This window comes from Planococcus sp. APC 3906, assembly GCF_030407685.1.
GTDB classification, from domain to species: domain Bacteria; phylum Bacillota; class Bacilli; order Bacillales_A; family Planococcaceae; genus Planococcus; species Planococcus koreensis.
The window spans coordinates 57672-114003 of record NZ_JASDCW010000006.1 but is presented as its reverse complement, the minus strand read 5'-3'; the positions used below and the strand labels follow the sequence as shown (position 1 = coordinate 114003).

61 protein-coding genes, 2 pseudogenes and 1 riboswitch (2 of these 64 only partly in view) are annotated in these 56332 nt (G+C 48.9%); of the genes and pseudogenes, 52 read left to right on the top strand and 11 right to left on the bottom strand.

Features of this window, described 5'->3' with window-relative positions; all coding sequences use genetic code 11:
• The 5 genes from mtnA to QMA09_RS05755 all read left to right on the top strand — a co-directional run.
• Positions 1–124, top strand: partial view of an S-methyl-5-thioribose-1-phosphate isomerase gene (mtnA, locus tag QMA09_RS05775; protein ID WP_290212381.1) — the 3' portion only. The gene continues 938 nt to the left of window position 1, outside the view; only the last 124 of its 1062 coding nucleotides appear in the window; its start codon lies beyond the left edge, outside the window; its stop codon occupies positions 122–124.
• Positions 121–1203 carry a sugar ABC transporter substrate-binding protein gene (locus QMA09_RS05770; RefSeq protein WP_290212380.1) on the top strand — a complete coding sequence of 361 codons (1083 nt, stop codon included), beginning with the start codon at positions 121–123 and terminating at the stop codon, positions 1201–1203. The genes mtnA and QMA09_RS05770 overlap by 4 nt, the downstream gene beginning before the upstream one ends.
• A 62-nt stretch (positions 1204–1265) precedes the next feature.
• The gene (locus QMA09_RS05765; protein WP_290212378.1) at positions 1266–2822 is read left to right on the top strand and encodes a sugar ABC transporter ATP-binding protein; all 1557 of its coding nucleotides are present in this window, start codon (positions 1266–1268) and stop codon (positions 2820–2822) included.
• A complete protein-coding gene (locus QMA09_RS05760) occupies positions 2746–3783 on the top strand; it encodes an ABC transporter permease (RefSeq protein WP_290212377.1) in 1038 nt (345 codons plus the stop codon). Before QMA09_RS05765 ends, QMA09_RS05760 begins: the two co-directional genes overlap by 77 nt.
• Positions 3784–4027: 244 nt before the next feature.
• Complete coding sequence (locus tag QMA09_RS05755) at positions 4028–5017, top strand: EAL domain-containing protein (protein ID WP_290212376.1); 990 nt, start codon at positions 4028–4030, stop codon at positions 5015–5017.
• A 125-nt stretch (positions 5018–5142) separates the two neighbouring features.
• Here the strand turns inward: QMA09_RS05755 and QMA09_RS05750 are convergent, their stop codons facing one another.
• The 4 genes from QMA09_RS05750 to QMA09_RS05735 all read right to left on the bottom strand — a co-directional run bounded on the left by QMA09_RS05750 (position 5143) and on the right by QMA09_RS05735 (position 8961).
• Positions 5143–6150, bottom strand: coding sequence for a FecCD family ABC transporter permease (locus QMA09_RS05750; RefSeq protein ID WP_290212375.1), 1008 nt, complete (start codon positions 6148–6150; stop codon positions 5143–5145).
• On the bottom strand, positions 6147–7145 hold the full coding sequence (locus QMA09_RS05745; RefSeq protein ID WP_290212374.1) for a FecCD family ABC transporter permease: 999 nt from the start codon (positions 7143–7145) through the stop codon (positions 6147–6149). The genes QMA09_RS05750 and QMA09_RS05745 overlap by 4 nt, the downstream gene beginning before the upstream one ends.
• Positions 7146–7245: 100 nt before the next feature.
• Positions 7246–8163 carry an iron-hydroxamate ABC transporter substrate-binding protein gene (locus QMA09_RS05740; RefSeq protein ID WP_290212373.1) on the bottom strand — a complete coding sequence of 306 codons (918 nt, stop codon included), beginning with the start codon at positions 8161–8163 and terminating at the stop codon, positions 7246–7248.
• A gap of 6 nt (positions 8164–8169) precedes the next feature.
• Entirely contained in the window at positions 8170–8961 is a 792-nt protein-coding gene (locus QMA09_RS05735; protein WP_290212372.1) for an ABC transporter ATP-binding protein, read from the bottom strand.
• A 126-nt stretch (positions 8962–9087) separates the two neighbouring features.
• On the opposite strand from QMA09_RS05735, the gene QMA09_RS05730 reads away from it, so the two are divergent.
• Both QMA09_RS05730 and QMA09_RS05725 read left to right on the top strand, forming a co-directional pair.
• The gene (locus tag QMA09_RS05730; protein WP_290212371.1) at positions 9088–10137 is read left to right on the top strand and encodes an NAD(P)/FAD-dependent oxidoreductase; all 1050 of its coding nucleotides are present in this window, start codon (positions 9088–9090) and stop codon (positions 10135–10137) included.
• A gap of 80 nt (positions 10138–10217) precedes the next feature.
• Positions 10218–10634, top strand: a complete 417-nt coding sequence (locus tag QMA09_RS05725) for a cupin domain-containing protein (RefSeq protein ID WP_290212370.1) — start codon at positions 10218–10220, stop codon at positions 10632–10634.
• A 628-nt stretch (positions 10635–11262) separates the two neighbouring features.
• On the opposite strand, the gene QMA09_RS05720 is transcribed toward QMA09_RS05725, so the two are convergent.
• Together QMA09_RS05720 and QMA09_RS05715 are read right to left on the bottom strand one after the other, a co-directional pair.
• A complete protein-coding gene (locus QMA09_RS05720; protein ID WP_290212369.1) occupies positions 11263–12462 on the bottom strand; it encodes an MFS transporter in 1200 nt (399 codons plus the stop codon).
• Positions 12449–12892 carry a MarR family winged helix-turn-helix transcriptional regulator gene (locus QMA09_RS05715; RefSeq protein WP_290212368.1) on the bottom strand — a complete coding sequence of 148 codons (444 nt, stop codon included), beginning with the start codon at positions 12890–12892 and terminating at the stop codon, positions 12449–12451. The genes QMA09_RS05720 and QMA09_RS05715 overlap by 14 nt, the downstream gene beginning before the upstream one ends.
• Before the next feature lie 188 nt (positions 12893–13080).
• On the opposite strand from QMA09_RS05715, the gene QMA09_RS05710 reads away from it, so the two are divergent.
• From QMA09_RS05710 to QMA09_RS05695, 4 genes are read left to right on the top strand one after another with little or no spacing between them, the layout of a single operon-like run.
• Positions 13081–13884, top strand: a complete 804-nt coding sequence (locus QMA09_RS05710) for a protein phosphatase 2C domain-containing protein (RefSeq protein ID WP_290212367.1) — start codon at positions 13081–13083, stop codon at positions 13882–13884.
• 13 nt (positions 13885–13897) lie between these two features.
• A complete protein-coding gene (locus QMA09_RS05705; RefSeq protein WP_290212366.1) occupies positions 13898–14482 on the top strand; it encodes a GNAT family N-acetyltransferase in 585 nt (194 codons plus the stop codon).
• 59 nt (positions 14483–14541) lie between these two features.
• Entirely contained in the window at positions 14542–15255 is a 714-nt protein-coding gene (locus QMA09_RS05700; protein WP_290212365.1) for a sulfite exporter TauE/SafE family protein, read from the top strand.
• 5 nt (positions 15256–15260) lie between these two features.
• Positions 15261–15479, top strand: coding sequence for a helix-hairpin-helix domain-containing protein (locus QMA09_RS05695; protein ID WP_290212364.1), 219 nt, complete (start codon positions 15261–15263; stop codon positions 15477–15479).
• Between the two features lie 55 nt (positions 15480–15534).
• Here QMA09_RS05695 and QMA09_RS05690 read toward each other — a convergent pair whose 3' ends face one another.
• Positions 15535–16764 carry an MFS transporter gene (locus QMA09_RS05690; RefSeq protein WP_135502157.1) on the bottom strand — a complete coding sequence of 410 codons (1230 nt, stop codon included), beginning with the start codon at positions 16762–16764 and terminating at the stop codon, positions 15535–15537.
• A gap of 142 nt (positions 16765–16906) precedes the next feature.
• Between QMA09_RS05690 and QMA09_RS05685 the strand changes: the two genes are divergently transcribed.
• Positions 16907–17275 (top strand): winged helix-turn-helix transcriptional regulator, encoded by a 369-nt coding sequence (locus QMA09_RS05685; RefSeq protein WP_183736480.1) that lies wholly within the window; start codon positions 16907–16909, stop codon positions 17273–17275.
• 62 nt (positions 17276–17337) lie between these two features.
• Here the strand turns inward: QMA09_RS05685 and QMA09_RS05680 are convergent, their stop codons facing one another.
• Positions 17338–18189: a MurR/RpiR family transcriptional regulator gene (locus QMA09_RS05680; RefSeq protein ID WP_290212363.1), complete on the bottom strand. Its 852-nt coding sequence runs from the start codon at positions 18187–18189 to the stop codon at positions 17338–17340.
• 128 nt (positions 18190–18317) lie between these two features.
• Between QMA09_RS05680 and gnd the strand changes: the two genes are divergently transcribed.
• From gnd to panB, 13 genes are all read left to right on the top strand, one after another.
• Complete coding sequence (gene gnd, locus QMA09_RS05675) at positions 18318–19202, top strand: phosphogluconate dehydrogenase (NAD(+)-dependent, decarboxylating) (RefSeq protein ID WP_135502208.1); 885 nt, start codon at positions 18318–18320, stop codon at positions 19200–19202.
• A 40-nt stretch (positions 19203–19242) separates the two neighbouring features.
• On the top strand, positions 19243–20583 hold the full coding sequence (locus QMA09_RS05670) for a GntT/GntP/DsdX family permease (protein WP_290212362.1): 1341 nt from the start codon (positions 19243–19245) through the stop codon (positions 20581–20583).
• Positions 20584–21037: 454 nt separating this feature from the next.
• Positions 21038–22582, top strand: a complete 1545-nt coding sequence (gene gntK / locus QMA09_RS05665; protein WP_290212361.1) for a gluconokinase — start codon at positions 21038–21040, stop codon at positions 22580–22582.
• A gap of 200 nt (positions 22583–22782) precedes the next feature.
• Positions 22783–24189 (top strand): tetratricopeptide repeat-containing diguanylate cyclase, encoded by a 1407-nt coding sequence (locus QMA09_RS05660; RefSeq protein WP_290212360.1) that lies wholly within the window; start codon positions 22783–22785, stop codon positions 24187–24189.
• A 260-nt stretch (positions 24190–24449) separates the two neighbouring features.
• Complete coding sequence (locus tag QMA09_RS05655) at positions 24450–24770, top strand: hypothetical protein (RefSeq protein WP_290212359.1); 321 nt, start codon at positions 24450–24452, stop codon at positions 24768–24770.
• 20 nt (positions 24771–24790) lie between these two features.
• Positions 24791–25405, top strand: a complete 615-nt coding sequence (locus QMA09_RS05650; protein ID WP_135502143.1) for a Type 1 glutamine amidotransferase-like domain-containing protein — start codon at positions 24791–24793, stop codon at positions 25403–25405.
• Positions 25406–25411: 6 nt separating this feature from the next.
• Positions 25412–25816, top strand: coding sequence for a GNAT family N-acetyltransferase (locus QMA09_RS05645; protein ID WP_135502141.1), 405 nt, complete (start codon positions 25412–25414; stop codon positions 25814–25816).
• A gap of 130 nt (positions 25817–25946) precedes the next feature.
• Positions 25947–26867, top strand: a complete 921-nt coding sequence (locus QMA09_RS05640) for a DMT family transporter (RefSeq protein WP_135502139.1) — start codon at positions 25947–25949, stop codon at positions 26865–26867.
• 139 nt (positions 26868–27006) lie between these two features.
• Complete coding sequence (locus tag QMA09_RS05635) at positions 27007–27549, top strand: GNAT family N-acetyltransferase (protein WP_135502137.1); 543 nt, start codon at positions 27007–27009, stop codon at positions 27547–27549.
• Position 27550: 1 nt separating this feature from the next.
• Positions 27551–28249, top strand: a complete 699-nt coding sequence (locus QMA09_RS05630; RefSeq protein ID WP_290212358.1) for a Type 1 glutamine amidotransferase-like domain-containing protein — start codon at positions 27551–27553, stop codon at positions 28247–28249.
• A gap of 3 nt (positions 28250–28252) precedes the next feature.
• Positions 28253–28810, top strand: a complete 558-nt coding sequence (locus QMA09_RS05625) for a GNAT family N-acetyltransferase (RefSeq protein WP_241666133.1) — start codon at positions 28253–28255, stop codon at positions 28808–28810.
• A gap of 1 nt (position 28811) precedes the next feature.
• A complete protein-coding gene (locus QMA09_RS05620; protein WP_290212357.1) occupies positions 28812–29594 on the top strand; it encodes an alpha/beta hydrolase in 783 nt (260 codons plus the stop codon).
• Positions 29595–29814: 220 nt separating this feature from the next.
• Positions 29815–30648 carry a 3-methyl-2-oxobutanoate hydroxymethyltransferase gene (gene panB, locus QMA09_RS05615; RefSeq protein ID WP_290212356.1) on the top strand — a complete coding sequence of 278 codons (834 nt, stop codon included), beginning with the start codon at positions 29815–29817 and terminating at the stop codon, positions 30646–30648.
• A gap of 796 nt (positions 30649–31444) precedes the next feature.
• Here panB and QMA09_RS05610 read toward each other — a convergent pair.
• Both QMA09_RS05610 and QMA09_RS05605 read right to left on the bottom strand, forming a co-directional pair.
• Positions 31445–32794 carry a murein hydrolase activator EnvC family protein gene (locus QMA09_RS05610; protein WP_421958242.1) on the bottom strand — a complete coding sequence of 450 codons (1350 nt, stop codon included), beginning with the start codon at positions 32792–32794 and terminating at the stop codon, positions 31445–31447.
• A gap of 270 nt (positions 32795–33064) precedes the next feature.
• Complete coding sequence (locus QMA09_RS05605; RefSeq protein WP_135502129.1) at positions 33065–33517, bottom strand: universal stress protein; 453 nt, start codon at positions 33515–33517, stop codon at positions 33065–33067.
• A 227-nt stretch (positions 33518–33744) separates the two neighbouring features.
• Between QMA09_RS05605 and QMA09_RS05600 the strand changes: the two genes are divergently transcribed.
• The 13 genes from QMA09_RS05600 to QMA09_RS05540 all read left to right on the top strand — a co-directional run bounded on the left by QMA09_RS05600 (position 33745) and on the right by QMA09_RS05540 (position 46168).
• Positions 33745–34434 (top strand): Crp/Fnr family transcriptional regulator, encoded by a 690-nt coding sequence (locus tag QMA09_RS05600; RefSeq protein WP_290212408.1) that lies wholly within the window; start codon positions 33745–33747, stop codon positions 34432–34434.
• Positions 34435–34624: 190 nt separating this feature from the next.
• A complete protein-coding gene (locus QMA09_RS05595) occupies positions 34625–36697 on the top strand; it encodes a copper-translocating P-type ATPase (RefSeq protein WP_483313544.1) in 2073 nt (690 codons plus the stop codon).
• A gap of 78 nt (positions 36698–36775) precedes the next feature.
• Positions 36776–37795, top strand: coding sequence for a serine hydrolase domain-containing protein (locus tag QMA09_RS05590; RefSeq protein WP_290212355.1), 1020 nt, complete (start codon positions 36776–36778; stop codon positions 37793–37795).
• Between the two features lie 140 nt (positions 37796–37935).
• The gene (locus QMA09_RS05585; RefSeq protein ID WP_290212354.1) at positions 37936–38373 is read left to right on the top strand and encodes a hypothetical protein; all 438 of its coding nucleotides are present in this window, start codon (positions 37936–37938) and stop codon (positions 38371–38373) included.
• 187 nt (positions 38374–38560) lie between these two features.
• Positions 38561–38884 carry an ArsR/SmtB family transcription factor gene (locus tag QMA09_RS05580; RefSeq protein ID WP_135502123.1) on the top strand — a complete coding sequence of 108 codons (324 nt, stop codon included), beginning with the start codon at positions 38561–38563 and terminating at the stop codon, positions 38882–38884.
• A gap of 103 nt (positions 38885–38987) precedes the next feature.
• Positions 38988–40220 carry an MFS transporter gene (locus QMA09_RS05575; protein ID WP_290212353.1) on the top strand — a complete coding sequence of 411 codons (1233 nt, stop codon included), beginning with the start codon at positions 38988–38990 and terminating at the stop codon, positions 40218–40220.
• Between the two features lie 294 nt (positions 40221–40514).
• Entirely contained in the window at positions 40515–41078 is a 564-nt protein-coding gene (locus tag QMA09_RS05570; RefSeq protein WP_290212352.1) for an NADPH-dependent FMN reductase, read from the top strand.
• Between the two features lie 225 nt (positions 41079–41303).
• Positions 41304–42287, top strand: coding sequence for a ring-cleaving dioxygenase (locus QMA09_RS05565; RefSeq protein ID WP_290212351.1), 984 nt, complete (start codon positions 41304–41306; stop codon positions 42285–42287).
• A gap of 17 nt (positions 42288–42304) precedes the next feature.
• A complete protein-coding gene (locus QMA09_RS05560; protein WP_175580279.1) occupies positions 42305–42913 on the top strand; it encodes an NADPH-dependent FMN reductase in 609 nt (202 codons plus the stop codon).
• Between the two features lie 177 nt (positions 42914–43090).
• Positions 43091–43216, top strand: a complete 126-nt coding sequence (locus QMA09_RS05555) for a cytochrome C oxidase subunit II (RefSeq protein ID WP_135502110.1) — start codon at positions 43091–43093, stop codon at positions 43214–43216.
• 47 nt (positions 43217–43263) lie between these two features.
• A complete protein-coding gene (locus tag QMA09_RS05550) occupies positions 43264–43731 on the top strand; it encodes a cytochrome c oxidase subunit II (RefSeq protein ID WP_135502108.1) in 468 nt (155 codons plus the stop codon).
• A 1-nt stretch (position 43732) separates the two neighbouring features.
• On the top strand, positions 43733–45385 hold the full coding sequence (locus QMA09_RS05545; RefSeq protein ID WP_290212350.1) for a b(o/a)3-type cytochrome-c oxidase subunit 1: 1653 nt from the start codon (positions 43733–43735) through the stop codon (positions 45383–45385).
• Between the two features lie 228 nt (positions 45386–45613).
• Positions 45614–46168 carry a methyltransferase family protein gene (locus QMA09_RS05540; protein ID WP_290212349.1) on the top strand — a complete coding sequence of 185 codons (555 nt, stop codon included), beginning with the start codon at positions 45614–45616 and terminating at the stop codon, positions 46166–46168.
• Between the two features lie 73 nt (positions 46169–46241).
• Here QMA09_RS05540 and QMA09_RS05535 read toward each other — a convergent pair whose 3' ends face one another.
• Positions 46242–46727: a peptide ABC transporter substrate-binding protein gene (locus tag QMA09_RS05535; protein WP_290212348.1), complete on the bottom strand. Its 486-nt coding sequence runs from the start codon at positions 46725–46727 to the stop codon at positions 46242–46244.
• Positions 46728–46812: 85 nt separating this feature from the next.
• Here QMA09_RS05535 and QMA09_RS05530 point away from each other — a divergent pair, with 85 nt between their 5' ends.
• From QMA09_RS05530 to QMA09_RS05465, 14 genes and pseudogenes are all read left to right on the top strand, one after another.
• Positions 46813–47376 (top strand): GNAT family N-acetyltransferase, encoded by a 564-nt coding sequence (locus QMA09_RS05530; RefSeq protein WP_135502094.1) that lies wholly within the window; start codon positions 46813–46815, stop codon positions 47374–47376.
• A gap of 87 nt (positions 47377–47463) precedes the next feature.
• On the top strand, positions 47464–47652 hold the full coding sequence (locus tag QMA09_RS05525; protein WP_175580278.1) for a DUF3934 family protein: 189 nt from the start codon (positions 47464–47466) through the stop codon (positions 47650–47652).
• 143 nt (positions 47653–47795) lie between these two features.
• Positions 47796–48218 (top strand): organic hydroperoxide resistance protein, encoded by a 423-nt coding sequence (locus QMA09_RS05520; protein ID WP_290212347.1) that lies wholly within the window; start codon positions 47796–47798, stop codon positions 48216–48218.
• Positions 48219–48238: 20 nt separating this feature from the next.
• Positions 48239–48679, top strand: coding sequence for a MarR family winged helix-turn-helix transcriptional regulator (locus tag QMA09_RS05515; protein WP_290212346.1), 441 nt, complete (start codon positions 48239–48241; stop codon positions 48677–48679).
• Between the two features lie 15 nt (positions 48680–48694).
• On the top strand, positions 48695–49171 hold the full coding sequence (locus QMA09_RS05510; protein WP_135502088.1) for a glutathione peroxidase: 477 nt from the start codon (positions 48695–48697) through the stop codon (positions 49169–49171).
• A gap of 130 nt (positions 49172–49301) precedes the next feature.
• The gene (locus QMA09_RS05505) at positions 49302–49892 is read left to right on the top strand and encodes a cysteine hydrolase family protein (protein ID WP_290212406.1); all 591 of its coding nucleotides are present in this window, start codon (positions 49302–49304) and stop codon (positions 49890–49892) included.
• Positions 49885–50631, top strand: coding sequence for a class I SAM-dependent methyltransferase (locus QMA09_RS05500; protein WP_290212345.1), 747 nt, complete (start codon positions 49885–49887; stop codon positions 50629–50631). Before QMA09_RS05505 ends, QMA09_RS05500 begins: the two co-directional genes overlap by 8 nt.
• A 5-nt stretch (positions 50632–50636) precedes the next feature.
• Positions 50637–51347: an alpha/beta hydrolase gene (locus QMA09_RS05495; RefSeq protein WP_290212344.1), complete on the top strand. Its 711-nt coding sequence runs from the start codon at positions 50637–50639 to the stop codon at positions 51345–51347.
• 14 nt (positions 51348–51361) lie between these two features.
• A complete protein-coding gene (locus QMA09_RS05490) occupies positions 51362–51847 on the top strand; it encodes a GNAT family N-acetyltransferase (protein WP_290212343.1) in 486 nt (161 codons plus the stop codon).
• Positions 51848–51967: 120 nt separating this feature from the next.
• Positions 51968–52148, top strand: a riboswitch (cobalamin riboswitch).
• Between the two features lie 156 nt (positions 52149–52304).
• Positions 52305–52790 (top strand): acyl-CoA thioesterase, encoded by a 486-nt coding sequence (locus tag QMA09_RS05485; protein WP_290212342.1) that lies wholly within the window; start codon positions 52305–52307, stop codon positions 52788–52790.
• 1 nt (position 52791) lies between these two features.
• Positions 52792–54156 (top strand): annotated as a pseudogene (locus QMA09_RS05480) (ribonucleotide reductase N-terminal alpha domain-containing protein); the annotation flags it as partial.
• Positions 54157–54310: 154 nt separating this feature from the next.
• Entirely contained in the window at positions 54311–55036 is a 726-nt protein-coding gene (locus QMA09_RS05475) for a hypothetical protein (RefSeq protein WP_290212340.1), read from the top strand.
• Between the two features lie 164 nt (positions 55037–55200).
• Positions 55201–56130, top strand: a pseudogene (locus QMA09_RS05470) (ribonucleoside-diphosphate reductase subunit alpha); the annotation flags it as partial.
• 12 nt (positions 56131–56142) lie between these two features.
• On the top strand, positions 56143–56332 hold the 5' end (the start) of the coding sequence (locus QMA09_RS05465; RefSeq protein ID WP_290212339.1) for a ribonucleotide-diphosphate reductase subunit beta. The gene runs 857 nt beyond the window's last position; 190 of the gene's 1047 nt are visible here — the first part of the coding sequence; its start codon is at positions 56143–56145; its stop codon lies beyond the right edge, outside the window.

Below are 56332 nucleotides of genomic sequence, written 5' to 3'. Positions count from 1 at the left end.
TGATGTCACGCCGGCACGGCTCATCAAAGCCATCATCACCGAACAAGGGGTCATCACCCCAGGGTACGAAAAAAATATCCCTGCCGTTCTCGGCGCTTACACAGGAAAAGGAGCAAATTCATGAAAAAACAATCGCTTTTATTCATCACATTATTATTGATCCTCAGTGCCTTTTTAGCCGCTTGCCAGCCAAAAGGGGAAGTCAGCGAAGAAGGAACGTCAGATGCGACGAAAGCGGAAGCATCGGACCACCCGTTAGCCGGCAAAAAAGTGGCATTGATCATGCAGATCAACCTCGGGACATTTTCCGCGCAATACATTGAAGGCGTAAAAGAGCAGGCTGGAAAATTCGGCGGCAGCGTGACAGTCTTCACTTCTGAAGGCGATTTGGCGAAAATGGCATCGAATTTGGATGCAGCGATCAACCAAGGCTTTGATGCCATCCTGATCGACCACGGCACGAAAGAAGCATTGAACCAAGGCGTTGAAAAAGCAGTGGAACAAGGCATTCCGGTTGTGGCATTTGATGCAGGCGTTGACGTTGAAGGCGTTGTTTCTCTTGAGCAGGGCGACCAGAAAATGGCTGAAATGACCTTGGAGCGTTTGGCTGAAGACAGCGGCGGCGAAGCGAATATCGTAAAAATTTGGGTAGCTGGCTTTGCACCGATGGAACGCCGCCAAGTCGCTTATGAAAAATTCTTGGCGGATAACCCGGGCATCAAAGAAATTACGGCATTCGGCGGGGCGACCAAAAACACCGCTCTTGATACACAGGCACAGATGGAAGCGATTTTGAAACAATACCCGAACGAAGGCGACATTACAGCGGTTTGGGCAGCATGGGACGAATTTGCGAAAGGTGCTGTGCGCGCGATTGAACAAGCTGGGCGCACAGACATTAAAGTGTACGGCATTGACATGAGTGATGAAGATTTGCAGATGATCCAAAAAGAAAACAGCCCGTGGGTAGCATCGGCTGCCGTTGATCCGATGGACATCGGGCGCATCCAGGTGCGTTACGCATATCAATTGATCAATGGTGAAACGCCGGAAGAAAAAGTGGTGCTGGAACCGGTATTCGTGGATGCAGAAAAACTTCCGTCTGAAGCGATTACGACAAATGAATTGAGCGAGTACATCGAAGGATGGGGCGCGAGCGACCAAGGCTACACCGACGATTTGAAAGAATTGGAAGGCAAGTAAAAAATGCACCGAAGCTGTCCTGCATGACGGGGCAGCTTCTTTCTCAGAAAGGAGGCGGGCAGATGGAGCATCCACTATTGGAAATGACAGCTATCCGCAAATCATTCGGCAATGTTACGGCTTTGGAGCAAGCACAGTTCAGCCTCGAAAAAGGGGAAGTCCATGCATTGCTTGGGGTCAACGGTGCCGGAAAAAGCACGTTGATGAAAATTTTATCCGGTGTCTACAGCCAGGACGAAGGAGACATCAAATTGAATGGCTCTCCGCTCGGGCTGCGCTCGCCGAAAGAAGCAAAAGAGCAGGGCATTTATACGGTTTACCAGGAAGTCGACACGGCGATCGTTGCTGAATTGTCAGTAGCAGAAAACATCCTGCTCGACACGTTCGCAGGAGGCAGCTCTTTTTTCATCTCCCAAAAGAAACTTTACGACGATGCACGCCGCGTTTTGAAAGAACTGCAATCGGACAATATCGCGGTCGGCCAGAAAGCGGCCGACCTGACCTTGGCGGAAAAGCAGCTCGTGCTGATCGCCCGGGCGCTCGTCCATTCGGCTAAAATCATCATTTTCGATGAACCGACAGCACCGCTGTCACTGCACGAATCAGCAAAATTGTTCTCCGTTATCGAAGGGTTGAAAGCACAAGGCGTCGGGTGTATTTTCATCTCGCACCGGCTGCCGGAAGTGTTTGAAATCAGCGACCGCATCACCGTCATGGCGGAAGGCACATGGGTCCAGACCTTTGATACGTCTGCTGCTTCACAGGAAGAAGTCGTCGAATCGATGCTAGGCGCTAAACTGAGCAACGAACTGGTGCACCGCGACCATGAAATCGGCGCACCGCAATTGACGGTGGAAGGGTTGTCGGACGAAGGCAAATTGAAAAACCTGTCGTTCGGGGCAGCGGCTGGCGAAATTGTCGGCGTCGTCGGATTGGTCGGAGCAGGCAAAACCGAATTGGCGAAAGCGCTGTTCGGGGAATCGAAGCTCACGTCCGGCACGATCACGCTCGGCGGCAAGCGTCTGAAGTTGAAACACCCTTCAGATGCCATCAAGGCAGGCATCGCATTGGTGCCGGAAGAACGGCGCAAAGAAGGTTTGTTCGTCCAGGAATCATTGTCAGCCAATGCATCTTTCCCGAACCTGCGGAGATTCTCGCCGAAGTTCTTCATGGACAAAAGGGCGGAAAGGGCATTTGCCAAAGACATCATCGGCCGCCTCCAAATCAAGACCGACAACACCGAGACGCCGCTCATCCATTTAAGCGGCGGCAATCAGCAGAAAGTGGCGATCGGCAAGTGGATGTCGCTCGATTCGAAGCTGTACCTATTCGACGAACCGACCAAAGGCGTCGATATCGGCGCCAAAGTGGATATTTTCAAGTTGATCCGCCAATTGGCGGCGAGCGGCAAAAGCTGCGTGTATTTTTCCAGTGAAATTCATGAAGCGATCGGCATCTCCGATCGGATTTTAGTTATGTACAACGGTCAGATCGTGAAGGAATTTTCACGGCAAGAAGCGACCCAGGAAAGGATTTTATTATATGCAAGCGGTGGAAAAGAAGAGCGCGGTGAAAACCGGCAGCAGCACGAAAGAGAAAGCCATACAGTTTCTGTTTAAATACGGTGCCATTGCGTTGCTCGCTATCATCATCTTTTATTTCAGCACGGTCAGCGACGCCTTTTTGACCTATGGCAATTTCAGCGACATCATGCGGTCGATTTCGATCGTCACGTTGCTGGCGCTCGGCGTTACGTTCACGCTCGTCGTCGACGGCTTCGATTTGTCCGTCGGCTCGACGATGTCGCTGTCGACCGTCGTCACAGCGTCGCTCATGGTGTGGTACGATATGCCGCTATGGCTCGTACTGCTCTTGCCGCTGTTGATCGGTGTGCTGGCAGGCGCCGTCAACAGCTTCCTCATTGTCGTCCTCGGCATCCCGGATTTGCTCGCGACGCTCAGCATGATGTACATTGTCGCAGGCTTGCACCGTACGTATACGGAAGGCTATTCGATCTACAATAATATGCCGCTGACTTCCGGCGGCACAGCGCCTGGGCAATTGTCAGAGGCGTTCTTATGGATCGGCCAGGGGCAGATGCTCGGCTTGCCGGTACCGGTGTGGATCATGGTTGTGCTGGTGCTCGCTTCATACCTGGTCCTCAACCATACGCGCTGGGGCCGGGTCTTGTATATGACAGGCGGCAACGCAGAAGCGGCGACTTTGTCCGGCGTCAACGTGAAGAAAGTGAAATTCACGGCGTACGTCGTATCCGGTATTTTCGCTTCGATGGCGGGCATCCTATTCACGGCGCGCGTCGGCTCGGGCCAGATCGATGCAGGAGCTCCGCTGATGATGGAAGCGGTAGCCGCGGTATTCGTCGGCTATTCCGTCCTTGGCGCAGGCAAACCGAACGCACTTGGCACGTTTTTCGGAGCCGCGGTCATCGGCATTCTGCTGAACGGCCTGACGATCCTCAATTTGCCATATTACGCGTTCGATATCATCAAAGGCGGCGTGCTGGTAGCGGCGCTTGCTGTAACTTACGTCTATGCGAAAAAGAAGTTTTCAAAAAGCTAGCTTTCCACCGATACACCTCTTTCAAAGAGGTGTATTTTTTATGGCAAAAAATTGGCATCCAACATCCAGTGCTTCCAATTTTATTGGAATTATAGCAGGACGCTAATAAATGAGGGATGAAGGCGAGAAATTGCCGAAAAGGGAGTCAAAAAATTAATTTTTAGAAAACCGAAATAAAATGCTGGCAGGTAGTAAGGCACATAAAGTAAACTATAATTACCAATATTTTTAAGGGGGAAGTTTTTTGGAATGTAATAATTGTGCAGTCGCGAGCTTAAAGTTCGAAATTCGCCTGGATGGCGAATTGAATAGCTCGGTTTTGGAGCAAGTTGCGAAGTTTTTGGAGAGAAGAGAAATGGCAGTAATCAGAAAAGAGAACAAATTGCAGATTGATGAACAGGGAGCGAGAGAATTCCTTGATTTTTGCAATGACTTGCTGGATCCGAATGAAGTGGTGTTTCGCATCAATCAGGAATCCTGGCAGCCTCTTTCTGACATGGAACATGTTTTTAATATGGCGTGGATAGACGATGTCATCAAGAACGAAAGGCTTATATGCCATTACCAGCCAATCGTTGATGCCTATGGAAATGTGTTCGCCTATGAAATGCTTTCGCGCTTCCAGAACGAAGACGGCTCAACCATTTACCCCAATGAAATCTTCCCGGCGGCAAAAAGCAGAGGCCGCCTTTACGCACTTGACCGGGTCTGCCGGATGACTGCTGTGAAGCATGCGGCGGTCTTGAAAGGGAAAAAGGCATTTATCAATTTTATCCCGACATCGATTTACTCACCTGAGTTTTGTCTGCGTTCGACGACTGAACTCGCCAATCAATTGGGAGTGGACCCGAAAGAATTGGTGTTTGAAGTGGTAGAGACGGAACAGGTGGACGACATGGACCACTTGAAGAAAATCCTAGCCTATTACAAAGAAAAAGGCTTCCAGTATGCATTGGATGATGTCGGCGAAGGCTATAGCACAGCAGAGGTGCTGGCTGAATTGAAACCGAAATACATGAAGCTGGACATGAAATACGTCCAAGGCGTTGCAGATGACGAATCAAAGCAGGCTGTGGCAATAAGCTTCCTGAACAAAGCGATTGAAATCGATTCGGTCCCATTAGCTGAAGGCATTGAAGTGGAAGAGGATTTCAAGTGGCTGAAAAACAAAGGCTACGAGCTTTTCCAAGGCTATTATTTTGGCAAGCCGTCGGCAGAGCCGCAATTGGTGTAAATTCAAAAGCTTCCGGGACCTGTATCCCGGAAGCTTTTTCTATTGGCATTTAGATAAGGAGTCTTGCATTGGACCCCTGAAAATAGAGAATACCCTTGGGAAAAGAGTTTCTTCTCCCAAGGGTGTTATTTTTTCATCAGCAAGTATATGAAATACGGCGCGCCGATCAATGCGGCCATGATGCCCGCAGGGATGCCTGAAGGTTCAAGCATATTCCGGCCGAGCGTGTCCGCGAGCAGCAGCAGCCAGCCGCCGATCAGGATGGCGAGCGGCAAGAACAATTGATGGCGCGGACCGACAAGCGATTTTGCGATATGCGGCGCCATCAAGCCGATAAAGGCGATGCCGCCGGTTACCGAAACCGCAGCGGCCGCTAATGCGACAGCGGTCATCAGCAAAGTGAGACGTTCTTTTTCAATCGAAACACCGAGACCGACAGCGACCGGTTCGCTCAAATTCAGCATGTTCAACCGGTTTGCCTTGTACAGTGTAAACGGAATGAGCACCAGCAGCCAAGGCAGGATGGCGAGCACGAACGGCCAGTCAGTGCCCCAGATATTGCCGGCCAGCCAATTGGCGATGAAATCCACTTTTTCGCGTTCGGCGGAGGAAATCAAGACAATCATGATTCCCGACAACGCCATCGAAAAACCGATGCCGACCAATACGAGGCGGATGGGCTGAAGGCCCGTTGCTTTATTATAGGAAAACGCGTAGATCAGCAAAGCAGTTAGAAATGCACCCGCAAAGGCGACAGCCGGCAGCAAGTAGACGAACAGGCCTGGATCGACCGGCATGAACAGGAAGAACACTGCAATTGCTACACCGGCTCCTGAATTGATGCCGATGATGCCCGGATCCGCCAAATCATTGCGCGTGATGCTTTGCAGAATCGCGCCGGCGAGCGCCAGCGCCATGCCGGCCAATAAGGTGATGGCAATGCGGGGCATGCGGATGGAATACAGCACAAAATCTTCTTTGAATGTGCCTTGTCCGATAAATGCTGCGAACAGGCGGTCATAGGATAGGGATGAATAACCCGAGCCGAGGCTCACCACCACGGTTGCGGCAATCAGCAGCACGAACGCGTAAAAAAAGCGCCGCTGTTTTTTAAGTAAAGCAGCCTGGATCATGTGAACGCTCCTCCTCCTTTACGCACAATAAGCAGGAAGAAAGGCAAGCCCAGCATGGCGACAATCGCCGCCACCGGTGTTTCAAACGGTGCATTGATCGTTCTGCCGAGCAAATCTGCGAAGAGCATGAAAATCGCTCCGGCAATAGCGGACATGGGAATGATGTGGCGGTAATCGACGCCGACGATGGCGCGTACGATATGCGGCACCAACAAGCCGACAAAAGCCATATTGCCGGCAAGCGCTACGGCAGCACCGGCAAGCATGGTAATGGCAACGAACAACAATGCTTTCGTCTGCATCGTTTTTTGGCCAAGGCCGATTGCCGCTTCCTCGCTTAAGCTGAGGATCGACAATTGCCGTGCGAGCAGCAACGCAATCACCAGCGACACGGCGATAAAAGGGGAAATCACTTTTAGCTGCCCCCACGTCGTGCCGATCAAGCCGCCGGCAGTCCACATCGACACGTCTTTTGAAATCTTGAAGTAAATGCCGATGCCTTCTGCGAGTGCGCTCAGGAAAGCGGAAATGGCGGCACCCGCCAAGACGATGCGAAACGGAGAAAAACCGCCTCTTTTGACCGAGCCGAGCCCGAATACGAGCGCGGCACCAACGGCAGCGCCGATAAAGCAGGCAATCATGATGCCGAAATAATTGGCAGCCGGGATGAACGCCAAAGTGATGGCAAGCGCAGCGTTTGCGCCGGCAGTCAAGCCGAGCAGGCCGGGATCCGCTAATGGATTGCGCGTCATGCCTTGCATGATTGCTCCGGACACCGCAAGTGCGGCACCGACGAGGACAGCGGCCACTTCCCGAGGCAGCCGGATTTCACGGATCACCGAAATGGCGTCATTCGACGCGTTCGAAAAAAGTGCCAGTGCCGTGTCTTTCAAGCTGATGTCGGCAGCCCCGAAAGCGATGGAAATGACGAACATGGCAGCAAAAGCGACGGCGCCAGCCGCTATTTTGATGAAAAATGAAGTTTGGTTTGGCATAAGGCATCATCTTTTCTATATAGGCTAAGATTCAATTTGGGCATGTCTGCGTTTGAACACCAAAGAGGAATCCCTGTTGGCAGGAATTCCTCTCGCAGCGTTATTGTTTCAGAAAGTGTTCCTTGAAGAACTCCAATTGGTAATCCAATGAAATCGGATCGTTGAAATAGAATTCCTTGGCATTGGCTTCGAAAACCTGGCCATTTTTGACGGCTGGCGTGTTTTTATAGACATCTGTTTCCTGGAAAGAGTTGTCTTGTTCGCTGTCTTTGCTGAAGATGACGTAATCGCCCATGTATTCAGGAAGCACTTCCTGAGACAAAGCATAGAAGCCGTCTTTCAACGCCATTTCTTCCACTTTAGCAGGCATTTTCAATTTCATTTCCTGATAAAGGATTTCGGTTCCGCGTCCCCAGTTATCGCCGAAGACGTACAATTGCTTATCGAAGTTTTCGATGACCGAGACAGTTGCGTCTTCGCCGATTTCAGCACGGATGTCATCGCCGGCTTGTTGGGCGCGCGTTTTGAAATCGTCGATCCATGTTTGCGCTTCTTGTTCTTTGTTCAATAATTTACCGATTTCCAAGTGCTGTGTCAGGTAATCGACTTGGCCGTAAGTATATGTCACGGTAGGCGCGATTTCCTTCAATTTGTCGATGTTCTTGATGGTTGAAAGGCCGATGATCAAATCCGGCTCCAATTCGATGATTTTTTCTAAGTTATCTTCTGTTACTTCTTCAACGCCCTGCAATTCTTCTTCAAAACGCGGGTTCGCTTTTGACCAGGCATCAACACCGACTAGCGGCACATCAAGCGCCATGACATTTCCTGCATAAGTCGACAGCACCAAAACGCGCTGCGGGTCTGCCGGGACTTCTACGGGGCCGCTTTCGGATTCGTATGTAATGGTATCGGACGAGCCGGATGTTTCGGCGGGTTCAGCAGTTTCGGAATCGGAATTGCATGCAGCAAGCAGCAATGCTGCCAGTAAAACAAGGAATAGGGTTAGCTTCTTCATAATGGGTCAAGCTCCTTTGATTAAGTTATAGGTGATGCAGATCGGTTTTTGCGTTCTTGGATCGATGCCGATGTCGGCGTCGATGCGGAATACGGTTTTCAATACGTCCGGCGTAATGACTTCGTGGCTGGTGCCGGATTTGACGATTTCACCGCTTTTCATGGCAATGATGTGGTCGGCGAAACGCGATGCTTGGTTCAAATCATGGAGTACCATGACAATTGTGCGATGCTGGTCTTCATTGAGCTTCTGCAGCAATTCGAGGATTTCGAGCTGATGCGCCATGTCCAAATAGGTGGTCGGTTCATCCAGGAAAATCATTTCAGTTTCCTGGGCGAGCGCCATGGCAATCCATACGCGCTGGCGCTGGCCGCCGGATAAAGCATCGACCGGGTGGTATTTGAAAAACTGCGTGCCGGTGACATCGAGCGCCCAATTGATGATTTCGTAGTCTTTGGCGGTCAAGCGCCCGAAACCTTTTTGGTAGGGGAAGCGGCCGTAAGAAACCAGTTCGCCGACGGTCAATCCCGGAGCGCTTTCCGGCGTTTGCGGGAGAATCGCCATTTTTCTGGCGAGCAGTTTCGTGTTTTCCTTGGCAATTTCTTCACCGTCGAGAACGATCGAGCCGCCCTGGTGGGGAATGACGCGGGTCAGCGCTTTCAACAGCGTCGATTTTCCACAGCCGTTGGAACCGATAATTGTCGTGATTTTCTTGTCTGGAATTTCCAACGACAGGTTTTTGACGATTTTCCGTTCCCCGTAGCTGATGTCCAAATTCTCTGCGGACAGGCGCACCATGCAATTTCCTCCTTTCAATAAAAATTATGTATATGTGTTGATAATGAGAATCGTTTTCAGTACAATGATAACTATAAAACTAATGAGAATCATTGTCAATTATAAATTGGGAGCAGGTGTGTCAAAATGGTTAATGCAGAGATATTCGACGTCACAATCATCGGCGGCGGTCCGGCGGGGCTTTATTCGGCATTTTACAGCGGGCTGCGTGAAATGAAAGTGAAGCTGATTGAGTTCCAACCGCAGCTTGGCGGAAAACTCCATGTCTATCCGGAAAAAATGATATGGGATGTCGGGGGGCAGACGCCGATCCAAGGCGAAAAGCTCATTGAGCAATTAGTGGCGCAAGGCCTGACATTCAAGCCGGAAGTCGTTCTCAATGAAAAAGTCGAAAAAATCGGACGCAACCAGGATGGCCATTTTGAACTTGTGGGCTCTTCGGGTCAGCTGCACCTGTCGAAGACAGTGATTGTGGCAGTCGGGGGCGGCATCCTGAATCCGCAGAAGCTGGAAATCGAAGGCGCTGAGCGCTTTGAAGTGTCGAACCTGAATTATACAGTGAAGTCGATCGAACGCTTTAAAGGGAAAACGGTGATGATTTCGGGAGGCGGCAATTCAGCCATCGACTGGGCCAACGAACTGGAACCGATTGCCGGCAAAGTCATGGTGACGTACCGCAAAGGGGAATTGGCAGGGCACGAAGCGCAAGTCTCCCAACTGATGAACAGCAAAGTCCATTGCTTCCTGAATACAGCCATTACAAAATTGATTGCGTCAGATGAGCGCGATGTGGTGGAGTCGGTTGAATTGACCCATCAATTGACGGGCGAAACGCATCTCGAACCTATCGATGAAATCATCATCAACCACGGCTATGAGCGGGACGCGACCTTGCTCGAAGCAAGCGACTTGCCGCTCGATATTGCTGATGGCTATTATATCTCCGGCAATGCAAACAGCGAGTCGACCGTACCCGGTCTATTCGCAGCGGGCGATATCCTGCAGCATCCAGGCAAGTTGAATCTGATTGCGGGTACGTTTCAGGACGCCGCAAACGCTGTGAACAAAGCGAAGCAATTCATCCAGCCGGACGCCAACGGCATTGCCATGGTGTCGTCGCATAATGAAGTATTCAAGGAACGCAATAAAGAATTGGTGAAGCAATTGATCACTTGATGAAGAAACCTCTTGTTTGAATGGCGGCATTTGAAGGTATATTACAATTGTCGAGGAAAATTCAAAGGAGGAATTCTATAATGGATTTTAAAGATCATGGAAAAGAACCGTATGTATTGAATATCGAAGACGCTACAAAAGAAAACAGCAATTTCCGTACCACAATCTGGACAGGTGAAAACCTGCAAGTGACGGTGATGAGCGTCGAACCTGGCGACGACATCGGCTTGGAAAAACACGAAGGCGACCAATTCCTGCGCATTGAGGACGGCAAAGGCTTCGTGCAGATGGGCGACAGCGAAGACAACCTGACGTTTGAAGAAAATGCCGAAGATGATTATGCCATCATGATTCCAGCTGGAAAGTACCACAACGTAACGAATACCGGCGATGAGCCGTTGAAGATTTATTCGATCTACGCACCCCCTGAGCATGAAGCGGGCACTGTCCACAAGACAAAAGCCGAAGCGGAAGCTGCAGAAGCGGAAGAAGAATAAAAATAGGGAACAACAAAGGGCATCCTCAAATCCGAGGATGCCCTTTAAACTGTAGACAAAGTCCAATCAAAATGAATAACTGTGTATAAGCCAACCGTTCTGGCCACTTCGCTTTCCGTGGGCTCAGCTTCAGCCTCCTCGTCACTGACGTTCCTGCGGGGTCTTCAGCCTTCGCTGTCCCACAGGAGTCTTCGTGGCCAGACCGGTTGTCAGCTTGTAGCTCAAATCAGAAAGTGTAACCATCTAATCCACTTTTCCTAAGCAATCTCTCAAGGGTTCGGAGTGCAATGCGGCGAAGGGCAAATATGTGCTCTGTCCCTGTCTCTGCATCGCTGCGCTAGCTTTGTGTCTGGAGATAATAGAGAACTACAGATAATGTACCTGTAATTTCATTAATAATATGTCTGTTTTGTTATTAAAAAATACCTTTGAGTGAAGCGGAAGTCGGCGACTCCTGCGGGATCAGCGAGACAGGCGAGACCCTGCAGCGCTCTTCCATGTTTCGAAGCTAGCGTAGCGATGCAGAAACAGGAGCGTAGTGACGAAGCGGCTCGGCGCTCGCCCCGCGGAAAGCGTCCGACTGAAGCGAAACGAAAAAGACACCCTACTTAAGGATGCCCTTTTCCTATTATGCAGTTGTTGCTGTGCGGTTGGCGCGGTGTTCTTTTCTGCCGTGCAATAGATAATACATGAGCAGCAAAGCAGCAGCGACAACGCTGAGAATCGCATACAGCTGGCTATAGCCTGTAACCGATATGATAAATCCGAGCAGGTAAGGGCCGAAGCCGAGTCCGGCATCCATAAAGATGAAGAATGTCGATGTTGCGAGCCCCATGCGATGCGATGGCGTTAATTTTACCGCGACCGCTTGGGTAGTGGACTGGATATTGCCGAAGCCAAGGCCAATCAGGAAGCCGGCCAGCAGGAACGTAAAGCTGTTTTGTGCTGTGCTCAACAATAGCAGACCGACTGCAAAAATGGCGATAGCTGGGTACATCACGTAATTGGCCCCTTTTACATCCATCAAGCGGCCAGTAAATGGCCGTGAAAAAAGGATAGCGATGGAGTAGACAAGAAAGAAGAACGTTGCCGCTTCAACGAGATCGCGGAAGTCGGCGTAAAAGCTGATGAAAGACAAGACGCTGGCGTAGCAGAATCCTGCGAGCAATGTGATGACAGCAATCGGAACTGCCTTGGGTTCGATGTAATCGGAAACCTTGAACCCTTTCGCTTCGTTACTGTTCGGTGGTGCTTCAACCGGTGGAACTGTCACCAGCAATGAAATAAGCAAGCTGATGATTCCGAAGATCAGGCAAAGCGTAAAGATCATACCGAAGGTTGAATTCTGTGACATATAAAGCCCGATAAAAGGGCCGATGGCAGTGGCAAGCGTCGTACTGAGGCTGAAATAGCCGATTCCTTCGCCTTTTCTCGACATCGGAATGATTTGAGCGATAATCGTGCCTGCAGCGGTGCTGGCAATTCCCAGCGTTATGCCGTGCAGAAAACGCGTAGACAAAAGGAATGGAAGCCCAAAGTCCACAAAATAGAAAAGCGTCGTCAAGGTAAACAAAGTGAGTCCGAGAACCATCGTTTTCTTGCGGCCAATGCGGTCAATTGCACGCCCCATAAAAATTCTTCCAGTTAATACACCTATAATGAAAATGCCGGTGACAAGGCCAGCCTCGCTATTGGAAGCGCCGAATTCTTGTACTGCGTAGACGGCGATGGTGACCATTAATAAATAAAAGACAAAGACTAGAAAAAAGTTGACGGACGATGTCAGGATAAAATCCTTCGTCCACAAGGGGGCTCTATTTTTGTTCATTTGTATGCTCCTTACTGGTTAATTGGTGGCGGATCCCTTTCATGATGCGGGTGGTTTGCTGTTGCTGTGCTTCAGAGACACCGGAAAGAATGTCCTCTTCGAGCGCATCTACGGCTATTCGCACTTCTGCGTACAAGATGTAGCCAGTTTCACTCATTTCGATCCGTTTTTCCCGGCGGTCTTTGCCCGGAATATGGGACAGGTAGCCGATGTTCTCCAAGCGGCTGATGGTGCGGGTAATCGTCGGTTTTTCGACGCGCAAATATTGGGCGAGTTCGACCAGTGTGGCCGATCCGTTATTGGCCAAATAATGGAGAATCGACCATTGGGCGCGGTATAGCCCATAATTGCCCAGGACATCGTTCAGGTGGTGTTCAAAAGATCGATATAACAGCATGAATTGCTGGAAAAATTCTTGAGAAGCTTTCATGTGATGCCTCCTGGCTTATTAATTCGGGAAACTAATGGTTAGCTAAGGTAACTATTAGATGATAAAGCAAAAAAATAGGATTGTCTATGATTTTCTACTTAAAGTGAGCAATGATTGATAAGGAAAAATGTTCCAATTTAAGAGAGGTTCTATTATAATTTAATAAATAAGAAAGGCGGGGTGCCGTGATGGAAAAAATAGATTCGAAGTTCCGTTGGGTCGGCAGCGATAACCATTTCGTGGATCTTCTCGACGTTCAGGCAATAGATGGCGTGGTGCTGGGCCGTTTCGGCGGCAATTCGTCAGCCGGGCAATATAAAAACGAAGATGCCTGCCTCATTTGGCAAGACAGCGCCCAAGGCTGGGAATTTGTGATGTTGCTGGATGCCCATAATTCGGCGGAAAGTGCAGAAACTGTGTTGTTGCAAGTGGAAGCGCATGAACAAGAAGTGAAGTTTTTGCTCGGTCAATCGATGGATAAGGATTTTTTCCGGAACTTGGAGCACAAGGTGCTGGAAATGTTTCAAGAAGAAACGTTCTTGCAGGCGTGCCGGAGGGTGCAAGGGGAAACTGCGTGTCTGATTGCAGTGCGCAAAGGGAAATATGTCTGGTGGTTTTCTGTTGGAGACTGCCTCTTGTATTTATTCCATCCGGAATTGAAGGCTTTTGGGCAATACCAGCTGAACCAGCGACAGTTTTATGAATGGATCGGCGAAGTGAATACGTTTGAGCAGCCGGTACCATGCTACTCTTCCGGTACGAGAGAGTTGCGGCAAGGCGTGAACCGTCTGTTGTTAACGACAGATGGCTTGGTGGAATGCCCAGTAGGGGTTTATGCCGAACCGGCAAGCATATATGCTTCGAAGCCGGGGCGTGGCGGCGTTGAAGAAATGCTGAAGACGATACAGCAACACGGTGTGCGAGACAGCACGACGATTATTTCCTGGGAAATAATCGTCAAAGAAGCCGCTGCAATGCCAAGTAATTTATAGGGAGGATAATCACATGGATTTTAAGCAGGAAATATACAATGAAATTCCGGTTATTGAAACAGAGCGGCTTGTTTTGCGCAAATTGGAGAGGGAAGATGCAGCCGATCTCTTTGAATACGCATCTGATCCAGCGGTGCCGCGTTTTATGCCTTGGGAAGCGCATAATACAATAGAAGAAACGAATGAATTCATCACATTTATCTTGGAAGCTTATGAGCACCAACGGAAATTGACATGGGCAATTGAATTAAAGGAAACCCGAAAAATGATCGGGACCATCGATTTCGTCAAGTGGCTGCCGAAGCATGGAAGGGCAGAAATTGCTTATGCGCTATCACGCGACTATTGGGGATTGGGCTTTATGCCGGAAGCGGCAAGGGCTTTAATAGCGTTTGGTTTTAACGAAATGGACCTTAATAAGGTGGAAGCCTCTATATTGCTTGAAAATGCTCAGTCACGCACTGTTCTTGAAAAAATGGGTATGTCATTCGAAGGCGTTGCCCGGCAGCATTTTAAGATGAAGGACGAATTCGTGGACCTTGCGATGTATTCATTGCTTAAAAGTGAATTCTTACAGGAACGGAAAAGAGCGTTTTAGAGCGAAAGTCCGGGTATGATAAAATCGGAAGTAGGTCTTTCTGAAAAGCAGGTGCTCTTGTGGAAATTGTTCTATTTATCGCGATCATTCTGGGAGCTTCGGTATTGCAGACCAGCACAGGGTTTGGTTTCTCGATATTGGCGACGCCGTTTCTTCTGCTGCTTTTCAACGTAGCCGAAGCGATCCAGATCAATTTGATTCTTTCGCTTGTCATTTCAGGGGCGTTGATTTTTAAAATCCGGTCAGACATCGACATGGCTGTTTTGAAAAGGCTGATTGCGGGAAGCGTCGCCGGCATGCCAGTAGGAATTGCCATTTTCCTGTCGGCTGATTTGGAAAAATTGAAGTTAGCAATCAGCCTCATCATTTTATTGTTGACGGTGCTGTTGATCTTTTCGTTGCGGATAAAACAGACAAAAAGGCGAGACACGTTTTTTGGTGGATTGTCGGGAAGTTTGACGACAAGCATCGGCATGCCAGGGCCGCCGCTCTTGCTGTATTTTTCGGGTACTAACACAAACAAGGAAAAACTGCGGGCAACAACGCTCGCGTTCTATCTGTTCATCTATTCTATAAGTTTAATGCTGCAAATCATCTTTTCCGGTACAAGCAAAACTATTTGGACAGCAAGCGGCTTGGCGATTCCGCTCGTGTTGGCCGGCCTTTATTTAGGGCAGCTTTTATTCAAGCGGATTGACCAGCGTACATTCCGTTTTGTTACCTATGGAATCTTGCTGTTTACCGGGCTGTTCTTGCTGTTCGATAACTTTTAATAGAGGTGATTCCAACGGCGAAAAAACCTTCAGATGAAGAAGATTTTCCAAAGAGCATCGGCAAACCGGCGCAGCGCGCGCTTTTGGCTGCGGGCTATCAGCGGCTGCAGGACTTGTCTTCAGCCACTGAGCAGGAGCTGCTTGATTTGCATGGCTTCGGTCCGAAAGCATTGGGCATCCTGCGCCAAAAGCTTGCAGAACAAGGCTTGCGTTTTAAATCTTGATAGATTGCACACAAAAAGCCATTCCGAAATCAATCGATTTCGGAATGGCTTTCTTCTATAATATGGCTTCGTTTATTGCTGTTTCCTGAACTCCAGCCTGCTTGGGCTGTGCTTTATGTTCCAGTGAGCGACTCCATGCACTCAGCAATACGGCGCCGAACACCATGATGGCGCCTACCCAGGAAGTGTGGATAAGGCCGATCGAGTCTGCGACCATCCCGCCGAGTACAGCACCGATGGCAATCCCGGCATTGAATGCGGCGATATTGATGGCGGAAGCTGTATCAACGGCACTCGGCACGTAGCGTTCCGCAAGCATGACCGCATACACCTGCAGCCCCGGAACATTCATGAATGCGAATAGACCCATTAACAGGATTGTGATCAAACCGGCAATTTTGAAGGGTGCTGTAAATGCCAGTACCAGCAAAATGACGGCTTGGATCAAGAACATGTAAAACAACGCTTTGATCGGATTGCGGTTTGCCAGCTTGCCGCCGATCGTATTGCCGGCAGCAATGGCGATGCCGTAGCCGAGAAGGATGAGCGTCACCGTTCCGGCTTTAAAGCCCGTGACTTCCTGCAGCAGCGGGGACAGGTAGGTGAAGACGACGAATGTTCCGCCGTAGCCAAGAGCGGTGATGGCGAATACCAGCAGCAACCGTCCGTTCGTCACCAGTTTGGCTTGGTCGCGGAATGTCGTGCGCGCCGCTTTTTTCAAATCAGCAGGCACCAGCACGCTATTGCCGATAAATGCGATGATTCCGATCACGACAATGGCCATGAACGCGATGCGCCAGCCGAATTGCTGGCCAAGGAATGTGCCGAAGGGTACACCGGTGACCGTCGCTACTGTCAAGCCGGTGAACATCATTGCAATTGCGCTGGCCCGTTTGTTTTCCGGTACCAAGTCCGCCGCAATGGTTGCGCCGATCGCCATGAAGACGCCATGTGCCAAGGCAGAAACGACGCGGGCAGCTAGAAGAACAGTGACCGTCGAGGCAGTTGCCGCAATGAGGTTGCCGATGATGAAGACGACCATGATCCACAGCAGCAAGGTTTTCCGGGGCATATTCGATGTCAAAGAGGTCAGCACGGGTGCTCCGACCATCACGCCAAGTGCGTATAAGGAAACCGTCAATCCGGCGGTGGTGACAGAGATCCCCAAATCCGCCGCAATCATCGGCAGCAAGCCGACACTGATAAACTCAGTCGTGCCGATCGCGAATGCACTAAGGGCTAACGCCAATAGCGCGAAATTACTTCTTCTTTTATTTAAAGACATTTTTTTCTCCTCCAATAAATTAATTTTTTATCGATTCATTTTGTTCGATAAATGTTATTATGAGTTATGGAGTTTATAAAAGGAAGTACGTACTTTAAAGTGCTATAGATACTTTTTAGTGCCTATGAAAGGACAGATTGATATGGCGAAGAAGTACAATATCTCAGTGGAAGCGACGTTGGAAGTGATCGGAGGCAAGTGGAAAACGGTGATTCTCTGCCATTTGACGCATGGCACGAAACGGACGAGCGAATTGCGCCGGCTGATGCCGAACATCACGCAAAAAATGCTGACGCAGCAATTGCGCGAATTGGAAACGGATGGAGTCATCAACCGCATCGTCTATAACCAAGTACCGCCGAAAGTCGAATACGAACTGAGCGAGTATGGCTGGAGCCTGCAGGGAATCTTGGATTCATTGTGCAATTGGGGCGAGATGCATATCGAAAAAGTTTACGGCGATAAATTCGAGGTTTTAGAAGAAGGCGTCCTGAACGATCATTTGAAATAAGCACCATATAAAATACGGAAAAAGAGCCAGCACCCCATAATTTGGGGAGCTGGCTCTTTTTCTTATAAGCGTTTCTGCGACATCGCTTCGCGCATATCCTGCAATGCACTTTTGCCTTCGTCTCCGCGGGCGATCATCAAGTTCGTATAAAGGGCATCGATCAAGCTGAGCTGCGCGATGCGGGAAGAAAGCGCTTCTGAACGGAAGTCGGTTTCCTCCGAAATGGTATAAAGGGCGATATCGGCATCCTTTGAAAGAGGTGATTTTGCGAAATTCGTCACACAGATGATTGTGACGTCTTTTTCTTTCAGCACACGCAGAATATCAAGCACATCGGTCGTAGAGCCGGAATGCGAAATGACGATCGCGACATCGCCTTTTTGCAATTGCGAAGCCGCCATCAGCTGCATATGGGAATCCAAATTCATCGATACAAGCAGCCCGAGGCGGATGAATTTGTGGTAGCCGTCCATGGCAATCATGGCAGAGCCGCCGCTGCCGAAAAACTCAGTTTTGCGGGCTTTCATAATGGCCTGTACGGCGCGTTCCATAGCTGCGGCATCAACAATCTGCAGCGTTTCTTCGAGCGTGTTGATATTGGAGCGGAATACCTTTTCGGTGACGCTGCGCACGCTGTCGCCTTCTTCAATCTGTTCATGGATATCTTTCAACGGTGCAACAACTTCGGCGGCAAGTGAAATCTTGAAAGCCTGGAAGCCTTTAAAGCCGATGCGCTGGCAGAAACGGAAAATGGTCGATTCCGCCAGACCGAGTTCATCCGCAATCTGATTAATTGTCAGGTGAATGATGTTTTTGGGGTCGTTCAACACATAATCGGCGATTTTCTTCTCTTTATCACTGAATCGCTGGTAGCTTCCCCGGATAGCTGCCAGCGCAAATTGCTGCTCTTTCATCAAGCGCCCCTCATTTCTGTGTCAGATATTTCTCTTAATTATAGAATAACATGTTGTGTACGGAAAAATATTTGATACAATAAACTTATTACGGAAAAATATTCTTTTTTCAAACAGGAGGTTGTATGATGCAAATCGGAGTTATCGGACTTGGTAAAATGGGCTTGAATCTTGCATTGAACCTAGCGGACCACGGCCATGAAGTCGTCGGCTATGACAGCCATGCGGTAATTGAAGAAAGCGGTTTCACGAAGGTTTCATCAATTAAAGAACTGGTTAGCGAGCTTTCGGCGCCCCGCACAGTTTGGCTGATGGTGCCGGCTGGAGAAATTACGGAATCGGTCATGTCGGAAGTGGCTGGATTGTTGGAAACCGGCGATTCGATTATTGACGGCGGCAACTCGAATTATAAAGACAGTGTGCGCCGGGCGGAAGAATTGAAAGCAAAGGGCATCTTCTTATTCGACTGCGGCACAAGCGGTGGCACGGAAGGCGCACGCAACGGCATCTGTTCGATGATCGGCGGCGACGCTGAGAAGTTCAAAGACATCGAACCGTTATTCCAAGGCATTTCAGTGGAAGATGGCTATCTGTACACAGGTGAAGCGGGAAGCGGACATTTCTTGAAAATGGTCCACAACGGCATCGAGTACGGCATGATGCAGTCGATTGCGGAAGGATTCGAAATCCTCAACAAAAGCAAATTCGACTTTGACTACGAAAAAGTGGCGGGCGTCTGGAACAACGGTTCCATCATCCGCTCTTACCTCATGGGGCTTACGCAAAATGCTTTCTCGAAAGACGAGAAATTGGAAGGCATCCGCGGCGTGATGAATTCATCCGGCGAAGGCAAATGGACAGTGGAAACGGCGCTTGACCTGAACGTTCCGGCACCGGTTATCACGTTGTCATTGATGATGCGCTACCGTTCGCTTGAAGACGACACATTCACAGGAAAAGTCGTAGCCGCGTTGCGCAATGAATTCGGCGGGCACGCGGTCGAAAAGAAATAACATGAAATTATTCTGGAATGTATATTAAGGGGGAAACGAAATGTCAGGTTCAACATTGATCATGGTGGCGCTTGCCGGTATTTTTCTATTATTGTTTTTGGTAATCCGCACGAAATTGCATGCGTTCGTCGCACTTTTGCTCGTCAGTTTACTGGTTGGTATCGCCGCGGGCATGCCGCTGGGTGAAGTTATCACTTCGATTCAAAACGGAATGGGCGGCACATTAGGCTTTGTCGCGGTCGTCGTCGGACTCGGCGCGATGTTTGGAAAAATGCTTGAAGTATCGGGCGGGGCAGAACGTTTGGCTGCGACGATGATCAATAAATTCGGCGAAGACAAAGCGCAATGGGCGCTTGGCATCACCGGCTTTATCGTAGCTATTCCGGTATTCTTCGATGTCGGTTTCATCATTTTGGTGCCAATCGTCTACGGTTTAGCACGTAAAACAGGCAAATCGCTTTTGCATTACGGGATTCCGCTTTTAGCAGGTCTTGCCGTAACCCATAGTTTCATCCCGCCGACACCAGGGCCGATTGCGGTCGCTCAGCTGGTAAATGCTGAACTCGGATGGGTCATCTTATTTGGTACAATTGCAGGGATTCCAGCCATGATCTTGGCAGGACCTGTATTCGGCCGCTACATCGGCAAAAAGATCCACCTTGAAATTCCGGATTATATGGAAATTGAAGAACGCGAATACGACAAGGATCTTCCGAGCTTTGGCATGATCACATCGCTGATCCTTATCCCGCTTGTATTGATTTTATTGAATACCGTTTCATCGGTGCTGCTTGAAGAAGGCAATATAGCACGTGACATCTTCGTCTTCCTTGGACATCCGTTCGTTGCGTTGACAATTGCGACATTGCTGACATTCTACTTGCTCGGCACAAAACGCGGCTACTCGCGCCAAGAAGTACAGGATATTGCAACAAAAGCGCTTGAACCTGCCGGCATCATCATCCTTGTAACAGGCGCCGGCGGTGTCTTCAAGCAAGTGTTGATCGACTCTGGCGTCGGTGAAGTATTGGGCGACATGATGGGCGACTCGGCATTGCCGCCGATCGTACTGGCATTCCTTATCGCGACAGCTGTCCGCGTCGCACAAGGTTCCGCGACTGTTGCCATGGTAACCGCTGCCGGCCTGATCACGCCGCTCCTCGAATTGGTCGGCATGACAGGGCCCGCCCTTGGCCTGATCGTTATCGCTATCGCTTCAGGCGCAACCGTCCTGTCACACGTCAACGACTCCGGCTTCTGGCTGGTTAACCGATACTTCGGCATGGACGTCAAAGACACCTTAAGATCCTGGACGGTCATGGAAACCATCATCGGCCTCACAGGTTTCATCGTAGTCTTGATCATCAGCTTCTTTATCTAATAAAACGGGGAAAGCTAAATTACACTTAAATGGTAAAATAGTTGTGATGCCGATATTCCGCAAAACAGCTATGCTTGCCGCGGGCGAGTGCCCGAGAGGGTTTCGTCACTCCATCGCTTCACTGCTCCCTGGGGAGTCGGAGCTGTTTTGCTCCATACCTTGAGAACCAAAAGAAACCTTAGACAGTGTGTCTTTTTGGTTCTTCGGTAAAAGAAGTGACTGTATGTTTAGGAAATCTCTTTGAATGAAGTGCAAGGCGGCGACTCCTGCGGGATAAGCGAGACAGGCGAGACCCTGCAGGAGCGCAGCGACGAAGCGGCTCGGCGCTCGCCCCGCGGAAAGCGTCCGCCTGGAACGAAATGAAAAGTTGAACATCTCAACAACCTGAAAAGAAAAAAGGAAAGAAAAAGGACCAACTCCTTTTTCTTTTTCTTGTATCTAAAGGAGGGCTAGCATGCCTGATCAATCGTATTATTTGGGTGTAGATATTGGAACAACATCAACGAAAGCTGTGCTGTTCGATAAAAAAGGCACAGTCGTGGAATGCGAGACGGTCCTGTACCCGCTCCACACACCGAACCAGCTGATCGCCGAGCAGGACCCGGAAGAAATTTTCCGCGCGGTACTGGCATCTGTGCGGGAGACGCTGCGCAAAAGTGCGATTCCCGCCAAGTCGCTGGCACTGGTATCGTTCAGTGCAGCGATGCATAGCCTGATCGCCATCGGCAAGAACGGTGAATTGCTGACGCAAAGCATTACCTGGGCAGATACCAGAAGCGCGCAGCATGCCAAAAAAATCAAAGAAGAAATGGACGGCCACGAAATTTACTTGCGCACAGGGACGCCAATCCACGCCATGTCGCCTCTGGCCAAGCTTGTTTGGTTAAAAGAAGACGAGCCAGCCATCTTTGAAGCAGCCGAGAAGTTCATCGGCATCAAAGAATACGTCTTCCATAAACTGTTCGGCGAGTACGTCATCGACCATTCCCTCGCTTCTGCGACTGGCTTGTTCAATTTGCAGAATCTCGATTGGGATGAAGGGGCGCTCGGCGTTGCGGGCATCACTGCGGAAAAACTTTCCCGCCCCGTGCCGACAACGCATCTGCAGACGGGATTGTCTGCAGAATACGCAGCGTTCATGGGCATCCGGCAAGATGTACCTTTCGTCATCGGCGCAAGCGACGGCGTGTTGTCGAATCTCGGCGTCAATGCCATTGACCCAGGTGTCATCGCAGTGACAATCGGTACGAGCGGCGCCATCCGCACAGTTTCACCGGTGCCGAAAACGGATCCGAAAGGGCGGACGTTCTGCTACGTCCTGACAGAAGATCATTGGGTCGTTGGCGGACCGGTCAATAACGGCGGCATCGTCCTGCGCTGGCTGCGGGATGAATTCGCCACTTCTGAAACGGAAACGGCAAAACGCCTTGGCATCGATCCATACGACGTTCTGACGAATATCGCTTCCAACGTCAATACAGGTGCTGATGGCTTGTTGTTCCTGCCATACCTGACAGGGGAGCGAGCTCCTCTCTGGGATGCCAATGCCCGCGGCTCATTTTTCGGATTGAGCATTCACCACAAGAAACAGCATATGATCCGCGCCGTGCTTGAAGGCATCGTCTTCAATCTTTATACGGTCCTGCTCGCTGTTGAAGAATTGACGGGAGAGCCGGTGCGCATCCAGGCATCGGGCGGCTTTGCACGCTCTGAAATGTGGCGTCAGCTGATGGCAGATGTTTTCGACAAGCCTGTCATCATCCCGGAAAGCTTTGAAAGCTCTTGTCTTGGGGCGATTGTGCTGGGCATGTATGCAATCGGTGAAATCGAAGACTTCAGTATCGTGTCTGACATGATCGGGGAAACGCATACCCATTCTCCGGACCCGGAAGCGTCTGCAATTTATCGTGAACTTCTGCCCATTTACATCCGCTTGTCGCGGCTGTTGAAAGACGAATACGAAAGCATCTCGGATTTCCAGCGCAAGCACATACACTGATAGCCTTTAACCTGAATTTTATGCCATAAAGCCCGCAGCCTTTTTCTGGCTGCGGGCTTTTTTTAATTGGAATCTGGAATAATTTTTCCAATAAACTTCAATAAACTACTTTAATAAAATGTCTTTTCAGGGTAAACTAAAGAAAAGTCAAATAGATAAAAATAACTACTCTTTTTTAATTTAGATAGGAAGTGTGGGCTATGTCGAATAGCAGCTTAGAGCTCTTAAAACGGGAAGTATCCGACAAAAGGGCTGAAGGGAAATACCGTGAAACCATTGAAAAAGGCTATATTCTACTGGAACAGGCAAAGAGGAGCAGCGATTCGAAAGCCATACTGGCGGCCTACTTGAATATTGCCGCATCGTATTATTTTATTGGCGATATCGAGGAAGCCTTTAGATGCATTGAGTCCTATAGGGAAGTATGCGAAGACCAAGGAGACGAGTCGGATCATTTAAATTTATATCATGTGCTGTTTCTCTTATATGAATACACGAAAGACTACCGGCGAGCAAAGGAAACTTTGCGCAAAACCATCCGGACAGGCCAACAATTACAGAAGCATAAGCTCATCAGCGTGGCGTATGGCAATATGAGCCATGTGTACTTGATGGAACAGCGTTTTGCCGAAGCATTGGAGGCTGCTGTCAAGGCACTGGATTATGCTGAACAGAGCGGTGCATTAAAGCCGATTCGGTTGATGAGGATTAAGATGAACGTAATCAAAGCCCAAATTGGTTTGGAAAACTTCGAGGAATCGGGCAAAGCGCTCGATGAATTGTTGAATGACCCGATGCTTGATGATTTTATGCCGGAAAAATCGCAATGCTACAGTATCCAGGGCGCTTGGTATGCTGAGCAGAAGCGTTATAAAGAAGCTTTTGCGGCATATACTTCCGCCAAAGACTTGGCAGAAAGCTACAAGGACATGCAATTATTGCAAAGCATCGAAAAAGAACGATGCCGTTTATGCGAGTTGATGGAAGATATCCAATTGGGCTACGCCGTTCAGAAGCAATATATCCAATTGCTCAACGAAATCCATCACAGCGAGTTGGCACTTGCCGCGTTAAAGCTTGATATCAAGCACAATATCGTCGAGTACGAACGAAAAGCGAATACGGATTACCTGACAGGATTGTATAACCGCAGCTACATAGAAATAACGACCAATAAATGGCTCAAGCAGGCGGCCGTGACACATGAAAAAATATTGTGCCTTGCTTTTGACATTGACGACTTCAAATCCATCAATGACAGCAATGGCCATCTATTCGGAGATGAGGCAATCAAATTGGTCAGCCAAGCCTGTTCGAAAGTGTTCCGGGAAGAAGATTTGGTCGGCCGCTATGGCGGCGATGAATTCGTCATCTTGATCCAGGGAGGTTCGCTGGAAATCGGCGAGAAAAAGGCGATGCAGCTCCAGCAGGCGTTGGCCGCTATTGAATTTGAGGGCGGAGCGGCGACTAGGCCACTGACTATCAGCATCGGCATTTCCGATAATTTGAACGGCAAAGTCAAGAGTTTTAAAGAGCTATTCCACATGGCGGATACTTGCCTGTATAAAGCAAAGCAGAATGGGAAAAATCAAATCGTCCTTGCGTAAAGGCCAAATATCGCCTCTTGCACCAGCACATCACGTCTTTAATTCAGCGTGATGTTTTCTTTCTCTTCAATTTATCAGAAAACATATTTAATTTAGAGAGAGCTTCTGCTAATATGAAGAGAGTTGAGCGCGATACGCAGGATACAGGCATGTGTGGATGTGTGAAAGAACAGAGCCGGCTTTGATGCCGGCTTTTTGAGAGGATTTTTCTGCCTTTTTCATTTCAGCGGGCATCAGTTTTATCGAGAGGAGAAGAGGAAATGGATGGGCGTTTGTATGCAATGTGGTGGACAGCAGTAGTATTAGTCGTATCCGGCATCACTCTGAGTTTATCCAGTACGGCTTTTGGCCAGGCGCGCGCGAGTGGATGGTTGAATCGCCAGTATGACAGCATAGGAGACGGAGAAACTTATCAATTGATCATGGAAACAAATACGCTTGTTTTTGTTGTTTTTGGCAGTATCTTATTCGGAGCCGGGATTTTGCTGGCGCTCGCCAGTATGGGACTGCAGCTTTTCGCAGCCAAGCCGAAGCGGCCAACAGAGCTTGATGAATCACTCACGGAAGCAGAAATACATTAATCGGGGAAAGGCTGACGCAGATGGCGCATATCTTTTTAACTTCTAAAGGTTTTTTTACAAAATCGGTAAAAGATGATTTTCTGCAGCTTATTGACGGCCGGATTTCTGTTCTAAAAGCAGCAATTATCACAACCGCTTCTTCGAAAAAGGAAAAAAACCCATTCGCCGTGAAAACAAAAGAGGATTTTCTGGAGATGGGGCTTATGACGGTGGATTTTCTGGACGTCGAATTTGAAGACGCCCGGAATTTATTGGCATACGATGTGTTTTACATATGTGGAGGCAATCCGTTCCGCTTGCTGCGCGAGTTGAAGGAAAGTGGGGCGGAGACGGTCATCGAAGAGCTGATGGAGCGCGATACCGTTTTCATAGGAGTCAGCGCCGGCGCCATGATTTTCGGTCCCCATATCGAAATCGTCAATTGCTTTACACCCTCGATGAATACCGTGAACTTAAAAGACTTAAAAGGATTGGGCATTTTTCCAAAGCCGATTTTCCCGCATTACGGCCGGGAAGATAAATTCCCCGACAGTACCGGTAAAACGGTGGAACAGCGGATTGCTGAATTCGAAGCGGCACATAATCTGCAGGTAGAACGGCTGACAGACAGCGATGTCCTGTTGATAGAAAGGTGATTTTTTGTGGAGACAACTGAAAAGATCTTGATCCGTGTTTATAAAGACAGCGACTTTCCGGCCATCCAACGGCTGAATGAATCAGAAGGATGGACAAACCTTGCATCGAAGCCAGATGTGGTTAAAGCCGCATGGCTGCATTCGAATGTGGCGTTCGTTGCGGAACAGCAAGGGGAAATTATCGGCTGCATGCGCGGCATGACAGACCAATTCATCACGCTGTATATTTGTGAATTGCTGATTGCTGAAAATCGGCGCGGCGAGGGCATTGGCAAAGCATTATTAGCGCATGTCCATGCCCTGTACCCGGAGACGCGTATGGAAATGCTGGCGAGCAGCACGTCCCAAAGCTATTACGAAGCGCATGGCTACCGCCCGTTCTACGGCTTCCGCAAAACGTTCAATGAATAATAATGTCCATGCAAGCCCAATTGGCGGACGGAAAGGGGGAATCTCTCTTTCCGATCCGTTTTTATTCTGCCTGAAAAGGGGGTATAATTCAGAAAAAGCGAAGTTGGAGGAACATGGATGGGGAATAGATATGAGCCATTTTAAATTATATATAATCCTGGTGGCAGTGATGTTCGCCTGGGGGATGAATGTGCCGGTCATGAAATACCTGACGGCGCAGATGGGGCCGGTGACGATGACATCGCTGCGCATCTTCCTTGCAGGGGTGATGGTCTTCGCAATTCTGGCGGTTTTCAGGCTTGTCCGAAAGCCGACGAAAGAGGAATGGCCGTTTATCGCAGTGGGGGCGCTGCTCAATGTCGTTATCCATCACTACCTGATTTCCATAGGAATTTCACTGACGAGTGGAACGAACTCGGGCTTGATCATTGGCTCCAGCCCGATCATGACGGCTGTCTTGAGTTTGGTATTGCTGCGGCTGACGCCGACAAAATGGCAATGGCTCGGATTCATCCTTGGATTTATCGGCGTCGCTGCCACTGTATTAGCGGGCAATGCGCAAGCAAGTACGGCCTCTGCCGGAGATTTATACATATTGCTCGCCATGGTAGCCCAAGTGATGAGCTTCATGGTCATCAGCAAAGCATCAAAAACGCTGGACCCGCGCTTGTTGACGGCGTATATGTTCATCATCGGCTCCGTGGGGATTTTCCTGATCAGTTTGGTGACGGAACCTGGTGAATGGCGTGCGTTCGCAGACATGGACACCACGTTTTGGCTGATGCTCTTCGGTTCCGGAATAATTGCAACAGCGATCGGGCATATGCTGTATAACCATGTCCTGGGGAAAGTAGGGCCTTCGAAAGCGGCTATCTTCATTAATTTGAACACGTTTTTTGCGCTTCTCGGTTCCGCTGCATTCCTCGGAGAAACCATAACAGGCTACCATTTGATCGGCTTTGTCGTCATCGTTTTCGGGGTGTTATTGGGGTCAGGGGCGGCGGAAGAGCTGTGGCGCATGAAGATTAGGTCATCTAAAAGCCAGCATTAAACCGTTCCCCCAAGGGAGCGGTATTTTTATAGTGTTTTATTTTGCAATTTCTGAGCTCAATGATCGTTTTGCAATGAAAGGGAAGGAGTGCCGGGCCTCCATGGCGAAATGGAATAGGAGAAGAAAAGGAGGAGGCAGCATGGGATTTACAGCTTTGGAAACCGAACGGCTTGAGCTTGCTGAGATCGGCCAGCAGCACAAAGAAAACATTTATCAGATTTTGTCGCGCGACGATGTGATGCAGTATTACGGCACCGATAAATTTACGGATCCCGAGCAGGCAGCCGCAATGATTCAGTCATTTAGCAAAGGATTCGAAAGCGGCATGGCGGCTCGCTGGGGAATCATCTTGAAAGAAAGCGGTGAACTTGTCGGCACCATCGGCATCCATAACTGGAACAAGCGCGTGGGAAGAGCGGAAATCGGCTACGAGCTGCATCCCGACCATTGGCGGAAAGGCATTGCGAAAGAGGCGGTCCATGCAGTATTGGACCATTCGTTCAATGAGCTGGGGATATTTCGGATGGGTGCAGTTGTCTTTCCAGAAAATGAGGTTTCTCTTGGGATGCTGCAAAAAATCGGGTTTCAGAAAGAAGGGCTGCTGCGCGCTTATTTGCATCAAGGCGGACGTCCGCACGACAGCTTCATGCTTTCTTTATTGAAAACAGAATGGAAGGTGTAAGATGAAACAGATTATTGCAATGGGCGGCGGAGGGTTCTTGATGGAACCGGAAAATCCGTTGCTCGATCATTACATATTGGCGCAATCGCCAAAAGAAGAGCCGAAAATTTGCTTTATCCCGACGGCCAGCGGCGATTCGGATACAGCCATCAGCAAGTTCTATGATTTTTTCAGCAATCAAAGGTGCGTGCCATCCCATCTGTCGCTGTTCAAGCCGCCGGCCAGGGATTTGGAAGCGTTCGTGCTGGATAAAGACATCATCTATGTCGGCGGCGGCAACACCAAAAACCTGCTGGTGCTTTGGAAAGAATGGGGGCTGGATGCGATTCTCCGCAAAGCGTGGGAGCAAGGGGTCGTCCTTTCGGGAATCAGTGCCGGGTCGCTTTGCTGGTTCGAAGACGGCGTGACGGATTCGTACGGCGATAAGCTGGAACCGATCCAGCCGCTCGGTTTTCTGGCAGGCAGCAATTGCCCGCATTATGACGGGGAGGAAGAGCGGCGTCCGGCCTATCAGCAATTGGTGGAGTCCGGCGCGGTCAAAGGCGGGATGGCAGCAGATGACGGGGTAGCGCTCCATTACATCGGCTCGGATTTTGTGCGTGCCGTCAGCTCAAGGCCCGCTGCCAAAGCTTACCGGGTGGAATACGACGGAAAATTAAAAGAAACGGTATTGCCGGTGGAATTTCTAGGGGAGGGTTGACCCGTGAAGAGCAGAGTAGAATCACCTGGCAAGTTGCTGCAGAGCGAGCGGTTGGAATTTCGCATATACCGGGACGAGGATTTCGAATTTCTTTGCTCGCTTCTAGGCGATCCGCAGGTAGTGCGCTTTATCGGCGACGGTGAAACCCGCAGCCGCAGCCAAGCTTACGAATTCCTCTATTGGATTTACCGGTCATACAAAGAAGCGCCGGAAACCGGTTTGCGGCTGCTGGTGCGGCTCGAAGATGGAAAACCGGTCGGCCATGCCGGTTTGGTCCAGCAGACGGTAGATGGAGCCGAAGAGCTCGAAATCGGCTATTGGATCGCCCCGCAATACTGGGGTTTGGGCTATGCCAAGGAAGCGGCTGCGTCAATCCGCGATTACGGCATCGAGCGGTTGGGAAGAAAACGCTTTGTGTCGTTGATCCAGCCGGAAAATAAGGCTTCCCGAAAAGTGGCGGAATCGATCGGCATGGGTTTTGAGAAAGCCGTATCCATGGGCGGCAAGGAAGTTTTTGTGTATTCGCTTGATGTGGCGGAAGATGGTGGAAAGAAGGGCTGATATGATAGAAGTTTTTCAACTCCATATACCTGGTCTTGATAGGGGCCGGGCTATTCGGGTGTATGTTCCAGAGGGGTATTACGAGACGAACCAGCGTTATCCGGTCGTTTATATGCAGGACGGTAAAAATGTGTTCGCGGCCGATGAAGCAAATGATGGCCAGTCACTCGAGCTGGAAGAGTATCTTCAAAAGAGCGGGCTTGGCGTCATCGTAGTGGCAGTTGAACAGAATAGCGAAGAGCGGCGCAATGAATATTGTCCGTGGCCAAACGGCGAATACAGCAAAAAAATGCTCGAAGATGAACATGTATCGTTTGGCGGCAAAGGGCACGGCTATTCGGAGTTTTTGGTTCATGCCTTAAAGCCGTATATCGACCGGACATACCGGACGCTTCCGGATTCGGCAACGCTTGCCGGCATTTCACTGGGTGGATTGATCACCGTGTATACCGCGTTGCGCTATCCGCGGACCTTCAGGAACGTGGTCATCTTTTCTTCTGCATTTTACGCCAACCGGGAGGAAATCGAAAACTTGGCTGCTGCAGCTGATTTATCGGCGATCGCCAGTTTTTATATGGATTGCGGCACGGCTGAAGGCCCGTCGCCGCATATACAGAAAGCGTTTCTTGAAAATAGCCGCTCTTTCTTTGCCATTATAAAGAAAAAATTGCCGCACCTCCGTTTCAAGGAAATTGAAGGCGGCGAACACCATTACGACCATTTCAAGAAAAGGCGTGAAGAATTATTTTCGCATCTGGGGAGAATTGCGATGCCTGAAATCTGAAGGTTCCCACTCCTTTCCTCTTTCTGCTATAGTGGAAATAAGGGCAGTATCCTAATCGAACTGCACCGGCTTTGCCTGGAAGACCATAAAAAAATAAGTTCGCCTTGATCTTCAAACGACAGGGACGGAGAAAACCAACTGCTCAATTCCTGCCCTCCTGTCCATTTTTTGCACAGGAGGGCTTTTAATCGGTTTTCTCCCCGAAAGGAGAGAAAAGTAAATGAAGAACACAGCATCATTATTGAAAATGAAAAAAGAGGACGAGAAAATCGCCATGTTGACGGCGTACGATTATCCGTCGGCCAAACTTGCAGAAGAAGCCGGAGTCGATGTCATCCTAGTCGGCGACTCGCTGGGCATGGTCGTGCTCGGCTACGATTCGACGGTCAACGTGACGATCGCCGACATGATCCACCACGGCAAAGCGGCACGCCGAGGCGCACGCGACACATTCCTGGTAGTCGACATGCCATTCGGCTCGTTCCACGGTGATCTTCACCAGACGCTGCAGAACGCCATCCGCATCTTCCAGGAAACCGGAGCGGAAGCGCTGAAGCTTGAAGGAGCGGATGAAGTGGTCGATGTCATGCGCCTGCTGACGCGCACCGGCATCCCAGTTGTGGCGCATCTGGGTTTATTGCCGCAGACGGCTGGTGTTCTGGGCGGCTTTAAAGTGCAGGGCAAGACTGCGCATGCTGCTCAAAAACTGATTGAAGACGCGAAAGCATGCGAAGCATCCGGAGCCTGCATGCTCGTCCTCGAATGCATTCCATACCAACTGGCCCGCGAAGTCACTGCAGCCGTATCGATCCCAGTCATCGGCATCGGCGCTGGCGCGGATACCGACGGCCAAGTGCTGGTTTACCACGACACCTTGAAATACGGTTCCCATCATTTGCCGAAATTCGTCCGTTCATACGCGGAAACCGGGGAAATGATGAAGAATGGCTTGAGCGCCTATGTTGCGGAAGTCAAAGCTGGGGCATTCCCGGCCGAAGAACATCGCTTCACGATGAAAGAAGACGAACTGCAACAATTATACGGCGGCAAATAAAAGCCGGGAGTAAATGCGGGGCTGTTGCATAATCCAGAGAAATTTTTTGATACTGCGCATGAACGCATTCCGCCGCTGTGGAATGCGTTTTTTCGATTGAGGAGCCCTTTGCTTTGGCAAAGGGCTCAGACTTGTAGACAAAATCTAATCAACATGAATAACTGTGTATACTCCAACCGATTTGGCCACTTCGCTTTCCGTGGGCTCAGCTTCAGCCTCCTCGTCACTGACGTTCCTGCGGGGTCTTCAGCCTTCGCTGTCCCACAGGAGTCTTCGTGGCCAGACCGGTTGTTAGCAGGTGGCTCATATTAGAGAGAGTAACCAAAGAATTCACTTTTCGTAAGCCATCTCTCAAGGATTCGGAGCGCAATGCGGCGACTCCTGCGGAAGAACGGAGTGATGAGACCCCGCAGGAGCTTGCGACGAGGAGGCTCAGCGCTTCGTCCGCGGAAAGCGTCCGCATGGAGTGCAGAATCCGGTATACCTAAGATGAAATGACTTTTTATTTTTTAAATAAAATAAATATTTATTTGTCTACTACCTGAGCCCTTTGCTTTGGCAAAGGGCTTTTCATAATATGCTTTTGAGTTTGGTTTGTGGCTTGATGCTGTTATGCTAATGCCGGTTAAATTCCAAACAGTTCATGTTAACGATGGGCGAATGCAAGCTGTTTTTCAGCGAATGCGTGTTAACTTCGAGTGAACGCCTTTACAAAAACTTTTAGCGCCTGTTAACAAAAAAGGATGCTAAGACAACAAAAAAAGCCTGCCCCGCAACGGGACAGACTTTACTAAATTTACTGGATATATGGTGATGGGTTTACTGCATTTGAGCGTGCACCGTTCCAAGATCCGATGTGGATTTCAAAGTGAAGGTGAGGACCGGTCGAGCGTCCTGTGCTTCCCATTGCGCCGATGAACTGGCCTTGTGAAACAGCTTGCCCTGCAGATACGCCTACAGAGTTCATGTGTGCATACGCTGTTGCGTATGAACGTCCGTTGATCGAGTGCGTCAGGATAACTACATTGCCGTAGCCGCCCATGTTGCCGGCGAATGATACATAACCGCCAGCTGCTGCAACGATTGGTGTGCCAGTCACGTTTGCGATATCAAGTCCCAAGTGGGATTCAGCACCTGCGCCGATGTCACGTCCACCGTATCCTGATGTGAATCTGCCAGCAGCCGGTTTGATGAAGTTTGCGCTGCCGACTTTAGGTGCTGGTGCCGATGCGTATGAAACGGCTGGTGTTGAGCTTTTCGCTGAAGCTGCTGCCGAAGCCGCTGCTTTTGCTGCTGCTGCAGCCTGTGCTTTACGTGCAGCCGCTTCTTCGCGCTGACGCTTCAACTCAGCTTCTCTTGCTAATTTAGCAAGGCGGGCTTGCTCTTTTTCAATTTTAGATGCAAGTCCTGCACCGATTGTCATTTGCTTATCGTGCTCTGATTCCAAAGAAGCTTTCTCTTTAGCCAATCGTGCTTGTTCTGCTTTCAGGTCCGCTTCAAGCTGGGCCTGCTCTTTTTTCTGGCCGTCCAGTGAAGCTTTCAACTCGACAAGTTCAGCTTTGCGCTGTTCCTGCTCAGCCAATTTCGTTTCGACTTGCGCTTTTTGTTCAGCAAGCAATTTTTTATCAGCTGCTTGTTCACGCATGATTTCGCGGTCAGCTTCGATTAACGTATTTACTGCTGAAAAACGGTCAATAAAATCAACAAAGCTGTTTGCGCCAAGCAATACATCTATGTAATCTACAGATCCGCCGCTCATCTGAATAGCGCGGGCACGTTCTTGCAATAATTCAGTACGCTCATCGATTTTGCGCTGTAATTCCACGATAGAAGCCTGCAATGCATCGATTTCAGCTTTAGTTTGATCGATTTGAGCTTGGACATCGGCGATTTTCGCTTCAGTTTCTTGAACTTTTTTGTCCAATTCCATAATTTTTCTCATAATCGTTTCAAGTTTCGTTTCGTTTTCCGCGATTTCGTTTGCTTTTTCACGGATTCCAGAATTCAATTCGCTCTGTTTTTGCTGCACCTCTTGTTGCTTGCTTTTTAGCTCTCCCAATGAATCTGCATTAGCTGCAGGAATGAAAATTGATAGAGCCAACACTGCGGCAATCGCGCCGGCAGTAAGTTTAGATAATAAATTCACTTCTTGTTTCCCCTCTCTCATTTCCTTATGTCTATGTGTCAAAGAGTAATCATCTATATTGAAAAAGTAAAAATCAGTGATGAAAACCGCTCTAAAAAAGCCGGCAAAAGTATTGTACCACCATAAACACTAATTTTTTATTACAATTGCGTATCAAATGGTTTAGGAAAGTATGACAAGGGTAATAGGGGAAGCTATATTATTTTTGTAACAATCAAAAAAACTCCTTCTCGAAAATAACAGAGAAGGAGTTTTCTAATTATTCAACTATTATTCTGAAATTGTATCTTCGGATCTAACAACTAAAACATCCACTTTTGCAGTGCGCACAATTCGCTCCGACACGCTGCCGAGGAAGATGCGTTCCGCGGAACTTAAACCGGTTGCGCCGCAGACAATCAGATCCGCATTCAACCGTTTGGCAAGTTCTCCAGGAATTTTCGCTTTGGCATTGCCCAATTCTACAATGATATTAACGTTGTGGACGCCGCCGATTTCAGCCTCTTTTTTATATTGTTCCAGCAGTTCCTGCGCGGATGCTGTAGCTTTATCAGCGAACTCGCGGCCATATGCTTCAAGTGAGCCGAACGATGTGTCAATGATGCTGACCAAGTTCAACGAAGCGTTGTTTCTGGCTGCAATTGCCACCGATTTTTTAAAAGCCAGTTCCGCGGCTTTTGAGCCGTCAATAGCTACGAGAATTTCATGGTATTTCAATGTCATAATGAATTCCTCCTTCTCTGTCTTAACTAATCTTCTATAAACAGCGTTACAGTTCCTGCTTATTGGCCAAAGTTTTTTGGAGAATGTGGCGAGGTGAAACACATCTTCAAAAAGAAAATGCTGTCAGAAAATTCAGTTCGGAAAAAATGGGTAATTATGTTATGATTGCAGTAATAGATTAGGGAAAAGGCCGGCCGACAAGGGGGCGTGTTTTTTTGGAAGAACAAATGATGGAAGGCAGCTTGGCGACTGAATTGGCGGAGCTTCGAACGATTCGCCATAGCATCAAGGAATACAATAAAGGAACCTATCTTTTTCAAGAAGGCGATGCCATCAAGGGCGTCTATATTATGCAGGCAGGGAAAGTCCAGATTGGCAAAGTGACGCCGAATGGCCGTGAGCTGACGCTGCGCATTTGCGGACCAGACCAATTGGTCGGGGAAGTGACGGTATTTTCGGACCGTTCCATTTATATGCTGGATGCGAAAGCGCTGGAAGATGTCGTCTGCATGAAAATTGCTATTGAAGACCTGGAAGAAGCGCTTTTGGAAAATGTCAAACTGGCTGCCGCCTTTATGCGGTGGATGGGCCTCGATCAACAGAAAACGCAGACCAAATTCCGCGATTTGATGCTGCACGGCAAAAAAGGAGCGCTGTATTCTACGCTCATCAGGCTCAGCAATAGCTATGGCGTGCCAAAAGCTGAGGGTGTCCTTATCGATATGGTGTTGACGAATCAGGAGCTGGCGAATTTCTGCGGCATGACCCGGGAAGTGGTCAACCGCATGCTCAATGACTTGAAGAAAAAGCAGAAAGTCTCTTTGGTGGAAGGAAAAATACTGATCCACGACATCGCATTTTTAAAACACGAGATCAATTGCGAGAATTGCCCAATTTCATTTTGCAAGATTGATTGAGAGAAGTAGAGCTCCCGGCTTATTGTTGTGCAGACGACGATAGACCGGGGGCGTTTTTTATGAGGCAAACGACATGGCATTTCTGGAATAAACGGAATTTTCTCGATATTTTCTCGACAGTTTCATATTAAAATGAAAAAAAGAAAGCCCTGAAACCGCTCTTAAAAAACTTTCCAAGAGGTGAAACCGAATGGCAAAGCATGGAGAACATCATCATCCTGAACAGCACGACGTTCCGGCAATGCAGCCACACAGCGAACCTGCCAGCCACCCCGAAAAAGCGCAGTCAGAACATGGCAATAACGGGCATCATGCTCACCAAGGACACGGCGACATGGTGGAAGACTTCAAGAAGCGCTTTTATATTTCGCTGATTCTTACCATCCCGATTTTGGCTTTATCCCCCATGATCCAGCATTTTATGGGAGTCGACTGGCGCTTTGACAACGATCTCTATATTTTATTCGCATTATCAACAGTGGTCTTTTTTTACGGCGGCTGGCCATTCTTGATCGGCGGAATCAATGAACTGAAGGAAAAGAACCCGGGCATGATGACTTTGATCGCTTTGGCCATCACGATTGCCTATAGCTACAGCACCGTTGTGGTTTTTGGGTGGGACGGCAACCAGCTGTTCTGGGAGCTCGCGACTTTAGTCGTCATCATGCTCTTGGGGCATTGGATTGAAATGCGTTCGATTATGGGCGCGTCCAATGCCTTGGAGCAACTGGTCAAACTGATGCCGAGTGAGGCGCATCGGTTCGATGAACACGGCCAAGTCCACGATGTGCCCACAGCCGAAATCCGCGCCCACGACCGGGTGCTCGTAAAACCGGGTGAAAAGGTGCCGGTCGACGGAATCATTATAGAAGGAAAATCAACGGTCGATGAATCGATGCTGACGGGAGAATCTGTTCCAGTTAATAAAGCGGCGGAAGAAGAAGTCATCGGCGGCTCGGTCAATAAAGAAGGTTCGCTGGTCATCGAAGTGGAAAAGACTGGGGAAGATTCTTATTTGGCGCAAGTGATTCAGATGGTGAAAGAAGCACAGGAATCCCAATCTAGAACACAGGATTTAACGAATCGCGCCGCTAAATGGCTGTTTTACCTGGCATTGGGGGCGGGCTTTGTGACGCTGTCCGCATGGCTTGCGCTCGGGTATGCGTTCGACACCGCAATTGAACGGATGGTGACCGTCATGGTCATTGCTTGTCCTCATGCGTTAGGGTTGGCCGCGCCACTGGTTGTTGCGGTTTCGACATCGATTTCTGCGAAAAAAGGGCTCTTGATCCGCAATCGGGCGGATTTCGAAGGGGCGCGGAATTTGGATGCCGTCGTATTTGATAAAACCGGAACACTGACGTTAGGAGAGTTTGGTGTAATGGACGTTGTGCCAGCCGGCGATTATGGCGAAGAGGAAGTCTTGCAGCTCGCAGCAGCGATTGAACAAAACTCAGAACACCCGATTGCCACAGGCATCGTCAATTCAGCCAAAGCAAAAGGGCTGTCAATCGGCAAAGTAAGCGGCTTTGAATCGATTACCGGCAAAGGGATCCAAGGCATGGTGGATGGCCGGAAAGTCAATGTCGTCAGTCCCGGCTACGTGAACAGCAATGGACTTGATTATGATAGCGAGCAGTTTAATCGCTTATCGGAAGAAGGAAAAACTGTGGTTTTCGTGCTTGTGGAGGAACAGCTCGCGGGAATGGTGGCGCTGGCAGATATCGTCCGTGATACGGCGAAGGAAGCAGTGGCTGCATTAAAAGAAAAAGGGATCCATTCGATCATGCTGACGGGCGACAACCGGAAAGTGGCGGACTGGGTAGCGAAGCAGGTAGGCATCGACGAAGTGTACGCGGAAGTGCTGCCGAATGACAAAGCCCAGCAAATTCAACGCATCAAAGACAGCGGCAGAAGAGTGGCGATGACTGGCGACGGCGTGAACGATGCACCGGCACTCGCGACAGCCGATCTGGGGATTGCCATCGGAGCGGGTACGGACGTTGCGATGGAGACTGCCGATGTAATACTCGTCAGAAGCAATCCGAACGATGTGGTCGCACTGATCGACCTGTCGAAAAAAACCTATCGAAAACTGGTGCAGAATTTATGGTGGGCCACCGGCTATAACATTGTCGCGATTCCTTTGGCTGCAGGGGTTCTCGCACCGTGGGGGATTCTCATCAGCCCGGCAATCGGGGCGGTCTTTATGAGTTTGAGCACGGTTATTGTCGCGATCAACGCCAAGCTTTTGAAGGCTTAACGTTGATTGGCCAACGTAAACTGTTTCTATATAAAGAACTTTTTTAATTCATTAAGTCCAGGGGGAATCAGAGGAGCTATGGGAACTATTAGAGAGAAAGATCAATCATTTGCACCAGTAATAGAACATGTTAAAAACACGGCTAGGCTGGTTGACTGCACCGGATCAGCGCTTTTGATCATGCACAATGGCATGGTCACGGTGGAAGAATATTGGGGAACACATTCAGCGGGTGAAAATGCGAAAGAAATTGGCGCAGCGAGCCAGTTCCATATTGCTTCCGTCAGAAAAAACTACATCGGTTTTGCAGCGGCTTATGCTGTTTACGAAGGATTTATAAAATCAATCGATGATTTAGCAACAGATTATTACCCAGCGGCAGACCTTGAAATTTATAAGGGAGTCACGATTCGGCACCTCTTAACGCACACCCATGGCCTCAAGAAAAACGGATCGGAAATCCAGAAAGAATTTTTGCCGGGTGAAAGCTGGGCTTACCGCGGTATTGGGATCAATACACTAACTAAGGTTATCGAAAATGCCACAGGACAGACTATTGCTGAAATTTTGCGCGAACAAGCCTTCGCTAAGATGGATTTCACCGAAACTGGTTGGTACGCAGAAATGAACGAAAATCTGGTTGAGGTGATACGGAATCCTGATGATCCGAGCTGGTACAACGGAACAAGCATTTGCGGCGATGAAAGAAATATGTATGCATCTGCCAGAGAGCTCGCAAGGTGGGGAGAGCTTCACCTAAACGAGGGTCTCATAAACGGAAAAAGGATTGCTCCGCGCGAAATCATTGCGTTAGCGACTTCTCTTCAAAGCCCGGAAACGATTGATGCGGATCTTCCTCAAAATGGCTTCTTGTGGTTTGTGAAAGATTCACCCGCCGTAAAGTCGGAAATTGGGGCATCTGTTCCAAAGGGATCATTTCAAATATTGGGCTATACGGGCGTGACTTTGCTGGTGGTTCCTAAATACAATCTGGTAGCGGTAAGAGCATTTAACAGTTTCGGGTCGCCTGAAGGTTACGATTATCTAAAAGACGTAAGAACTTTTGGAGATACGATCATGGCTTGCATCATTAATTAAAATAACCTCATGCTGATGAATTGTTTGTGTCGTTATGCATTAAATTTATTTCCAAATAAATGGAACGCTTTGTCTTCCTGTTGCGTATACAAATGTATTAGCAGCTTTTCAGTAACAAGAAGACAAAGGGGGAGACGGGTTTGAAACGGTTTCTGTATTATTTCATCTGGACACTGGCAATCGGATTTGTTTTGTACTTGGGGATGCAGCTTCAGCAGCAAATAGCTGAAACCGCACAAAGGACATTTAATCCCTTGCCGCGCCAAGCATACATCGCATTGTTTCCGGTAGTTATGGGCTTGCTGATCCGCACGCCGAAATTCATCCTGCAAATGAAAAATAGAGACGCTTGGAAATTTGACTGGCCGCTTTTCGCTGCGGTTGGATTGCCAGCACTTTATCTTGTTTTCATGACATTCGTACCCTTCTTGCCAATAGGCGAAGGTTGGCTTCGCATTCCGGATATTATTTTGCTGGGTGGAACGACTGTCCCGACGATTGCGGGGGTCGTTTTGGGATATATGGTTTTGGCTGGATTCAAGGATACGGGCTCTGCAAGAGATGGCGAGCGTTTTTAAAAGAAAGGTAATTATCTATACATGGAAATGATTTTAAGTTTCATGGAATTATTGCATACAAATCAAGCTTTAGACCAAAGAAACCGGCCATCCTTTCAACATTAGGATGGCCGGTTTCTCTGTTCAATTGATTTTTACAAAATCATTCCCTTTGACATATCGAATAAAGTCGATATAAGATAGGCGCATGGATAATTTAAATGTTTTAGATGTTTTCAAAGCATTGTCAAACGAAACTCGTCTTAATATTTTGAAGTGGCTCAGAGAACCGGAGAAGAATTTCCCGGCACAGCAAGCGCATCTGCCGAAGGAGGTAAGCATCAAGGGCGGCGTTTGTGTAGGGGATATTCAAGAAAAGGTGAATTTATCTCAATCGACCGTTTCCCATTACTTGTCGCTCATGCAAAAAGCAGGTTTACTGGAAGCAGTGCGCTACGGGCAATGGACGTATTACAGACGAAATGAAGAGACATTGGCGAAAGTTGCTAAATTCATCAACGAAGAAATTTAGCAAAACGCGGTGTCTTTTTTTGATTTCCAATATCGAGATTTTTAGATATATCTATATGATATTCATCCATAAGATTCAAAGAAGAAATAGGAGTGAGTTTTTCATGGACACAGCAGTAAAAAAAGAATCATTGAGCACGAAACAGAAAATTTTAGCATTTACGTTAACCCTTTTGACGTTTGTCATGGGGACGAGTGAATTTGTCATCGTCGGTTTGCTGACGGAAGTGTCATCAGATTTAACGATCAGCCTTGCCGTGGCGGGCACTTTGGTATCCGGCTTCGCCATTGCTTATGCGATCGGTACGCCGATTGTAACAGTCTACGTCAGCCGCTTCCCGAAATATCCGCTGATGCTGACGCTGATTTCTTTGTTCATTATCGGCAATACCATCAGCGCGTTATCGAGCACTTATGAGCTTTTGATCTTTTCCCGGGTTATTACGGCTGTCGTCAGTGGTGTATTGGTTGCTCTGTCGATGAGCATTGCCAGCGACATCATGCCGGAAAGCAAGAAGGGTCCCATCATTGCGCTGATTTTTGCCGGCTTCACGATTTCCAATGTCATCGGCGTCCCTTTAGGCACATTAATCGGACAGCTGGGCAATTGGCAGCTGACGTTTTGGTTCACGACACTTTTAGGAATCATCAGTTTGATCATGGCGATTTTTATCCTGCCGAGAAAACTGAAAGTGCAAAAAGGATCGGCCAAGGAACAGCTGAGCTTGCTGGGCAATCCGCGGATGATTCTGGCATTCTTTATCCCGACATTTTCAATTGCCGGAACGTATACGATTTATACGTATATCACACCGATTCTTGAAGAAGGCTTGGGGATTGCGACGGGCTATGTGAGCGTGATTTTATTGGCATACGGCGCATTTTCAATCTTCAGCAATGTGCTGGCCGGAAAAATCGCCAGCCAGAACGGCGTAAGCAAGCTTCGCTATGTATTTATTGTCCAAGCGGTTATTTTAGGCTCTTTGTACTTTACAATGGGATCCACGTTTGCCGGGCTCGTCAGCCTGATGGCCATGGCAGTCATGATTTATGCAATGAATGCAACGATCCAAATGTATTTGATGAACTTGGCGACGGTGTATTCACCGGGAGCGAAAGATTTCGCGTCATCCTTAACGCCGGTTGCGGTTAATATCGGCATTGCGTTGGGTGCGACACTTGGCGGATACGTGGTCGCGAACGGCGGCTATGTCCACCTGTCATGGGTCGGCGGCTTGAGTGCGCTGATCGCTTCGGGCTTGGCGTTTATCAGCTACCGCATGGATGCGAAAGAAGATTTCGCCGGTTCGGAAGCGGAAGAAGGCTTTGAAGTATAGAATTTTTTATTTATATAGAAGAAGATGGAGCGGTTGATCACCTTTTCAATGTTTTACGGCAAGTCTTTTTCTAAACTCACCGTTTCATTTTCCCCAAGAATGCAGAAGCATTCTTGGGGTTTTGTTGAATCCCTATTAAAATGTTCAAAACTAGAAAAGAAGCTACTCTTCACTTTCGTACTATTCAGTCTTTTCGTTTGAACCCCTCCACTCTTTCAATTATGATAAAAGTGCATCAAAGAGTGAAAGTCTCGAAATCGAAGCATGATCACAATTTGAGGAGGAATCAGTTTTATGACGAAAATCGGCATTATTACTGGCAGTACACGGCCTGGGCGCAATAGCTTGCAAGTGGCGGAATGGGTCAAGGGAATTGCAGACAAGCGCGGAGACGCAGAGTACGAAATAGTGGATTTGAAGGAATTCAATTTACCGATGTATGCGGAACCGATTTCGGCTGCGTACAGCCAGGATTACAAAACACCTGAAGCCATTCCGTGGGCAAAGAAAATCACGGAGCTGGACGGCTATGTGTTCATTACCCCCGAATACAACCATGGCGTAACGTCAGCGTTGAAAAATGCCATCGATTATTTGTATGTGGAATGGAACAATAAAGCAGCCGGCATTGTCAGCTACGGTTCAGCGGGCGGTGTCCGCGCGGCGGAGTCGCTGCGGATCATTCTGGCTGAATTGCAGGTGGCGAGTGTGCGCACACATCCGGCGATGTCGTTATTCACTGATTTTGTCGATATGCACGAGTTCAAACCGGCAGCAGTCCATGAAAAGTCGGTCGGCGTCATGTTGGATCAAGTCAATGCATGGACAAATGCCTTGCAGCCGCTGCGCAATAAATAAGAAGTGACCAAAAGAAGATTCCTGATGTCGGGAATCTTCTTTTTTGATTTTGAAATCAAGTTGTTGACGGTTTAAAAAATGCATGGTATTATTATCTCGAATTAAAGATAATTTATTCGCAAGTACGATTCACTTTTCCAGCCACTGATTTGGGCTCAAATTTTTTTAATCATATATCTCGAATTCGAGATATTAACCCATACTTTATTTAAAGGAGAGATTTTCATGAATGAATTAAAAGGAATCCACCACGTAACGGCCATCACGAGCAGTGCCGAAAAGAACTACGAGTTTTTCACCTATGTACTGGGCATGCGCCTGGTCAAGAAAACAGTGAACCAAGATGATATCCAGACCTACCATTTGTTTTTCTCGGATGACAAGGGTTCAGCTGGCACCGATATGACGTTTTTCGATTTTCCCGGCATCCCGAAAGGCACGCATGGCACGAACGAAATTTACAAAACAGCGTTCCGCGTCCCGACTGACGAAGCTTTGGCTTACTGGGTCAAGCGTTTTGATAAATACGAAGTGAAACATAAAGGCATCCAGGAAGTTTTCGGCAAACAAACCATTTCGTTCTCGGATTTCGACGATCAGCAATACATGCTGATTTCTGACGAACACAACGAAGGCGTCGCAGCTGGAACGCCGTGGCAAAACGGCCCGGTGCCGCTTGAATTCGCAATCACTGGGCTGGGTCCGATCCACATCCGCATTGCGGAATTCGAACAATTGAAAGAAGTATTGGAAAAAGCGCTGCTGATGCGGGAAATCGCTAAAGAAGGATCGCTGCACCTGTTCGAGGTAGGCGAAGGCGGCAATGGCGCGCAAGTGATCGTTGAGCACAATAAATTGCTGCCGGCTGGCCGCCAAGGCTTTGGCACTGTCCACCATGCGGCATTCCGGGTAGCGGATACCGATGTTTTGAAAGAATGGATCGACCGCATGCAAACATTAGGATTCAACACATCGGGCTATGTGGACCGTTTCTTCTTCGAATCACTTTACGCACGTGTGGCACAAGGCATCCTTTTCGAATGGGCGACAGACGGACCGGGCTTCATGGGCGACGAGCCGTATGAAACGATGGGTGAAAAATTATCCTTGCCGCCATTCCTCGAAGGAAAACGCGAAGCGATTGAAAAAATGGTGCGTCCGATCGATACGGTACGCAGCACACGCAAAATCGATAAAGAATATTTGTAAGGGAGAAAATCGATAAAATGGGATTTCTAAATAAATTATTCGGAACACAGCAAACTGAACAACCAAAGGAGGAAATAACAATGACACCATTGAACATCGGCATCATCTTAGGCTCGACACGCGAAGGCCGCTTAAGCCCGCAAGTAGGGGATTGGGTAAAAGAATTGGCTGACAAACGCGGAGATGCGAACTACACGATCATCGACATCGCTGATTATAAATTGCCGCTGCTCGGCGAAAATGGCGGAGACGCTTCCGGCGCTGCGGGATGGTCCGAAGCTGTTGCGGCACAGGACGGCTTTGTTTTTATCGCGCAGGAGTATAACCATTCCATTACAGGTTCCCTGAAAAATGCATTGGATTATTTGCGCGTAGAATGGAACAACAAAGCAGCCGGCATCGTTTCATACGGTTCGGTTGGCGGAGCGCGCGCTGCAGAACATTTGCGCGGCATCCTGGGTGAATTGTCAGTAGCGGATGTCCGCGTCCACCCGGCTCTATCTTTATTCACGGACTTTGAAAACGGCGCTGAACTGAAAGCGGCTCCGGTGCAGGCAGATTCAGTCAACCAAATGCTGGACCAGGTTATCCCGTGGTCGAAGGCATTGAAAACGGTTCGCCAATAATATAAATCAATCCTCTATTCCTGCAAAACAAGCTGATCCCATCCGGATCAGCTTGTTTTTTTGTCCAAAATATGAAAATGCACCTAAAAAATGATACAGGTGTGACATTTATCACAATGTCTTCGGAAGCAAAGCCTTAATCTGGAAGCAAGAGATAAATACAAGAGGTGAGAGCGGATGAGCAAGAAATACGATGAACATCAAGGCGTGAATTTAAAAGGGACATTGGTGAGTGTGTTTTTCGTAGGCGTCATTATTGTAGTAATGTGGGTCGTAGTCTACATGATGTACGTGGCAAGATAAGCTGCAGGACATGCAGCATAAACGGATGAAAAAAGGAGAAGATGGATATGCATTTACATAAGTACGAAAAGATTTGGCTTGTTTTCGGGATTGCTTCGCTCATTGTATTTTTGAGCGTCGTCGGCGTCAGCGCCTTTTCCCATGACCACACCCCGTCAGGCGGGATGGATACGATCGACCCGGAAAAAGTGAATGAAACAGCGCCATTTGATAATCCAGGCGTTTCTCAGCTGGATGATGATACCTATCAAGTGACAATCGTAGCGATGGCTTTCGGCTATAACGCACCGGAGATGAAAGTGCCAGCCGGCAAAGAAATCATTTTCAAAGTGACCAGCACAGACGTGGTCCACAGTTTTACAATTGATAACACAAAAGTCAATATGATGGTCGTTCCTGGCCAAATTACGACGAAATCCTACACATTTGAGAAGCCTGGCAAGTATTTGATTCTTTGCAACGAATACTGCGGTACGGGCCATCACATGATGTCCAGTGAAATAGAGGTGTATTAAGATGATTGCTGTAAAAGACAGAAAAATCGCATTGGCAAATATCGGCGTCGCTTACGCGGCCTTCCTGATCGGGACATTGGCTGGACTGCTGCAGGTGTTTATCCGCAATGATGCATTGCAATTGCCAGCTTGGCTGGATTATTATCAAATCTTGACCGCCCACGGCGTATTATTAGCACTTATATTTACGACATTCTTCATTTTTGCCTTCTTTACAACAGGCATGAGCAAAAGCATCGGCACATTCGGACCGAAAGTGCGCTTGTACTCATGGGTCGGCTTTTGGGTGACCCTGCTGGGTACGGTCATGGCGACCGTGATGATCGTTTCCGGCAAAGCTTCTGTGCTTTATACATTCTACGCACCGCTTAAAGCTAGCGGCTGGTTTTATGTAGGGTTGGCGCTCTTTATCATCGGAACTTGGATCAGCAGCTTTGCGCTGATCGGCCATTACATGGCATGGCGCCGCAAAAACAAAGGGCACTTGAGCCCGCTGTTCGCATTCATGACCATTACAACTATCGTTATGTGGCTCATCGCCTGCTTAGGCGTCGTAGCGACCGTGTTGTTCCAATACATTCCTTGGGCATTTGGCTGGACGGATACGATCAACGTCGAACTCAGCCGCTCATTGTTCTGGTATTTTGGCCACCCGCTTGTGTATTTCTGGCTATTGCCGGCGTATATGGCATGGTATTTGATCGTGCCGAAATTGCTTGGCGTCAAAGTATTCAGTGATTCCCTGGCGCGTCTGTCATTCGTTTTGTTCATCCTTTTCTCCATTCCGGTCGGCTTCCACCATCAGTTGACTGAGCCAGGGATTTCGAACTTCTGGAAATTCCTTCAAGTTGTTCTGACATTCATGGTCATCGTGCCGTCCTTGATGACAGCATTCACGATGTTTGCGAACTTTGAAATTTCAGGGCGCAAAAAAGGCGCCGTCGGCTTGTTCGGCTGGTTCCGCATGCTGCCTTGGAAAGATGTCCGTTTCACGTCGATTTTCATCGCGATGGCATTCTTCATTCCCGGCGGCGCCGGCGGCATTATCAATGCAAGCTTCCAGCTCAATGAAGTCGTCCACAACACGCTGTGGATTGTCGGCCATTTCCACATCACCGTCGGTACACCGGTGGCGATGACGTTCATGGGCTTGACGTTCTGGCTGATTCCCTACTTGACTGGGCGCCAGTTCACGAAGTCGATGCAGCGTCTTGGATTCGTCCAAATCATCACTTGGACGATTGGCATGCTGCTGATGTCGACGTCGCAGCATATTCTGGGGCTGCTCGGGGCGCCCCGGCGCACCGCTTATGCAGGGTACAATAATCATCCTTCTGCACTGGAATGGTTCGATGGCATCCTGACAAGCCACGTCACAATGGCAGTCGGCGGCAGCATTCTGTTCTTGTCGGCGATGATCTTGATGTATATCGTCATCATGACGATGTTCCTGTCGCCGAAAGCGGAACGGCCCGAAGATTTCGTCGAGTTCCCGTTAGCGGAAAGCGATAAAGAACACACGCCGAAGTTTTTGGAGAATTGGGCGATTTGGGTCGGCATTGCATTTGCGCTTATCTTTATCGCGTATGCAATCCCGATCGGCGACATGATTCAAAATGCACCTCCTGGTTCTAAAGGATTCATAACTTGGTAAGGAGTTGAGGGCAATGTTCACCATGGTATTATCATTAATGGCGATTTTCATCGTGTTCACCGCGATGCTGGTTGATTTATCAACGACTGACGAATAAAAGACAGGCTTTCTTTCCTTTTGCTGGGGAAGAAAGCCTGTTTTCTTTTATACGAAAGGGCTGCAGTTTGTATTGGATCCGAAGTTTCTATATATTTTAAACAAAGAGGCAGAAAGTAAGGGGCATGGGATATGACGTTCATTGATTGGATTTTTGTTGCTGTCAGTTTGGTATGGATCGGGGAATTCGTGTTTTTCCGCAACCGCAGCGCCGGAGCGAGCGATCCGTTGGAAAAGCGTTCGTTTTTCCTGATTTTCACAGCACTCGCTGGCACAATCGGACTCGCGATGCTGCTGCAGGAGCTGCAGGGCGCCGGTTTCGCGGAGTGGATGAAAGGAACGGGCGCGCTGTTTTTTGCCGCGGGCGTGTTTTTGCGGATGTGGGGGATTGTCCATTTGAAAAACCAGTTTACCCGTTACGTCACAGTTCGGGAAGGCGACCAGATCGTCAGCAGCGGGCCATACCGCAGGCTGCGCCACCCTTTGTATACCGGCCTGTTTTTTATCACGCTGGGCATGGCGCTGTATTTCACCAGCATCATTGCGGCAGTTGTAGGCGGAGCGGCTGTGGCATGGGCGTTAGTAAAGCGCATGGATTATGAAGAAGCGCTGTTAGTCGAAAAGTTTGGCGAAGATTATACACAGTGGATGAAGCAGCGTGCGCGGCTGATTCCTTATCTTTATTAAAAGAGCGCGGGGCAGCAAAAGCAGAATAGGAGAGCCGGACCCTCATATCGGGGCCGGCTCTTTTTGCGGGCCGTCAACTGACCCATGTCTGCTTCGATTCTTGTATTTTCCAACGGCTGCCGTCGAATTCCAGTGTGCTTTGGACTCCGGCGGCCCCCAATCCCGACTTCATTTTAGCGCCGGTGAAGGTGACCGAGCCATTAAAATTGTATTCCATTTCTTCGAAGGTCAAGAGGATTCCATCCAGGCTTCCCGATTCTTCGTCATACAAGCCTTGTGCCTTCAATTCCTCGAACGAAGCATCCATGGCCTTGACCCCGTATTTCGTTTCCAGTGAACGCAAGATGCCTTTTTTGTCTCCAGCATCCAATTCCGTGAGCGTCTCCATGTCCACTGCTATGTAATCCATCGATTGGTTCAGTGCCGGATCGGTTTCAATCATCAGCTTGAGCGCCAGGAGATAAGCGCCCTCCAAATGTTCCGCCGTGCCTTCCCTTTGCCCGCAGCCAAACAGTGCAAAGCAGGAAATCAACACGGTTGCGGCCAGAAAAGTTTTCATACAATTCCCCCTTTTCTTCTATAGACGGTAGAGTGGTAATAAAGTTACAATTATTCCCTAATCATTTAAATGTGGAGGAACGTGTATGAAAAAAGTTACGCTGGTGCCGCACAAGCTGGATTTCTGCGAGGACATTTACCGGATGTCTTCGGCACCGCCGGTAAAAGAAGCGCTGGGTTTGCCGGACGGCACCGTTGAAGACACCAGGCAATTCGTCCGACAAGCGATGCAGCAAGAGCGGGAAGGCGTAACGGTGCCGCGTGTGATTTTGGATGGACACGGAAACTTGATCGGGCTAACCGATTTGATGTTCATCGACCACAGCAAGAAGTCCTGCCACATCGGCACTTGGATCGGCCATGATTATTGGGGGCAAGGCTATAACGAAGCGTCCAAAATCGAAATCCTGCGCATCGCCTTTGAAGAACTGGGGTTGGACTATGTGTTTGCCGGTGCGCGGGAGGTCAATGTGCGTTCGCAGAAAGCACAGGCGAAACTGCCGTTCATCCGCCTTGGAGTGGAAAAGGAGTTTCCCGAAGAACATCACGCCCTTGAAAAGAAGGAAAAGCAGCCATGTGTTTTGAATGTCTTCGCGAAAGCGGACTTCCTCCAGTATCTGCAAAAGAATGGGCTTCGGGGCTCATTTTAAAAGCGGAGGGGTGTAGAAACCGCCTGAACCTGTTATGATAAGGGGAATTCCCTCGCACGGCTGCGGGAAAGTACGGGAGTGATAAACATGAGCAAAGATAAAGCAAAAAGCGGTACTGGCAGAGGCACCGGCAAAAAAGGCTGGACGCGCTGGGAAAAAGGCGCCAACAAAGCCAAAAGCAACAAGCCTTATAAGAGTAAGCAAAACAAGCAAGCTGAAGTGGCGAAGGCCGACAGCACCAATAAAAGCGGACCGTCAGAATGGATTGACGGCTAAGCCGGCATAGATCGAGGCATATCGGGGAAATTCCGCTATGCCTTTTTTTATTTTTTTAGAATCAGCAAGCCTTATCATTTTACATCGCTCACGATATAGTTTAATGTACATCGTAAGCGATATAAATTTGGAGGCGAAAAGAAATGGCAAAAGTATTATACGAAACGACGATTATCAACACAGGCGGCAGACAAGGTGAGGTATACTCAGAGGACAACATCTTCTTCATGGACGTGGCCAAGCCCGCAGCACTAGGTGGAACAGCGACGACTGCAACAAATCCGGAACAATTATTCGCGGCGGGCTATAGTGCATGCTTCAACAGCGCGCTTGAATTGGTGCTGGAACAAGCGAAAGTGGAAGTGGAAAAAACCGAAGTGAAAGCGACAATTTCGCTTCTTGGCGACAAGGAGAACGGCGGCGTCAAGCTGGCAGCTAAACTCGAAGTGGACATTACCGGCCTGGATGAAGCACAAAAAGAGCTTTACGTGGAAAAAGCCCACCAGACCTGCCCGTATTCGAAAGCCATCAAAGACTCGATCGACGTTGAAATCATTATTCTATAAGAAAAGCATGGGGTGGATATATGGATAAACCATCGAAATTAGAACAGCAATTATGCTTTGAAGTGTATAAGGCGTCCAGCAATTTTACGAAAATGTATGCGCGCGTCCTGGATCCTTTCGGGCTGACGTTCACCCAATACTTGGTGCTTCTCGTCTTATGGGACGAAGACCGGCTGCTGACGAAAGACATCGGTGGGCGGCTCGGCTTGGGGATCGGCACGCTCAATCCGACAATCAGCCGCATGCTTGAAAACGGCTGGCTTTTGAAAGAGCAGTCGACGCAAGACAAGCGCGCCTTCATCATTTCATTGACTGAAAAAGCGAAAGACAATAACAAGCCGATAGAAGCGGCAGTTGCCGACAAACTGGTGAGCTGCCATTTCCTTGAAGACGTCAATGCCATCGCATTGATGAAAAACTTGAAAGAATTGAACGCATTTTTCAACGAAATGGATCTTTAGAAGGAGCGATCGACGATGGGGATTTACGATATCGAAGTGACGGATGCGAGCGGCGAAGCGCACAAGCTCGCCGAATACGAAGGCAAGGCGATGCTGATCGTCAACACCGCAACGAAATGCGGCTTGCGCGGCCAATTCGACAGCCTGGAGCAGCTGTATAAGAATTACAGCGAGGAAGGGCTCGTGGTGCTTGGTTTCCCGTCCGACCAATTCGGGCAGGAGCTCGGCGAAGCGGAAGAAGCGGAACAGTCGTGCCGCATGACTTACGGCGTGACGTTCCCGATGCACGAGATTATCAAGGTCAATGGCACCGATGCGCATCCGCTGTTCAAATACCTGACGGACAACACAAAAGGGTTTCTGGGCAGCGGCATCAAATGGAATTTCACAAAATTCCTGGTCGATCGTGAAGGCAATATCGTCAAGCGCTATGCGCCAAAAGACAAGCCGGAAACGTTCGAAGATGATATCCGCAAGATTTTGAATAAATAAGAAGAGCACCGCCAATTCCACACGGATTGGCGGTTTTATTATGCCAATAAAAGAAGAACTTGCGCATGAAAAAGGGATTTTGAAGACAAAAGAAGAAACACTAGTAAATGGCAATTTCAGGAGGGATTTCATGGAACTCACGAATAGCGCATTGGTCATTGTGGATGTCCAAAAGGCTTTCGCCGATCCGAAATGGGGCGAGCGCAATAATCCGGACGCGGAAAAGAACATGGCAAAGCTCTTGCTTCTTTGGAGGCAAAAAGGCGGCAGTGTCGTGCACATCCAGCACCGTTCGGCAGATCCGGACTCGCTGTTTTATCCGGAAAAGGAAAGCTTTGAGCTAATCGAAGCACTGCAGCCGGAAGCCGATGAAACGGTGATGGAGAAAACGGTAAACAGTGCCTTCATCGGCACCCGACTGGAAGAATATTTGCGCAGCAACGGGATCGATACCGTGGTCATTGCCGGATTGACGACGCCCCATTGCGTTTCGACGACAACCCGGATGAGCGGCAATTTGGGCTTCCGGACGTATTTGGTGTCCGATGCCACGGCGGCTTTTGCATTGACTGGTCCGGACGGCATCCGCTACGATGCCGAAACGGTCCACGCCTTGACTTTGGCAACGCTGCACGAGGAGTTTGCGGAAGTGGTGACAACCGAGAAGCTGTTGCCGGCGGATTGGGCTGCGGCCGAACAGGAGGAAGAAGCGCGTGGATGAACAGCGATTTTATGAGAAGCTTGGAAAAGCGAACGGCTGGGATTTCAGCACGCTAAAAAGCGAGTCGGAAGGCGCGGCTTGGGATTTTTACCGGGAAGCTGCCAACTATTCGGCACCCGGCAGCATCGTTCTCGATATCGGGACCGGTGGAGGAGAAAATGTGATGAGGCTGGCGGAATCTTGTGCTTTGGTCGTCGGAATCGATTTGTCCGAAGCGATGGTGGAAACCGCGCGTTCCAATGGGGAAAAGGCGAACTGCCGGAATGTGCGTTTTTTGCAAATGGCAGCGGAAAGCCTCCATTTTCCGGAAGGCTTTTTTGATATGGCCACCAGCCGCCATTGCCCGTATAATGCCGCTGAAGCAGCACGCGTGCTGAAAGCAGGCGGCATATTCCTGAGCCAGCAAGTAAGCGAAGGGGACAAAGAAAATTTGAAACAGGCATTCGGCCGTGGGCAAGCGTTCGGGCAACGGGACGGAATGCTGAAGGAACGATACATAAAAGAATTAGAAGAAGTTGGGTTTTCAGGCATTGAAAGCGATGACTACGATGCTGTTGAATATTACCAGGAGCCGGAAGACTTGCTGTTTCTGCTGCAGCATACGCCGATCATCCCGAATTTCGGGGAAGAGCCGCAAGACATGGAAACGTTCAACAAATTCATCTTGCAGAATCAAACTTCAAAAGGCATCCGCACCAATTCCAAGCGGTTTTTGTTAAAAGCGTATAAAAAGGAGTAGGAGAAATGAAAAGAATCATGGCTGGCGAATTGATTTACCATCTGGCAGAGCCAGCTTCAGAACCCTGGAAGACGGTGGTTTTGTACCACGGCTGGGGCGGAAGAGTTGAGAGCTATCAAGCTTTTGCGGGAATTTTGGTCGAGCAGGGCTTCCGTGTGGCGGTGCCGGAAATCGTCTACAACGATACAAGAAAACCGGTGAAAAATCCGTTTGAAATGGAAACGGTCCAGACGTATTTCTGGAAAGCCATCACAGAAAGCATTGAAGAATTCGGAACGCTGCAGAAAGTTCTTGGCGTGCCGGAAACTGAAATCGTTCTGATCGGCAGCTCGATGGGTGGTTTTATCGCTGCCGGCATTTTTGCACGCCATCCGCGCATTGCAGGTTTTGCGAGTATCAATGGTTCCGGCGCATTCGTACTGACGGAACAGATATTCCGCGAACGCCAAGACCGCTCACCGATGGATGAGCAAACGGCAATGTTGCTGAAAGGTTTCGATCCCATGGAAGTGCGTCCGGGCAAAGGAGCTGTGCTGCTGATCAACGGGGAACTGGACCGGACAGTGCCGCTCGAAGGACACGCAGCTTATTACAGGCATTTGACCGAAGAGTTTCAGCATCAACAAGCCGACAGCAAAATTTTTGAAGGAACAGGCCATCGATTTACCGGTGAGATGGAGGAGGCCGTGCTGGATTGGCTGCAGGAATTTACATAAAGAGAGGGATTCATATGCAATTCACAAAACAGAAGATGGACAAAGCAACTGCAGCGGAAATATTGGGCTGGAGCTATGAAGAGCCTTACGATTTCTACGATAACGAGGCAAGCGAAGACTCGCTTAGCGAACTTTTAGACGGTTCTTATGAAGCAGTCTACGGGAACGGAGAATTAGTCGGCTTCCTCTGTGCCGGAAGAGCTGCCCAAGTTCCAAAAGGCATCGCTGCGGGCATTTATCCCGAAGGATTCATCGATATCGGACTCGGCATGCATCCTGAATTGACGGGGCAGGGCAATGGCCAGCGATTCTTCGGCTACGCGGCATCCGTTATCCAAAGCGAACATCCGGAGCTTTGCCTTCGGTTGACCGTAGCGGAATTCAATGCGCGGGCAATCCACCTTTACAAAAAATTCGGCTTTGTGGAAACGCGGAAGTTCAGCACGGATTTCGCTGAATTTATTGTCATGGAGCATCATGACCAGAGAATATTTACGTAACGTCAGTGTTCTAGAAGGCCAGATGGCGCCGTGAAAACGGAGCTTGTAAAAGGAAACAAAGTGGTTTATAGTTTGAACATACGATATTTAGTATATTGTATACATATAAACACCATATATGGTAACGCCAATAAGAATGGTGCCTGAAAAGGCTTAAAAGGGAATCCGATGAAAAACCGGAGCTGTACCCGCAACTGTAAGTGCTGACGCAAGCTATGGCAATCCACTGTCCAACGGACGGGAAGGACATAGCGGAGGATGACGCACGAGCCAGGAGACCTGCCATTGTTATCAGTTAAGATCTTCTCCGGGAGCTGGGAAGGGTAACGAAGGTACTCTGCGCGATGCAGCCGGCTTTTTCTGCTGTTCCGAAGATTATTCTGCGTTTACAAACCCATCCTCTCCCTGAGAGGATGGGTTTTTTTATTTGGTAAATTGAAGTTTGGAGGCAATCCGCATGGCAAAACACATTGCAGCAAACATATCGAGGACGATTCAGACCCGGCTGGTGCTGCCGCCCGACACAAACCACATGGGCACGATTTTCGGCGGCGCGGTGCTCAGCTATATCGATGAAATCGCGGCGATCACCGCGATGAAGCACAGCGGCAAAGCCGTCGTGACCGCATCCATCGACACCGTCAACTTCCTGTCATCCGCCCGTGTCGGCGACATCTTGCTGCTTGAAGGCGTCGTCGTCTCAACGGGCCGGACGTCGATGGAAGTCTACGTCAAAGCCGAATGCCAGAGCGTGAAAAACCGCACGAAAACCTTGACAACGACCGCGATCCTGACGATGGTCGCCGTCGACGAAAACGGCAAACCGTCTCCGGTTGAAGGCGTCGTGCCGGAAACCGACAGCGAAAAGCAATTGTTCCAAAGCGCTCAGGAACGCAAAGAGCGGCGCATGAAAATCAACGAATTTGCGAAGGAGTTGTGCTGATATGAAAATCATAGAAGATACAGGATTGGAAGGCGTTTTAACGGCGCTGGAACGTGCACAGGAGAAGTTCGGACTGCAGACCGGGGAGCTTGCCGGCAAACTCACGGCGCTGGGCAATGCGAAAGCGAGAAAAGAGCAGGCGATCGGCTATGCATTGGACCGCATCTCGATGGAGGAACCGGATTGGACGTTTGTCGCGGCCCATTTATACTTGAATGACTTATACGAAGCGGCCGCTGCCAGCCGAAGCTACGACGCGTCTTCGAAATACGGCGATTTTTATGGCTTGATCCGCCACTTGACGGAAATCGGCATTTATTCCGGCGATCTGCTGGAAAGCTATGCGCAGGAGGAAATCAGCTTGCTCGGCAGCGAAATCGATGCGGAGCGGGATTTGTTATTTACGTATATCGGCTTATTCCTGCTGGCAGACCGTTATTTGGCGAAGGATTACGAAGGCGCGGTGTTTGAACTGCCACAGGAACGCTTTATGGTCATCGCGATGGCGCTGATGCAGAACGAGCCGAAAGAAAAACGCATGTCGCTTGTTAAAGAAGCGTATTGGGCGATGAGCAACTTGTACATGACGGTGGCGACACCGACGCTGTCGAATGCCGGCAAGAGCTTTGGCCAGCTGTCGTCGTGCTTTATCGATACGGTAGATGATTCACTCGATGGCATTTACCTGAATAACTGGGACATCGCGCGCCTCAGCAAGGACGGAGGCGGCATCGGCGTTTATTACGGCAAGGTGCGGGCAATGGGGTCTGATATAAAAAAATTCAAAGGCAATTCTTCCGGCGTCATTCCGTGGATCCGGCTTGTCAACGACACAGCAGTGAGCGTCGACCAGCTGGGCCAGCGCCAGGGGGCTGTGGCGATTTACCTGGATGTGTTCCACAAAGACATCATGAACGGCTTTTTGGACTTGAAAACGAATAACGGCGATGAGCGCCGGAAAGCGCATGATATTTTCACAGGTGTCGCGATTCCGGATTTGTTCATGGAAAAATTGAAGGAAACCGATGAGCAAGGCCGCAGCACCGGTGAATGGCATACATTCTGCCCGCATCAAGTGAAGCAGACGATGGGCTGGCAAGACGGGGCTGGGAATGCGCTCGGGCTGGAGGATTTTTACGACGAGGCCGATGTGAAGCATTTCACCGAGAAATACGAAGAAGCGGCTGCCCATCCGTTATTGCCGCGGAAAACGTACCGGGCGATGGACATCATGGCGCGCATCATGGTGTCGCAGCTCGAAACCGGCACGCCGTATATGTTCTACCGCGACGAAGTCAACCGCCAGAATCCCAATAAGCATTTGCGCGGCAAGGGGCTGACGTCGATTTACTGCAGTAATTTGTGTTAATTCTTAGCACCTTCAGTCAGTAATGGCTGTCGAAAACCCATCTAAACGGGGAAACACTTATAGAGAAGTCAATCCCGTGCTAAATCTCTTTAATTTTGAAGGTTGAAAAGTAATAGAGCATAATAAGGGAAAAACCAAATGAGGTGATCATATGGTTAATCCTTTTGGCTTTATATACGTTACAACAAATCAAATTAACAATATGAAGTATATTGGAAAGTGCATATATGGACGGAAAAATAATTGGGAAACTTATATGGGATCAGGTCTTTATCTTAAACGAGCTATAAAAAAATATGGGTTGGAGAACTTTACTAGAGCCATACTTGCAGAAGCCAACTCACCTGAAGAACTCAATGCATTGGAGGAATACTACATTTTATTTTATAAAGCAGTAGAATCTCCTGAGTATTACAATGTCAAATTCACTTCTATTGGTGGAGATGTTTTCACAACGAATCCTAACAAGGAGTCAATAAGAGTGCAAAGAGTTCTACAGATGTCTGGTATAAAGAATCATCAGTATGGCAAAACTAAAAGCCAAAAAATGATTGATTCTGTTAAAAAAGCAAATTCCAGAGCAGTAATGATTGACAATGTAGAGTACTCATCAGGTAGGGAAGCGGCCAAACTCTTAAATATTAAAACTACAACGCTTTATTATCGATTAGGCTCAGAGTATTTTCCTACTTACAAAAGGCTCTATGCAAAAGCAGATCGTAGTACTAATTTAAAGAACGCTTATAAATGCCAAGTTGGAGATACTCTTTACGAAAGTATTGCAAAAGCTGCTAAGGCTCATGGAATTTCCACCCATAGCATGAGAAACCGAATGTACTCTAAAAACTTTCCTGATCACTTCATTATTAAAGAGTAAATGCCGAACGACTATCGAAAGCACGCATTATGCGGAAGCGAGTAGAGTAGGGCCAAGCGGTCCGAAACGGTGGGCACCCTATTAAAGGGTGATGATATAGTCTACTCTGCATGGCGACATGCAGCTGCATCATGGATGCGAATTGAGTTTAGCGAACTCAGTTGAATAAAAGGACAGAAATTATGCAAAATATGTCAGCTACAACCATTACGAAAGAATACACCGATGAAGACGGCAATCTTGTAATGATCCGCAAGCCGGGCGATTTTGTCGTCTGCAATTTGTCGTCGATCAATTTGCCTCGGGCGGTGAAAGCGGACGTGCTGGAGCGGCTGATTCCGGTGCAGCTGCGCATGCTCGACAACGTCATCGACTTGAACACGATTTCCGTCGGGCAGGCCGAGGCGACAAATAAGAAATACCGCGCGGTAGGAAATGGAACTTTCGGATGGCATCACCTTTTGGCCCTCGAAGGCATCCACTGGGAAACGGAAGAAGCCGTCGCATTCGCGGATAAGCTGTATGAAGAAATCGCCTACCACACCATCCGTTCTTCGATGGAACTCGCCAAGGAAAAAGGCGCATACCGCGAGTTTGAAGGCTCGGAATGGCAGACAGGGGAGTATTTCGAACGCAAAAATTACAGCAGCGACCGCTGGATTGAATTGCAAAGCGACATCACCCAAAACGGTGTCCGCAACGGCTGGATGATGGCGGTTGCGCCGAATTCATCGACCGCGAAAATCGGCGGCTCGACCGATGGCATCGATCCGCTTTATGCCGTCGAATACGCCGAAGAAAAGAAGAATTTCAAATTCAAAGTGACGGCGCCGGATCTCGACCACCGCACCTACGATTATTATCGCCGTTCGCGCCACGTGCTCGACCAGAAATGGAGCATCCGCCAGAACGCCGCCCGCCAGCGCCACATCGACCAGTCGATCAGCTTTAATTTCTATGTGCCGCATACCATCAAAGCGAAAGAGCTGCTCGGCCTCCATTTCGAGGCGTGGGAGCAAAACCTGAAGACAACGTATTACGTGCGCAGCACGTCACAGGCAGAAATCGAAGAATGCGAAGCTTGCCAAAGCTAAGGAGGAACCGCCATGACGATCCACACACCGCTGAAAAAGATCAAACTGCTCAATCCCGAGCAGCCCAATAAATCCACCGGCATCCTGAACGGCCAATCGTCCGGTTTGCTCAATTGGAACGATATCGCGTATCCGCAAATGTACGATATGTACCAAACACTTTTGTCGAACTTCTGGAAAGCGCAGGAAATCAATATGCAGG

Bases quoted from the DNA above. Each gene is read 5' to 3' on its own strand.
- QMA09_RS05770 (WP_290212380.1), top strand. From the start codon at position 121: ATGAAAAAACAATCGCTTTTATTCATCACATTATTATTGATCCTCAGT.
- QMA09_RS05765 (WP_290212378.1), top strand. From the start codon at position 1,266: ATGGAGCATCCACTATTGGAAATGACAGCTATCCGCAAATCATTCGGC.
- QMA09_RS05760 (WP_290212377.1), top strand. From the start codon at position 2,746: ATGCAAGCGGTGGAAAAGAAGAGCGCGGTGAAAACCGGCAGCAGCACG.
- QMA09_RS05750 (WP_290212375.1), bottom strand. From the start codon at position 6,150: ATGATCCAGGCTGCTTTACTTAAAAAACAGCGGCGCTTTTTTTACGCG.
- QMA09_RS05745 (WP_290212374.1), bottom strand. From the start codon at position 7,145: ATGCCAAACCAAACTTCATTTTTCATCAAAATAGCGGCTGGCGCCGTC.
- QMA09_RS05740 (WP_290212373.1), bottom strand. From the start codon at position 8,163: ATGAAGAAGCTAACCCTATTCCTTGTTTTACTGGCAGCATTGCTGCTT.
- QMA09_RS05735 (WP_290212372.1), bottom strand. From the start codon at position 8,961: ATGGTGCGCCTGTCCGCAGAGAATTTGGACATCAGCTACGGGGAACGG.
- QMA09_RS05730 (WP_290212371.1), top strand. From the start codon at position 9,088: ATGGTTAATGCAGAGATATTCGACGTCACAATCATCGGCGGCGGTCCG.
- QMA09_RS05725 (WP_290212370.1), top strand. From the start codon at position 10,218: ATGGATTTTAAAGATCATGGAAAAGAACCGTATGTATTGAATATCGAA.
- QMA09_RS05720 (WP_290212369.1), bottom strand. From the start codon at position 12,462: ATGAACAAAAATAGAGCCCCCTTGTGGACGAAGGATTTTATCCTGACA.
- QMA09_RS05715 (WP_290212368.1), bottom strand. From the start codon at position 12,892: ATGAAAGCTTCTCAAGAATTTTTCCAGCAATTCATGCTGTTATATCGA.
- QMA09_RS05710 (WP_290212367.1), top strand. From the start codon at position 13,081: ATGGAAAAAATAGATTCGAAGTTCCGTTGGGTCGGCAGCGATAACCAT.
- QMA09_RS05705 (WP_290212366.1), top strand. From the start codon at position 13,898: ATGGATTTTAAGCAGGAAATATACAATGAAATTCCGGTTATTGAAACA.
- QMA09_RS05690 (WP_135502157.1), bottom strand. From the start codon at position 16,764: ATGTCTTTAAATAAAAGAAGAAGTAATTTCGCGCTATTGGCGTTAGCC.
- QMA09_RS05685 (WP_183736480.1), top strand. From the start codon at position 16,907: ATGGCGAAGAAGTACAATATCTCAGTGGAAGCGACGTTGGAAGTGATC.
- QMA09_RS05680 (WP_290212363.1), bottom strand. From the start codon at position 18,189: ATGAAAGAGCAGCAATTTGCGCTGGCAGCTATCCGGGGAAGCTACCAG.
- gnd (WP_135502208.1), top strand. From the start codon at position 18,318: ATGCAAATCGGAGTTATCGGACTTGGTAAAATGGGCTTGAATCTTGCA.
- QMA09_RS05670 (WP_290212362.1), top strand. From the start codon at position 19,243: ATGTCAGGTTCAACATTGATCATGGTGGCGCTTGCCGGTATTTTTCTA.
- gntK (WP_290212361.1), top strand. From the start codon at position 21,038: ATGCCTGATCAATCGTATTATTTGGGTGTAGATATTGGAACAACATCA.
- QMA09_RS05660 (WP_290212360.1), top strand. From the start codon at position 22,783: ATGTCGAATAGCAGCTTAGAGCTCTTAAAACGGGAAGTATCCGACAAA.
- QMA09_RS05655 (WP_290212359.1), top strand. From the start codon at position 24,450: ATGGATGGGCGTTTGTATGCAATGTGGTGGACAGCAGTAGTATTAGTC.
- QMA09_RS05650 (WP_135502143.1), top strand. From the start codon at position 24,791: ATGGCGCATATCTTTTTAACTTCTAAAGGTTTTTTTACAAAATCGGTA.
- QMA09_RS05640 (WP_135502139.1), top strand. From the start codon at position 25,947: ATGAGCCATTTTAAATTATATATAATCCTGGTGGCAGTGATGTTCGCC.
- QMA09_RS05635 (WP_135502137.1), top strand. From the start codon at position 27,007: ATGGGATTTACAGCTTTGGAAACCGAACGGCTTGAGCTTGCTGAGATC.
- QMA09_RS05630 (WP_290212358.1), top strand. From the start codon at position 27,551: ATGAAACAGATTATTGCAATGGGCGGCGGAGGGTTCTTGATGGAACCG.
- QMA09_RS05620 (WP_290212357.1), top strand. From the start codon at position 28,812: ATGATAGAAGTTTTTCAACTCCATATACCTGGTCTTGATAGGGGCCGG.
- panB (WP_290212356.1), top strand. From the start codon at position 29,815: ATGAAGAACACAGCATCATTATTGAAAATGAAAAAAGAGGACGAGAAA.
- QMA09_RS05605 (WP_135502129.1), bottom strand. From the start codon at position 33,517: ATGACATTGAAATACCATGAAATTCTCGTAGCTATTGACGGCTCAAAA.
- QMA09_RS05600 (WP_290212408.1), top strand. From the start codon at position 33,745: ATGATGGAAGGCAGCTTGGCGACTGAATTGGCGGAGCTTCGAACGATT.
- QMA09_RS05595 (WP_483313544.1), top strand. From the start codon at position 34,625: ATGGCAAAGCATGGAGAACATCATCATCCTGAACAGCACGACGTTCCG.
- QMA09_RS05590 (WP_290212355.1), top strand. From the start codon at position 36,776: ATGGGAACTATTAGAGAGAAAGATCAATCATTTGCACCAGTAATAGAA.
- QMA09_RS05580 (WP_135502123.1), top strand. From the start codon at position 38,561: ATGGATAATTTAAATGTTTTAGATGTTTTCAAAGCATTGTCAAACGAA.
- QMA09_RS05575 (WP_290212353.1), top strand. From the start codon at position 38,988: ATGGACACAGCAGTAAAAAAAGAATCATTGAGCACGAAACAGAAAATT.
- QMA09_RS05570 (WP_290212352.1), top strand. From the start codon at position 40,515: ATGACGAAAATCGGCATTATTACTGGCAGTACACGGCCTGGGCGCAAT.
- QMA09_RS05565 (WP_290212351.1), top strand. From the start codon at position 41,304: ATGAATGAATTAAAAGGAATCCACCACGTAACGGCCATCACGAGCAGT.
- QMA09_RS05560 (WP_175580279.1), top strand. From the start codon at position 42,305: ATGGGATTTCTAAATAAATTATTCGGAACACAGCAAACTGAACAACCA.
- QMA09_RS05555 (WP_135502110.1), top strand. From the start codon at position 43,091: ATGAGCAAGAAATACGATGAACATCAAGGCGTGAATTTAAAAGGGACA.
- QMA09_RS05550 (WP_135502108.1), top strand. From the start codon at position 43,264: ATGCATTTACATAAGTACGAAAAGATTTGGCTTGTTTTCGGGATTGCT.
- QMA09_RS05545 (WP_290212350.1), top strand. From the start codon at position 43,733: ATGATTGCTGTAAAAGACAGAAAAATCGCATTGGCAAATATCGGCGTC.
- QMA09_RS05540 (WP_290212349.1), top strand. From the start codon at position 45,614: ATGACGTTCATTGATTGGATTTTTGTTGCTGTCAGTTTGGTATGGATC.
- QMA09_RS05535 (WP_290212348.1), bottom strand. From the start codon at position 46,727: ATGAAAACTTTTCTGGCCGCAACCGTGTTGATTTCCTGCTTTGCACTG.
- QMA09_RS05530 (WP_135502094.1), top strand. From the start codon at position 46,813: ATGAAAAAAGTTACGCTGGTGCCGCACAAGCTGGATTTCTGCGAGGAC.
- QMA09_RS05525 (WP_175580278.1), top strand. From the start codon at position 47,464: ATGAGCAAAGATAAAGCAAAAAGCGGTACTGGCAGAGGCACCGGCAAA.
- QMA09_RS05520 (WP_290212347.1), top strand. From the start codon at position 47,796: ATGGCAAAAGTATTATACGAAACGACGATTATCAACACAGGCGGCAGA.
- QMA09_RS05515 (WP_290212346.1), top strand. From the start codon at position 48,239: ATGGATAAACCATCGAAATTAGAACAGCAATTATGCTTTGAAGTGTAT.
- QMA09_RS05510 (WP_135502088.1), top strand. From the start codon at position 48,695: ATGGGGATTTACGATATCGAAGTGACGGATGCGAGCGGCGAAGCGCAC.
- QMA09_RS05505 (WP_290212406.1), top strand. From the start codon at position 49,302: ATGGAACTCACGAATAGCGCATTGGTCATTGTGGATGTCCAAAAGGCT.
- QMA09_RS05495 (WP_290212344.1), top strand. From the start codon at position 50,637: ATGAAAAGAATCATGGCTGGCGAATTGATTTACCATCTGGCAGAGCCA.
- QMA09_RS05490 (WP_290212343.1), top strand. From the start codon at position 51,362: ATGCAATTCACAAAACAGAAGATGGACAAAGCAACTGCAGCGGAAATA.
- QMA09_RS05485 (WP_290212342.1), top strand. From the start codon at position 52,305: ATGGCAAAACACATTGCAGCAAACATATCGAGGACGATTCAGACCCGG.
- QMA09_RS05475 (WP_290212340.1), top strand. From the start codon at position 54,311: ATGGTTAATCCTTTTGGCTTTATATACGTTACAACAAATCAAATTAAC.